26 protein-coding genes and 1 tRNA gene are annotated in these 45,848 nt (G+C 57.8%); 17 read left to right on the top strand and 10 right to left on the bottom strand.

The annotated features are described in order from the left end of the window. Nucleotides 1-352: 352 nt before the first annotated feature. The gene (locus OHL21_RS06915; protein ID WP_263416522.1) at nt 353-1,525 is read right to left on the bottom strand and encodes a glycoside hydrolase family 27 protein; all 1,173 of its coding nucleotides are present in this window, start codon (nt 1,523-1,525) and stop codon (nt 353-355) included. A 755-nt stretch (nt 1,526-2,280) separates the two neighbouring features. On the opposite strand from OHL21_RS06915, the gene OHL21_RS06910 reads away from it, so the two are divergent. Both OHL21_RS06910 and OHL21_RS06905 read left to right on the top strand, forming a co-directional pair. Next, entirely contained in the window at nt 2,281-2,622 is a 342-nt protein-coding gene (locus OHL21_RS06910; protein WP_263416521.1) for a VOC family protein, read from the top strand. A 428-nt stretch (nt 2,623-3,050) separates the two neighbouring features. Beyond that, nucleotides 3,051-3,521, top strand: coding sequence for a response regulator (locus OHL21_RS06905; RefSeq protein WP_263416520.1), 471 nt, complete (start codon nt 3,051-3,053; stop codon nt 3,519-3,521). A gap of 219 nt (nt 3,522-3,740) precedes the next feature. Here OHL21_RS06905 and OHL21_RS06900 read toward each other — a convergent pair. Beyond that, nucleotides 3,741-3,817: transfer RNA gene (locus OHL21_RS06900), tRNA-Pro, on the bottom strand. A 174-nt stretch (nt 3,818-3,991) separates the two neighbouring features. Between OHL21_RS06900 and OHL21_RS06895 the strand changes: the two genes are divergently transcribed. Both OHL21_RS06895 and OHL21_RS06890 read left to right on the top strand, forming a co-directional pair. Continuing rightward, nucleotides 3,992-4,576 carry a TetR/AcrR family transcriptional regulator gene (locus OHL21_RS06895; protein WP_263416519.1) on the top strand — a complete coding sequence of 195 codons (585 nt, stop codon included), beginning with the start codon at nt 3,992-3,994 and terminating at the stop codon, nt 4,574-4,576. A gap of 229 nt (nt 4,577-4,805) precedes the next feature. Further along, on the top strand, nt 4,806-7,082 hold the full coding sequence (locus OHL21_RS06890; RefSeq protein WP_263416518.1) for a GH92 family glycosyl hydrolase: 2,277 nt from the start codon (nt 4,806-4,808) through the stop codon (nt 7,080-7,082). Nucleotides 7,083-7,636: 554 nt separating this feature from the next. Here the strand turns inward: OHL21_RS06890 and OHL21_RS06885 are convergent. Further along, nucleotides 7,637-9,202, bottom strand: coding sequence for a carboxylesterase/lipase family protein (locus OHL21_RS06885; RefSeq protein ID WP_263416517.1), 1,566 nt, complete (start codon nt 9,200-9,202; stop codon nt 7,637-7,639). Between the two features lie 209 nt (nt 9,203-9,411). Between OHL21_RS06885 and OHL21_RS06880 the strand changes: the two genes are divergently transcribed. From OHL21_RS06880 to OHL21_RS06840, 9 genes are all read left to right on the top strand, one after another. Next, nucleotides 9,412-9,756, top strand: coding sequence for a PadR family transcriptional regulator (locus OHL21_RS06880; protein WP_263416516.1), 345 nt, complete (start codon nt 9,412-9,414; stop codon nt 9,754-9,756). 22 nt (nt 9,757-9,778) lie between these two features. Then, entirely contained in the window at nt 9,779-12,364 is a 2,586-nt protein-coding gene (locus OHL21_RS06875; protein ID WP_263416515.1) for an ABC transporter permease, read from the top strand. Between the two features lie 425 nt (nt 12,365-12,789). Continuing rightward, nucleotides 12,790-14,370 carry a murein biosynthesis integral membrane protein MurJ gene (murJ, locus tag OHL21_RS06870; protein WP_263416514.1) on the top strand — a complete coding sequence of 527 codons (1,581 nt, stop codon included), beginning with the start codon at nt 12,790-12,792 and terminating at the stop codon, nt 14,368-14,370. A gap of 13 nt (nt 14,371-14,383) precedes the next feature. Then, complete coding sequence (locus OHL21_RS06865; RefSeq protein WP_263416513.1) at nt 14,384-14,860, top strand: GNAT family N-acetyltransferase; 477 nt, start codon at nt 14,384-14,386, stop codon at nt 14,858-14,860. A 304-nt stretch (nt 14,861-15,164) separates the two neighbouring features. Then, nucleotides 15,165-22,373 carry a choice-of-anchor D domain-containing protein gene (locus OHL21_RS06860; protein ID WP_263416512.1) on the top strand — a complete coding sequence of 2,403 codons (7,209 nt, stop codon included), beginning with the start codon at nt 15,165-15,167 and terminating at the stop codon, nt 22,371-22,373. A 14-nt stretch (nt 22,374-22,387) separates the two neighbouring features. Continuing rightward, nucleotides 22,388-22,978 carry a porin family protein gene (locus OHL21_RS06855; RefSeq protein ID WP_263416511.1) on the top strand — a complete coding sequence of 197 codons (591 nt, stop codon included), beginning with the start codon at nt 22,388-22,390 and terminating at the stop codon, nt 22,976-22,978. A gap of 600 nt (nt 22,979-23,578) precedes the next feature. Then, complete coding sequence (locus tag OHL21_RS06850; protein WP_263416510.1) at nt 23,579-23,722, top strand: hypothetical protein; 144 nt, start codon at nt 23,579-23,581, stop codon at nt 23,720-23,722. A gap of 66 nt (nt 23,723-23,788) precedes the next feature. Beyond that, a complete protein-coding gene (locus OHL21_RS06845) occupies nt 23,789-25,177 on the top strand; it encodes a sensor histidine kinase (RefSeq protein ID WP_263416509.1) in 1,389 nt (462 codons plus the stop codon). Between the two features lie 435 nt (nt 25,178-25,612). Further along, nucleotides 25,613-26,686 carry a class I SAM-dependent methyltransferase gene (locus OHL21_RS06840; RefSeq protein ID WP_263416508.1) on the top strand — a complete coding sequence of 358 codons (1,074 nt, stop codon included), beginning with the start codon at nt 25,613-25,615 and terminating at the stop codon, nt 26,684-26,686. A gap of 355 nt (nt 26,687-27,041) precedes the next feature. Here OHL21_RS06840 and OHL21_RS06835 read toward each other — a convergent pair whose 3' ends face one another. From OHL21_RS06835 to OHL21_RS06815, 6 genes are all read right to left on the bottom strand, one after another. Continuing rightward, nucleotides 27,042-28,496 carry an efflux transporter outer membrane subunit gene (locus tag OHL21_RS06835; RefSeq protein ID WP_263416507.1) on the bottom strand — a complete coding sequence of 485 codons (1,455 nt, stop codon included), beginning with the start codon at nt 28,494-28,496 and terminating at the stop codon, nt 27,042-27,044. Further along, nucleotides 28,493-29,740, bottom strand: coding sequence for an efflux RND transporter periplasmic adaptor subunit (locus OHL21_RS06830; protein WP_263416506.1), 1,248 nt, complete (start codon nt 29,738-29,740; stop codon nt 28,493-28,495). The genes OHL21_RS06835 and OHL21_RS06830 overlap by 4 nt, the downstream gene beginning before the upstream one ends. Then, on the bottom strand, nt 29,737-32,907 hold the full coding sequence (locus OHL21_RS06825) for an efflux RND transporter permease subunit (protein WP_263416505.1): 3,171 nt from the start codon (nt 32,905-32,907) through the stop codon (nt 29,737-29,739). The genes OHL21_RS06830 and OHL21_RS06825 overlap by 4 nt, the downstream gene beginning before the upstream one ends. A 1,126-nt stretch (nt 32,908-34,033) precedes the next feature. Continuing rightward, entirely contained in the window at nt 34,034-34,408 is a 375-nt protein-coding gene (locus OHL21_RS24465) for an STAS domain-containing protein (RefSeq protein WP_399257615.1), read from the bottom strand. A gap of 54 nt (nt 34,409-34,462) precedes the next feature. Next, entirely contained in the window at nt 34,463-35,869 is a 1,407-nt protein-coding gene (locus OHL21_RS06820; RefSeq protein ID WP_263416504.1) for an MBL fold metallo-hydrolase, read from the bottom strand. A 24-nt stretch (nt 35,870-35,893) separates the two neighbouring features. Beyond that, a complete protein-coding gene (locus OHL21_RS06815; protein WP_263416503.1) occupies nt 35,894-36,100 on the bottom strand; it encodes a thioredoxin domain-containing protein in 207 nt (68 codons plus the stop codon). 129 nt (nt 36,101-36,229) lie between these two features. On the opposite strand from OHL21_RS06815, the gene OHL21_RS06810 reads away from it, so the two are divergent. After that, nucleotides 36,230-37,969: a winged helix-turn-helix domain-containing protein gene (locus OHL21_RS06810; RefSeq protein WP_263416502.1), complete on the top strand. Its 1,740-nt coding sequence runs from the start codon at nt 36,230-36,232 to the stop codon at nt 37,967-37,969. Nucleotides 37,970-38,191: 222 nt separating this feature from the next. Here OHL21_RS06810 and OHL21_RS06805 read toward each other — a convergent pair whose 3' ends face one another. Further along, a complete protein-coding gene (locus OHL21_RS06805; protein ID WP_263416501.1) occupies nt 38,192-38,452 on the bottom strand; it encodes a hypothetical protein in 261 nt (86 codons plus the stop codon). Nucleotides 38,453-38,561: 109 nt separating this feature from the next. Between OHL21_RS06805 and OHL21_RS06800 the strand changes: the two genes are divergently transcribed. The 3 genes from OHL21_RS06800 (at nt 38,562) to OHL21_RS06790 (ending at nt 45,538) form a co-directional block, all read left to right on the top strand. Continuing rightward, the gene (locus tag OHL21_RS06800) at nt 38,562-41,993 is read left to right on the top strand and encodes an SMP-30/gluconolactonase/LRE family protein (RefSeq protein ID WP_263416500.1); all 3,432 of its coding nucleotides are present in this window, start codon (nt 38,562-38,564) and stop codon (nt 41,991-41,993) included. A gap of 451 nt (nt 41,994-42,444) precedes the next feature. Next, entirely contained in the window at nt 42,445-43,602 is a 1,158-nt protein-coding gene (locus tag OHL21_RS06795; protein WP_263416499.1) for a DUF262 domain-containing protein, read from the top strand. A gap of 271 nt (nt 43,603-43,873) precedes the next feature. Then, nucleotides 43,874-45,538, top strand: a complete 1,665-nt coding sequence (locus tag OHL21_RS06790; RefSeq protein WP_263416498.1) for an FAD-dependent oxidoreductase — start codon at nt 43,874-43,876, stop codon at nt 45,536-45,538. Nucleotides 45,539-45,848: the final 310 nt, after the last annotated feature.

Below are 45,848 nucleotides of genomic sequence, written 5' to 3'. Positions count from 1 at the left end.
CTCGACCACGCACTGTCAAACGGGCATGATGGTGATAGTCCATCTGGCCTCCGAAGATTTTGGATTGCTCTCACAATCAGCTTCTTCGTTCTCGGTCAGATGGACAATAACCTATTGAAACTTCACAGCTAAAGCCGCGACCAATGCGCCTCCGTAGGGACGGCTGAAGCCGTCCCTTAAGCAAAACGTTCGCACCTTCGGTGCGAATCGGATGTACAGGACAGACGATGCCTGGACCTGTGAAGAATCTCTGGAGGCAAGCATTTCTTTGTCATCCCGAATGGATCTGCTTCTCATCCTTTAAAAACAAACCGGGGTCCCGCAACGCGGGACCCCGGTTCTCCTCACACCTCTACTCCAACACCAACAACACCACACCATGCGGCGCCACGTTCGCGGTATAAGACCCCTGCTTCGTCCCCAGATCCTTCCCCGCCCAAACATCACGCACCTTAGCCGAGCTCTTCGCGCCCGCATCCGCAAAGCGAACACTCACCGGCGCAGCCTCAAGACTGCGATTGAACAAACCCACAGCAACCTTGCCATTGCTCAACGGTTTTGCCCACACCTCGAGCGCACCCTTAGCCCAGATACGATCACCCTGTTTGCCCAGCGTATCCTGATCGATCGCAATCGCCTCTTTGTTCAGCAGAATCGATTTGGTCTCATCGGTCATCTTGCTCAAATCGTTGCCGGCGAGCAGGGGAGCGGCCAGCAGGCACCACAGGCTCATATGCGTGCGATACTCCTCCGCCGTCAAGCGACCGTTGCCGATCTCCAGCATGTCAGGATCATTCCAGTGTCCCGGCCCGGCATACTTCGACAGACCCGCCTGTGAGAAACCGATCTGCGACATCGAGAGATAGCTGTCGCTGATGTCGCCAGTAGTCCGCCACAGGTTGCCGCCCAGTGCCGGCGCCCACGTCCACACCTCATCCCACCCGTACTGACACAGTGAGAGCACCATGGGACGGCCAGTCTTGCGGATGGCATCGGAGATCTTCTGATACGCCTGACGCATCAGCTCCGACTGGATCTTCTCGCCGTTGGCGGGATCTTTGGCGGCTGCTTCACGCATGATGGTGCGATAGCTGCAGAGGTCGTACTTGATGTAGTCGACACCCCACTCAGCCCAGGTCTTCGCATCCTGCTCTTCATGCTGATAGCTACCCTCGTAGCGGGCACAGGTCTGCGGCCCGGGCGAAGAGTAGATGCCGAACTTCAGACCCTTGGAGTGGATGTAGTCTCCCAGCGCTTTCATGTCGGGGAACTTCTCATTGGTATGCAGAACACCGTTGGCGTCGCGCTTGCCTTCCCACGTGTCGTCGATATTCACGTAGATGTAGCCGGCATCTTTCATACCGCTGGAGACGATGGCGTCAGCGGCCGCGCGGACATCGGCATCCGTAACACGTCCCGCAAAGTGATTCCAACTGTTCCAGCCCATGGGCGGTGTGAGGGCAACGCGCTGCTGCGCGGCAAGCGGCAGCGCGACGACAAAGGGGAGCAAACGTAGAAATTTCATGCGACGCCATCGTAGAGCATTTTCCCTGTCGCTGGGTACCCCGAAGGGACGTGCAGCGGCGTTTTCATTGCGGAAACGCCCTAGACGCGGATGCTCTGGACTACACCTACAGGGAAAATGCTGAGCCGGTTTCCGCCAACCGCGCCGGCCAAGCGCTTGAACACGAGCTTTTCCAGTCATCTTGTTTGTCATCCTGGGTGAATGGGGTCCCCGGCCAGCTTTGCTGACTGGGGTTGAGCGAAGGACCCGATTGCCGGCTGCACACAGTGCAGCCGGTTCGCACCAGAGGTGCGAATGCCTTGCTTAAGGGGACGGCTTTCAGCCGTCCCGTAGAGAAGCAGCAAACAAGCGGCTTCAGCCGCTGAGGTCAATGTATTGGATAACCTCGACCTGTAAAGGCTCCTGGGATTCCGAACTATAGAGCGCGCCTTCAGCCCTTCATCGTTCAATGCACCCGATACCTCGGGCGTTGCCCCAGGCTGATATGGAACGCGCCTTCAGCGCTTCTCTCTCCTGTATCCCATCCTCAATGAACGTGGAGAAACGAAAGACCAACCGCATGCCCCATAGTCCAACGCACGGTATCTCGAACTTATCGATGCACCCGTCGATCAACAAATCCGAGTACACTGACAACGTTCCTCGCGAGGCCGCAATCCAGCGGCCTCTACCCGGCTCGCGCTCTTCTCGCCGCAGACCGGACGGAGGCTCACCTGCGAGAGCGGCGCGCAAACATCGCGCTACTCAGGAGAGCTATGTCCACTAAGAAGCTTGCGTATCTGGAACTCCCCGCCACCAGCACAGCAGCCATGAAGACCTTCTACGGCGACCTCTTTGGCTGGTCCTTCCAGGACTGGGGACCGACGTACACCTCGTTCTCCGAAGCTGGACTTGACGGCGGCTTCAACACCGACGACAGCCACCGCACCAAAGCCCCGCTGCCCATCATCCAAACCGACGACATCAGCACTATGGAAACCCGCGTACAACAGGCAGGAGGCGCCATAACCCTGCCAACCTTCCAGTTTCCCGGCGGCCGCCGCTTCCACTTCACCGACCCAAGCGGCAACGAACTAGCAGTCATGCAGCTCGACTAGGGATATCGATAAGTTTGAGTTGATCGGTCTCCAGCGAACCTATTCGCTGGAGACCAACTAGTAACCACGGCGTATCGACAAATTCAGTTGATCTGACAGAGGATGACTGAAACTGGTGGGAGTAGCGGGGTCCCCATCCAGCCTTGCTGGATGGGGTGTTCAGCGGCCTTCAGCCCGCTGATACAGGCGTAAAAATAGACGGGCTTCAGCCCTGGGCCTCCTCTGTACGCGAGGAAAAAGCCACGGCTAAAGCCCATTTCATATTGAGCCGATACACCGTGGGCTGAAAGCCCACGCCTTTACCCCAGCCAGCAACGCTGGCCGGGGACCCCGATGCTCCCACCGAATCGAGCTTCGCTCGAACATCCATTGCGATGCGATGGATGGGGCACCCAGAGTATCGGCTATCTGGAATTTGTCGATACGCCGTGGTTGCTAGTAACCAGACAGGCACCCCAGCGGAAACATCTCGCGTCGAACGCCAGATGGACAGGCCATGTTTCATCGTTGTCGATCGCGACTATCCGGGGAGCATCTCTACCCGAAAGCTGGTGATCGAAAGTGCCAAGCTAAATGTCATCACGGCATATGACGCCGAGGAGGCACTGGTATCTCTGAGACGTTTTCCCAATGTCGATGGAGTGGTGCTTAACGCGGCCATAAGCGATGGCGGACAATGTAGAGCCCTCATCGACAGGCTCCGGCAAATTGTCGCTGGCATAAACGTGGTCATCACATCCGCAGGGGGAGCCGCCGACTGCGACCAGCACGGGCGCCATAGCAGAGAGCATCATGTAGACAGCCTCGATCCAAGAAAGCTGCTTGATTGTCTGCAGTCCCTCAGAAGAGAAGCCACCGCCGAAATCCTCAAACGCGACCAGCAAATTCCGGACCAATAAGAGCAGCAAGAGATACGAGATGAGCTGGAGAACGGGACGACTCGTTCGGCCAAATGTTCGATAGCGAGCCTTCGGAAGACCAGCAGTGTCTCTAGACAAGAGACTTCGCCACTATTGCTCCACAGAGAGACCGCGGGTGCGTCTATGCCTGACGCGTCGACCCCAAGCCTCTACTATGGAGGCACAGAGAAGACTCCCGTATATTCTTCATTCTGTGAATGGTCGGGGAGAGAGGATTCGAACCTCCGACCCCCTGCTCCCGAAGCAGGTGCTCTACCAGGCTGAGCCACTCCCCGATTCCTGATTGTGAGGATGCCGGCTGCAACACCGCGGGCCTGGAACACGCGCACGAGCCAACTTGTTAAGCATACCAGAGGATCGTCCGTCGCGCCCGCCACCCCCTCTTCGAATCGAAGTTTCCCGGAAATTCATCGAAAGATTAGACTGGTTGGTCTAGGGAGAGTCGATTCATGGTGGAGGGAACACGGAAGCGCTTGCTGGAGGTCGGACTCAGACAGATGCGGTCGGTTGGCTATGGCGCCGCCGGCATGAAAGAGCTGCTGGACGAGGCCGGTATCCCCAAGGGCTCGTTCTATCACTACTTCCCCAGCAAAGAAGCCTTCGGCAAAGCCGTCCTCGAGAGCTACGGCGCCGGAGAGCAGGCGCGCTGGCAGCGCATCGTTGTGGAAGGGAAGGGAGCTCCCCTCAAACGCCTGCGCCACTACTTCGAAGAGCTGATCGCCACCTACGGCCCGCAGAACAGAATCAGCGGTTGCCTGATGGGTGGCATGAGCCTGGAGATGGCCGACCACAGCGACACCATCCAGGCCGCTCTGAAACAGGCCTTTGCCGGATGGCGGCAGGGTCTCGCCTCTCTGCTCGAAGAGGCGATGGAACGCGGCGACCTCGCACGCACCGCAAAGCCAGATGAACTCGCCGGGCTATTACTGGACGCGTATGAAGGCGCTCTGATGCGAGCCAAGGCCGAACGCTCCAACGCGCCGCTGGATAATTTTCTCAAGCTTGCCTTCGGGACGCTGCTCGCGAAGCCTTGATTGGCTTCCGCGCGAAAAGCGGATTCGAGCGACCCGCGCCACCCTATAAGGGAGGACTATGGGGTGGGCCTTCAGCGCTCTTACCCTTCGGTGGGATTCTGTGGAGAATGCGTGACGGACTCCTGTTTCCACCGTATCGCTCCAATAGCGACATCGTTAACGTGGGTGGAGTATAAAGACGTCTGTGATACGACATCTTCTCCGCAATACTCTTGTTTTTGTTTCTTGTATGTCTGCCGCTCTGTGGGCACAGAAGGCCTCTGAGATCGACCCCATGCTTGGCGCTGATAAGGGCGGGAATGTCTTCGTTGGGCCCACGCTGCCCTTCGGTATGGCCAAGCCCGGGCCTGACTATGGCACCAATGAGGGCAATGCCGGTTGGGCCGCGATCGGCAATCTGAACGGTTTCTCACAGCTACATGTTTCGGGTACTGGTGGCGGACCGAAGTACGGCAATATCTCGGTGCAGCCGATGCTTGGTAAGGCTGATCCGGCGCACAGCTCGGTGCCGCGCAAAGATGAGCACGCCGAGGTTGGCTATTATGCGGTGGGCCTGGGCGACACAGGTATTCGCGCGGAGATTACGACGGCGCGGCGTACGCCTGTCTACCGGTTTACCTATCCTGACGGGCAGCAGCGTACGCTGTTGGTGGATGTCGGACATCTGCTGATGAAGCTGCATGATTCGCCGCATCGCTATGACGAAGGCCAGATCGTGTACTCAACCGAGGTGCAGGTGCTGTCGCCGACGGAGATCGCCGGCGAGCAAGCCTCGGTGATTGGATGGAATATCCAGACCACGCCGATGCGTGTTTACTTCTACCTGGTGACCGATACTCCGGCGATGACCAGTGGCACCTGGGAGGATGGCAAGGCTCCGCAGGACGGAGCGAAGACGGCGAGCTACAAGATGCCGTTCACGATGAAGACGCTGCCTAAGCCTCCGGCGCCGATCGTCAGCACGGGCGCGTATCTGACCTTTGCTCCCGGCTCAAAGCCGGTGATGGTGAAGGTCGGCGTGTCGTTTGTCTCGATTGAGCAGGCAAAGAAGAATGCGATGACTGAGGTCGCAGGCTTCGACTTCGAGGGCACACGCAAGGCTGTGGTTGCGGCCTGGGATAAGGCGTTGGCGACAATTAAGGTAGAGGGCGGTATGGCGGATGAGAGGCAGCAGTTTGCCACGGGCCTGTATCACTCCATGCTGATGCCTGTGGATCGCACCGGCGAGAATCCACTGTGGAAGAGCACTCTTCCTTATTACGACGACTTCTATTGCATCTGGGATACCTTCCGTTCTTCGACACCGCTGCTGACGCTAATCGCACCGAAGCGTGTGACCGGCATTCTGCAGTCACTGCTGGAGATTCAGGATCACGATGGCTTCTTCGTCGATGGACGCTCCGGCAACTTTGCGGGAAGGACACAGGGCGGCTCCGATGCGGAGATGATGTTTACCGATGCCTTTCTAAAGCATGTTCCCGGTCTGGATTGGGAGCGTGTCTACAAGGCCATGCGGCATGATGCCGATGTGGAGTCGGCTGATCCCATTCGCTTCGGACGCGGCGACATGGAGGAGTGGAAGAAGCTGGGATATCTCTCGATCGAGCACTCTGATCCCGCAGGCGGCCCGGACCGTCCAGGCTCGCGCTCCATGGAGTACGCCGCGAACGATTATGCCGTCGCGCTGATGGCAAAGGGACTGCATCACGATGCCGATGCGAAGCTCTTCGCGGAGCGGTCGAGTAACTGGAAGAAGCTGTGGTATCCCGAAGCGGTGGATCACACCGAGGGCGGCGACATCAAGGGCTTCATCTGGATGAAGCATGCGGATGGAAGCTGGAAGGAGCACTTCGATCCCCGCCTCGTGGGTACCTGGTACACGGATAACTTCTACGAGGCCAGCACCTGGACCTACTCGCTCTATGTACCGCAGGATGTGCGTGAGCTGATCAAGACGATTGGCGGCGACGTGGCCTTCAAGAAGCGGCTCGACCTGTTCTTCTCCGAAACCGGAGAGCATCGCTTCCGCTATCGTTATGACGTCGGCAATGAGCCCGGGTTCCTGACGCCGTATCTCTACAACTGGATCGGCGAGCAGAGCAGCACGGCGAAGACGATTCATGCTGTGCTGGACGCCAGCTATCACTCAGGCACAGGCGGTCTGCCGGGTAATGACGATTCGGGTGCGATGGGCTCGTTCTATGTCTTCAACCGCATGGGCTATTTTCCGGTAGCGGCGCAGGATGTCTATCTGATCGGCTCGCCATCGTTCCCGCGTTCGACGATCACGCTCGGCAACGGCAAGCAGTTCTCGGTGGTGGCGGAGAACCTGTCGCCAAGCAACATCTATATTGCGAGCGCGACATGGAATGGCAAGCCCTATCAGCGTTCGTGGTTCACGCATGAACAGCTCGCCGCGGGTGGAGAGCTGAAGCTGGTAATGACGGATAAGCCGACACGCTGGGATACGGGCGAGGCGCCGCCGTCGATGTCGGATGCGCATTAGTGAGTGGGATTGGGTGGGAGCCGTGGGCTTTAAGCCCACGGTCCATCGGTTCAATACTGAAACGGGATTTGGCCATGGGCTTTCCCCTGTAGAAAGAGAAAGCCAGGCTAAAGCTTGTTCCTTATTGAGCAAGAAAGATGTCTTGAGCGCTGAAGGCGCGACCCATACCAGCCTGGGGCAACGCCCCAGGTATGGAGATAGGGAAACGGTAAGAGGGCTGAAGGCCCGATCTATAATCCCCAATCGTCACAAACGAAACTGTTCGTGAACCATCGAACGATACGGTCGGATTGAAGCCCTTATATAGGGCGGGCCTTCAGCCCTCTGACATCTTGTGGGCGTCAAACCTGGGGCGTTGCCCCAGGCTGGTATAGAACGCGCCTTCAGCGCTTTATCAGTGACTGAAGCCCGCTGAACACCAACCAGTAAAGCTGGTTAGGGACCCCGCTGAACACCCCAACCAGCAAAGCTGATTGGGGACCCCGCTGCTTCCACCCAGTTGCGGGAACCCGAATATCCCACCCATTGCGTGGGTTACATCGTATTCCTAGCTATCAACGTGTCGTCTGCGCTGTTGACTCGCTCTCCAGAAACTCGAACTCGGCGCGTGTCGTATCCGGTGTGACTGTTATTGGCTCGTCGAGATGAATCAGCTTCTTCTCTCTGTCATAGCGAGGCCACGCAGGCAGGCCGCTTCCGTTCGGGTCGCCCGTACGCGCGAAGTTAGCCCAGTACGTCACAACTTCATCGCTCAGCTTACGATCGGCCGGTTGCCATGTCGCACCCTGGCGAACGTCGAGTGTGCCGAAGACATATTCAAGCTCAGTGGAGTGGAAAGCGTATTTGCCCGTGGGGTGAAGAGGCTCTGCCGGAGCGGGGCGATCGAAGCGAAAGCGATAGACCGGTGATTGTCCTGTCTTGCTTTGCGCCTCAACCCATCTCCATGCGCCCATGGCAATGAAGCCGTTGGTAGTGAAGTCATCCGCGGAGTGCATGGCCTGCTCATCCGTGTTTGCAGGATACGCTGCGAGGAACTCGTCGGCCTTTGCACCGTAGTGCTCTTTGGCATAGGCCTTCCATTTTTCGACGGTCATATCTTTGGAGAGCGTACCGGCGCGTTCATCGCGGTTCCAGCCGATGATGGAGGGGACATGTGCCTGATGGCCTGCAGCATAGGCGTCCGGCAGGGGCTCGGGAAGGAAGCTCCCGTCGACGACCGCGGAGAAGCCGATGCCGCGCTGCTTCTGTGTGGCTTCCAGAATCTTATCGGCGGGCATGGCGCGTAGCTCTTCGAGATTGTTTGCACCGAGCGCGGAGACGAAAGCCTGATCTCGTTTGGGGCGTTCACTGGCGGCGGTCATGGGAATGGTGCTGCCGAAGAAGGCTCCGCTCTCTCCGATGACTTTGTGAAAGAGCCCACGTGCCGAGGGCGCCACGGTGAGAGCGCTGACGGCAAAGGAGCCGGCGCTTTCACCGAAGATGGTGACGTTGTTGGCATCGCCTCCAAAGGCCGCGATGTTGGTCTTCACCCAGCGCAGCGCGGCGAGCTGATCCATCAGGCCGTAGTTGCCGGCGTGGCCGCCTTGTTCTTTGGCCAGGTCTTCACTGGCGAGGAAGCCGAAGACGTTCAGGCGGTAGTTCAGTGTGACGACGATGACGCCCTTCGCCACGAGTGCAGGATTGGTGTAGCGCGGCTCCGATGCTGCACCGGCGAGGAAGCCTCCACCATGGATCCAGACCATGACGGGAAGCTTGCTGCCCGGCTTTGCCGTCCCAGGTGTGTAGATATTGAGGTAGAGACAGTCTTCAGAGGGACCGGCATCGGTGAAGATGTAGTCGTCCCAGACGTGCCACTGCTGGCAACGATTGCCGAACCTGGTCGCATCGCGTGTACCACTCCATGCGGATGGAGCCTCAGGTGCTTTCCAGCGGAGACTACCGACAGGAGGAGCAGCGTAGGGCAGACCAAGGAAAGCCATCTCTTTGCCGTCGCGAATCCACTTGCCTGCAGCTTTGCCCTGTACTGTCTTCACTTTAGGAACAGGCGCCTGAGCATGGAGGCATCCCGCAGAGAAGCAAACAAGAGCCACACCTTTGAGCAGGGCGCTACGGATCTTCATGACTTATCCCTCGTGGGTCGTGTCCACAATAGCCATTGCTGGTCAAAAGTTGCAAGCTGAGACTTGACGATGCCTCATGGGTCGATATGACCTCCGTTCAGGCGGCAAGTCTTGTAAACGACCCAGGAATTAACGCTTTAACTTTTAACCTTCAACTTTTAACTCTTCCTGTTGACATCCGACCCAAACCGGTGACATTCTTCTGTCGGATGCCTACCCAAAACGAATCAGAAGACCGTATCGCGTTACTGCAGGGAACGCTGGACCTGCTGATCTTGAAGACGCTTGTCATGGGCCCTTGCCATGGCCAGGGTATCGCCCGTTCCATCCAGCGCCAGTCGGAACAGGTGTTCTTTGTCGACCACGGGTCGTTGTACCTGGCCCTGCAGCGTCTTGAGGACAAGAAGTGGCTCAGCGCTAAATGGGGTGTGAGCGAGAACAACCGCAAGGCACGGTTCTACTCCCTTACGGCCAAGGGGAGGGAACAACTTGTGCAGAAGGCCAGTGAATGGCAGCGGCTAAGCCGTGCCATGGAATTGATACTCGGCAGTTAGTAGTTGGCGAGGAGGCTTGGGCATGTTTAAGCGCAGGCGGAGCACACAGGATTTCGATGATGAGATAAAAGCCCATCTAGCCCTCGAAGCCGATGAATTGCGGCGCGAGGGGCTCACCGAGGAAGAGGCCTATCGCAGAGCTCGCGCCAGCTTCGGCAATGCGCAGGCTGCTCGTGAGCGCTTCTATCTGAAGGGGCGGATGGAATGGCTCGACAACCGCATCCAGGATCTGCGATTCGCTCTGCGCCAATTGCGTAAGGATCTCGGTTTTGCGCTCACGGCCGTTCTGATTCTTGCGCTTGGTCTTAGTTCCAGCGTGGCGATCTTCGCGTTTGTCGACGCGGCGCTGGTCAAGCCTCTGCCTTATCAGGAACCGAATCGCCTGGTTATGCTCTTCGAGAGCATTCCGCTTGGCCCGCGGTTCCATCTCTCGTATCCCGACTATCTTGACTGGAAGCGTCAGAACACCGTCTTCCGCTCGCTGGATGTGTTTGAGCCATTCGGATTCATGATGAAGACCAGCGATGGACTTCGCCAGACCGATGGAGCGCGGGTGAGCTCAGGCTTCTTCCGCACGCTTGGTGTAAAGCCTGTACTTGGCCGCGATTTCTACGACGGTGAGGACAAGCCGGAGACGCCGCGCACCACCCTGCTCAGCTATGCCGCATGGCAAAGACGCTATGGCAGCGATCCGAAGATCATTGGGCAGCCGGTAGTCCTGGACGGAGATACCTACACCATCGTCGGCGTGTTGCCACGCGAGTTCAGCTTCTCGCCTGCCGAGCCGGCTGACTTCTGGTCGATTCTAAAAGCGACCAGCACCTGCCGGGGATGTCATGGGCTATATGGTGTGGCGCGCCTGAAAGATGGAGTCACCTTCGGCGCAGCCTTCGCGAATATCAAGGCCGTTGCTGAGAATCTTGAGAAGATGTATCCGGACTCCAATCGCGATCAGAAGGCGTACATGCTGCCGCTTGCGGAGGTCATCACGGGTGACATACGGCCCGTCCTGGTGGTAATGCTAAGCGGCGCAGGGCTGTTGCTTTTGATTGCTGCCATCAACGTGGCAAGTCTGCTGCTGGTGCGGGCAGAGAGCAGAAGGCGCGAGGTGGCGGTACGTGGAGCGCTTGGCGCATCGCAGCGCAGGCTCGCACTTCAGTTCATTACCGAGGGAGTGCTGCTGACGACGATTGGAAGCGTGCTCGGCCTCGCGATGGCGCAGCAGGGCATGCACATGCTCACATTGCTTATTCCTAAAGATATGCTGGCGGCCATGCCGTTCCTCCGCGGCCTGGGTCTCAATGGCCACGTGCTGCTGTTTGCCGGAGCTCTGGCGATCGCTGCGGCTGCGCTCTTCGCTCTCACTCCGATGGCTCTGTTTCGCGTGATGGATATCCGTGAAGGTTTGACCGAAGGCAGCAGAAGCTCATCGAGCACCTTGTGGCGGAGATTTGGCGCCAACATGGTGGTGGTCGAACTGGCAACTGCAATGGTGTTGCTTGTGGGAGCAGGGCTCCTGGGCAAGAGCTTCTACAAGCTTTTACATACCGACACAGGATTGCAGTCTGACCACATCGCCACGGTGCACATACAGGCAGAGTCTGAGAAGTACAACAAGGACGAGCTAAGAGCGGCCCTGGCGCATGAGGTTGAAAGGCGCGTGCAGGCGCTGCCCGGTGTGCAGGCGGTCGGCATTACCACCAAGCTGCCGATTGAAGATGCGGACTGGACATCTTCATTTACGATTCCCGGCCGGCCGGACAACGACGTCCACAAAGAAGTGGCAGTGCGGTATGTAACCTCCGGTTACATGAATACGCTGAAAACGCGGCTGATCAGCGGCCGGTATTTCGCTGCGGAAGAACCGGCGAAGGTTGTCATCGTCAACCAGACTCTCGCGAAGCAGTACTTTCCCGGAGAAGACGTGATTGGCAAGCGCATTGCATTCGATAGCAAGAATCCACTGCTGATCATCGGAGCCATTAACGATATTCAGGAAGGGCAGCTCGACGCTAAACCACGAGGGGCAGCTTATATGCCCTTCTATCAGTCGCCTTACTTCAATGGATTTGTGGTGCTGGCGCGCACCTCGCAGGACGAGAGCTCGATGCTGTCGTCACTGACGGCGACCTTGCACGATCTGGACAAGGGGATGGCTCTTTACAACCCGATGACGATGGAGCAGAAGATTCACGATGCTCCATCCACCTATCTGCATCGCTCGTCTGCCTGGCTGGTTGCAGGTTTCGCCTTGATGGCTTTGGCGCTGGGCGTTGTCGGATTGTATGGCGTGATCGCGTACTCCGTGAGCCGGCGCACGCGAGAGATTGGTGTACGTATGGCGCTTGGCGCACAGCGTCGCGCAGTCTATGGGCTGGTGCTGCGGCAGGCCGGATGGCTGACGCTTTGTGGGCTGGTGATTGGACTGGTATGTTCCATTGGCGCAGCCGTCTCTCTGCAAAAGCTGCTCTATGGGGTGCAGGCATGGGATGCAATCACGCTGGCAGGTGTAGCGGTCTTGCTTGGTGCGGTGTCGATGGTGGCGAGCTGTCTGCCGGCGCATCGGGCAGCTTCGCTGAATCCTACGGATGCATTGCGGACGGAATAGAACAGCACGATCGTTCAGTCGCGGTGTTGTTTCTTTTCAAGGGCAACCAGAAAAGGAAATCCGACCTCAGCGGCTAAAGCCGCACGTCCTTACAGCTTCATACGGGACGGCTGGAAGCCGTCCCCTTAAGCAAGGCATTCGCACCTTCGGTGCGAACTGGTCGCGCCACGCGCAACGGCTGATTGAGCGTGCTCGAAGCACTTCATCTCTATCAGGGGGTGCCGTAGGAATTGCCTCGTGAGGCGATGTCTTGCGGGGTCTATTTGCCTAGCGCCAAAGGCGCTTGGTTTTGCTTACGGGCACGACTTTAGCCGTGCCGATTCAAGGGGGAAAGATGTGCGGCTTTAGCCGCTGAGGTCCGGATCTGTCGGAGGAGCGAAGCCCCCTCTGGCAATAGAACAGCAAGAGTTTTTTATAATCGTAGTTTGAAGACACAGGTTCGCAGCAGTTCCAGCAAGACACACGCACTGGCCGTTGCCACGGGCATTTTGTTGAGCCGCGTCGTCGGATTAGTGCGCGACCGGATATTTGCGCATTACTTCGGCAACTCCGATGCTGCCGATGCTTTTCGGGCCGCATTTCGCATCCCTAACTTCCTTCAGAATCTCTTTGGTGAGGGCGTGCTTTCGGCGTCGTTTATCCCGGTGTATGCGCGCCTGAATGCTGAGGATCGGCACGAAGAAGCCTCAGAGCTGGCGGAGGCCATTTTTTCTCTGTTGTTTTTTGTGGGAACGATCTTCGTCGTTGCCGGAATCCTGATTACGCCGTGGCTGATCGACCTGATTGCGCCTGGCTTTCATGGGGAGAAACGGCTGCTGACCATTCACCTGGTGCAGATCCTCTTTCCCGGCGCGGCGCTGCTGGTGCTCTCGGCGTGGTGCCTTGGCATTCTGAACAGCCATCGCCGGTTCCTGTTGTCGTACGCTGCTCCAGTGATGTGGAACCTTGCCTTAATCGCAACCCTGCTTTGGGGAGGCGGTCATCATTCCGAATCCCGCCTGGCTGTGCTGCTGGCGATTGGTTCGGTCGTGGGCAGTGCATTGCAGTTCGCCGTGCAGCTGCCAACGGTGATTCGCTTGCTGATGCCGCTGCGTCTGCGGCTCAAGCTGGCGACGGCCCATGTCCGCACGGTCGCGAAGAACTTCTTCCCGGTCTTTCTCAGCCGAGGGGTTGTTCAGATCAGCGCCTATATTGACTCATGGCTGGCCAGCTTTCTCGGCACCGGAGCTGTGGCCGCGCTGGGATATGCGCAAACGCTTTACACGCTGCCGGTTAGTCTGTTCGGAATGGCGGTCTCGGCGGCGGAGCTGCCGGCGATGTCCAGTGCTTTAGGCACACAGGCCGAGATCGCGGAGGCCCTTCGCAATCGGCTGAAGCAGGGCCTGCAACAGATTGCGTTTTTCGTCATACCGTCTGCGGTGGCATTCGTTGTGCTGGGAGACGTCGTAGTATCGACGATCTACCGCACCGGCCACTTTCAGGGTGGTGATGTTCTCTTCGTCTGGGCGATTCTGGCGGGTTCTGCAGTCGGTCTGCTTGCTTCTACTTCTGGACGTCTCTACTCATCCGCTTTTTATGCTCTTCGGAATACGCGTACGCCATTGAGATTTGCTTTGATCCGGGTGACGCTCACACTTGGTCTTGGATATCTTTGCGCACTCCGACTGCCGCCTCTTCTTGGGATCGACCTGCGTTGGGGCAGCGCGGGCCTCACTCTTTCTGCCGGCATCGCCGGCTGGCTTGAATTTCTTTTACTGCGCCGGGCGCTACACCGCCAGATCGGCACGGTTCCTTCGTCCAGATCGCGTACCGCTAAGTTATGGCTGGTTGCAATTGTGGCTGCAGTTGCCGGGTGGGGAATGAAACGGGTTCTACCTTTCCATGCTCCGCTGCTGGTTGGACCGACCGTGCTTGTGACGTTTGCGGCGGTTTACCTCACCGTGACCCAGTGGATCGGTGTCGGCAATATGGGCGCCGTGACACGGTTGATCAGGCGTCGCGGGTAACTATAATCAGCGCATGCCGCCGATTCCGCTAACGGGTCACCCCCTCATCGATGGCTGGCTGGGCCTTGAGCTCGATAGGGTGTCTCTCCATCCGGTTCACAAGGTACCTGCCTACTTCTTCCGCATGGTCGATCTCCGTACGAGAGCTGAGGTCGGAAGGATCAATCTCAGATTGGGCTCCGAACCGCATGTCGAACGATATGCCGGGCACGTTGGTTACTTTGTTGAGCCTGCCTATCGAGGCCATGGTTGTGCATCACGCGCGCTGCGTCTCTTAATGCGTATCGCCCGTGGGTTGGGAATTGATCCGCTTTGGATCACCTGCGATCCGGACAACATTCCATCACGTCGCACCTGTGAGCGTGCAGGAGCGGAATTCATTGAAATTGTCGATGTTCCCGAAGACTGCGTCATTTATCAGAGTGGCCATCGCAGAAAGTGCCGTTATCGGTTGAAGCTGAGTGAACCCGGCAAGGGCAGTTCCCACTAAGTTCTTACGGAGCCGCTGAGGGCAGTGTGTTGAGAGTCTCCCCTCTCTTGCGCAACAAGCGTATTGCCGTATGCCGAATTTTGTCGATATAAGTTCCAGAGCCTGCTTTAGCAGCACCGCAAGTGTACCGTTTCGGGACAAAATCCTGAACTTCTCCTCCTCGAACCCTCATGCAACAGGGCATCACAGCCGATCTCTCCCAGTAAGAACTGACATTTTCTGCAGCGGACGAAACTCTCCCGCAAACGAAAAGGCTGAGTCGAGAGTTTGACAGCCCGAGGGGCTGCTATAGGGGAGTTTTTTCATGATCAGAAAGTCAGCCGTCATCAGCTTGATGGCGATCTTGTGGATGATGGTGTGTCTAAGCAGCAGCGCGTATGCAGTGCTGGGATCATCCACGACTCAGAATGGCATCACGATCACCCAGAACTTCAGCAGCGTCTACTACGTCGATACGAAGACCTCTCCTTACCCCACTGGTTTTTACGCTGTCTACAACATCACCAACAACAACTCGACCGCTCTGTCGGATGTTTGGGTTACGCTCGGCAATTTCGCCGGGAGCACCGTCTACCTCTCCCTGGGAGGGAACGACACCGGCGCGGCGCATCTGGGATCGCTGGCCGCGGGGGCTACTAAGGCGGCTTACTTTTTCCTGAATGTGGATTGCTCCAGCTTTACCAGCGGCAACTGCAACATCTCTTCACCCCAGTCAGCCACGGCCGACGTCTATTTAGGACCCCCCACCGCCAACCTGCTTGCCTCGTTGACCACGAACGACATGACGGTCTATGACACGATTGCGGCAAGCGCGAATAAGGTGAACAGCGGCAGTGTTTCGACGACTACACCTTCGGTGGGCAGCACCTTCACTGTGACGGTTAGCGGCTCGACTGGAAGCATTGGCGGGAGCAATATCTTCGCCCTTAGCCCTCAGACAAGCAGCAGCTTCCCGTCGAACGCCTTCCGGCTTACCAAAACCAGTCTTACCTTCAGCAACGGTGGAACCGGGACGTACACCGACATGCTGCAGATTCCTACGTCGGTCATGTCAGCGATCGCCAGCGCCGACTACACGGTGACGTACACCTACCAGGTGACGGGGACGACGTCCACCACGACGTCGGTGCAACCGATTGCTTATATCAATAGCGGTTCGCAGATCAAACACACCACCGTCTCGTCCCTGGGAAATATTCCACCCATTCAAGCCGCAAGCAATACGTTGCTGCTGTCAATGTCGGTGACGCCAACCTCATTCGGGCTTAGCGGCGGCACTGCGACCTATACGGTGCATATCACCAATTCGGGTACGACCGATGCTTCTCTGGATGAATTCATCGATGCCCTGGCAAGCTCGCCGGCGGCGGAGAACTACATTAACGGCAGCTCCACCTTTGCAGGAGCAGCTATCTCCGATCCAACAATCAGTGGAAGCACATTGATCTGGTCAGGGACCTTTACGGTTCCCGCCGGCGGTTCGGCGGACATGACCTTCCAGACCGGAATCCCGTCGACCGTAGGAACATATACCGACTCTTTCTACGGCCTGGTGTCGGCCTCACAGATCGATACGACGCTGAACACTTCGGACGATGCGGAGACGACGACGTCGATCACGGTGTCCTCAAAGCAATCGACGACGATCTCGATCTCCAATCTGCCTGCCAGCGGAACCTATGGCGGCAGCTTTACGCCGGCGTTCAGCTACACCGGTGATGGTACGAAATCGGTGAGTTCCAACTCGACCGGTGTATGCACCGTGACCAGCGGCGTGGTGCACTACGTTGGTACAGGTACGTGCTCGCTGACGGCGAGTGCGACAGCGGGAACCAACTACAACGCAACCACAGGTACAGCGCAAACTTTCACGGTCGGCCAGGCAACACCGACCATCAGTGTCTCGAACCTGCCTTCCAGCGGAACCTATGGCGGCAGCTTTACGCCGACGTTCAGCTATACAGGTGATGGCACGAGCTCGGTGAGCTCGAACTCGACGAGTGTTTGCACGGTGACCAGTGGTGTGGTGCATTACGTTGGTACGGGCACCTGTTCGGTGACAGCGAGTGCCACGGCGGGCACGAACTATGCGGCCGTGACGGGAAGCGCGCAGACATTTTCCGTTGGCCAGGCGACTCCGACAATCAGTATCTCGAATCTACCGGCCAGCGGCACCTATGGCGGCAGCTTCACTCCGATCTTTAGCTACACCGGTGATGGCTCGACCTCAGTGAGCTCGAACTCAACCAGTGTTTGTACTGTGTCCAGCGGTATGGTGCAGTACGTCGGAGTCGGTACCTGCTCACTGACTTCAAGTGCAACGGCGGGCACAAACTATGGAGCGGTGACCGGTTCGGCACAGACCTTCTCCGTAGGAAAGGCAACGCCGACGATCAGCATCTCAAACGTTCCGGCGAGCGGAAGCTACGGCGGCAGCTTTACACCAACGTTCAGCTATACGGGTGATGGCATAACTTCGGTGAGCTCGAACTCGACCAGCATCTGCACCGTAACCAGCGGCGTGGTGCATTACGTTGGCACTGGCGCCTGCTCGTTGACGGCGAGTGCGATGGCAGGCACCAATTACAACGCCGTGACTGGCTCGGCGCAGACCTTCTCTGTCGGTCAGGGTACGCCGACGATCAGTATCTCGAATCTTCCTGCCAGTGGAACTTATGGCGGCAGCTTTACACCAACGTTCAGCTATACGGGTGACGGAACGACTTCAGTCAGCTCGAACTCGACCAGCGTCTGCACGGTGACAAGTGGTGTGGTGCACTACGTTGGCGTGGGCACCTGCTCTTTGACAGCCAGCGCGACGGCAGGCACCAACTATGCAGCCGTTACCGGCACGGCCCAGACCTTCTCAGTTGGCCAGGCAACGCCTACGATTAGTATCTCGAATCTTCCAGCCAGCGGGATCTACGGTCACGATTTCATTCCGACGTTCAGCTACACGGGCGATGGAACAACGTCGGTAACTTCTAACACCACCAGCGTCTGCACACTCATCGGCAGCACTGTGCGCTACGTTGGCGTGGGTATCTGCTCTTTGACAGCCAGCGCGACGGCAGGCACGAATTACGCGGCGGTGACGGGTACAGCGCAGACTTTCTCAGTTGGCCAGGCGACTCCGACGATCAGTATCTCGAATCTTCCGGCCAGCGGGATCTACGATCATGATTTCATTCCGACGTTCAGCTACACGGGCGATGGAACAACGTCAGTAACTTCTAACACCACCAGCGTCTGCACGCTCACTGGCGGCACCGTGCGCTACGTTGGCGTGGGTATCTGCTCTTTGACGGCGAGCGCCACTGCAGGTACGAACTACGCAGCCGTGACCGGTAGCGCGCAGACGTTCGCTGTGAACCAAGCGACCGCAACAGTGACGCTCAGCAATCTGAACCTCACCTATACCGGATCTACCCAAACGGGCACGGTGACCACCTCGCCCTCGGGCCTCTCAGTGACCACGACCTATAACGGTGGCGCGACGGCTCCAACGGCTGCCGGCAGCTACACCATGGTGGCCACCATCAACGATGCCAACTACAGCGGCACCGTAACCGGAACTCTGGTGATTGCACCGGCGGCGCAGAGCATTACCTTTGCCGCCTTGCCGGCCCAGGTGATCTATGGAAGCGGAGTGCTTTCGTTGTCCGCAACCGGCGGAGCATCGGGGAATCCGGTTATCTTCAGCGTCCTTTCTGGTCCTGGGTCAATCAGCGGCAGTCAGTTGACGATCGCAGGTGTGGGCCCAGTCGTTGTTGAAGCGAACCAGGCAGGGAACAGCAACTATCTTGCGGCTTCACAGGTGACGCAGAGCGTCACGAGCGTGGGTGCGGCACTGAACCTCAGCCTCACGGCTTTGAACTTCCTCAATCAGCCCGTTGGCACCACTAGCCTTGCGCAGACGCTCATCATTACCAATCCCAATGCATTTCCGGTGACTATCACCGGCATTCAGGCAAACGGTGACTTCCACGCGGCAAGCGCGTGTACTGTGATTGCGCCGCAGGCGAACTGCAGCGTGAATGTGACCTTCACACCGACGGTCGCCGGATCGCGCGCGGAGGCTTTGACCATCACCAATGCTCAGTCGAATGTCGCGCAGACTGTGCCGATGACAGGTATCGGAACCGCGCCCGGCATCCAGGTCTCCCCGGCTGCACTGGGCTTTGGCAGTGAAGTGGTTTCCACGCCTAGCACGGGGCAAACGCTGACGATCCGCAATACAGGCACGGCTCCACTCGTGATCTCAAACATTGCGACGACAGGCGATTTCGCAACGACGGGTAAGTGCGCGACGGTGCCGGCAGGCAGCAACTGCAGCTTGACCGTGAACTTTACGCCGACTGCAATCGGCAGCCGGACGGGAACTCTTACGTTGACGGATAATGCGGGCGGTCAAAGCCAGGTCGTGAATCTCTCCGGTACGGGAACAGAGGCGGGTGTGTCGTTGACTCCAGGCGCTCAGGCATTTCCGGCAACTCTGGTCGGCTCTACCAGCCAGCCGTTGACGGCGACGCTGACCAATACAGGCAATGCGGCTCTTACTGGAATTAGCTTCGGCATCGCCGGCGATTTCGCGCAGACCAATAACTGCCCGGCTTCACTGGATGCAGGTGCAAGCTGCACGATCAACGTGGTGTATGCACCGAAGATTGCGGGGGCTGAATCCGGTGTACTGACCGTAAGTGACAGCAAGGGTTCGCAGACAATCTCATTGACGGGTACCGGTCTGGTTCCCGGAGCAACTCTCAGCACGGCAGACCTGCTGTTTGGCGGCAGGCCGGTCAATACGTCCTCGCTGGCGCAAACCGTGATCTTTACGAATACCGGCACCGGTCCGGTAACGATTAACTCCGTAACGACGACCTCGAACTTCGCGGATACGACCAACTGCACGGGACAGATCGCGGCAGGCGCAAGCTGCAGCATCAATGTCACCTTCACACCCGCGTCCACCGGATTGTTGAAGGGCACGGTCGCCATCAGTGATACGGCGGGTTCGCAGATGGTGACGCTGCAGGGAGAGGGCACGAATGCGGGCGTTACGATGACACCGTCGTTCCTGCTCTTTGGCGCGCAGGTCGTCAACACCGTCAGCATGGCGCAGACCGTGACGGCGAAGAACACGGGTACGACGCCGCTGACTCTGAACCCGATCGCCGTGTCGAACAACTTTGTTGAGTCAGATCAGTGCCCGGCGGTGTTGCCGGTAGGTGGCTCCTGCCTGATCAGCGTGAGCTTTGCGCCGACTGCGACGGGATCTTTGTATGGCTCACTGCAGTTCAGCGATGCGTCCGGTCAGGTCTCGACGGTCGTGGCGCTGAGCGGCCAGGGAACGCTTCCTGGTATAGCGATTTTGCCTTCAACGGTCTTCTTCGGCAGCCTGCCTGTAGGCACTGCCAGCCAGGCACAGACGGTAACGGTATGGAATACAGGATCGACGCCGCTGCAGATTACGGCAATCAATGCAACCGGAGATTTTGCTGAGACAGATACCTGCACCGCGAGCGCTGTGCCGGTGGGCGGCTACTGCATCCTGAGCGTCACGATGACCCCGACGACCATCGGAACTCGGACGGGAGTTATTCAGATCGCGAACAATGTGGATGGCATCCATCTGATCTCAGTGAGCGGTGTTGGGCAACAGGCGGGCGTCACCGTCTTCCCGACCAGTTTGGCATTCGGAAGCTATCCTTATGTGTCGACCTCGCAGGCTACGGGAACGGCGCTGAGTGTGACGCTGACCAACAGCGGGAATGTTCCGCTGCAGATTGGCGGCTTCAACATCCAGGGCGACTTTACAGAGACAGACAACTGCGGTGCGACGGTGCCGGTGGGAGGCTTCTGCACGCTGACGGTGCGTTTTGTGCCGACGGCGTTAGGGCATCGCACTGGAGTGTTGACCATCACCGACAACGCCGGCGGAGGTACGCAGCAGGTTTCGCTTGCGGGGGATGGCAGTCCTTATGGTTTGACTCTTACTCCGCCGGTGATGAACTTCGGCGTGCAGACCATCGGTAAGCATTCCACCTCACAGACGGCAACGCTGACGAATAATACCGGCCAGGCCTTGAACAACCTGGTGATTACGCCCAGCGGTCAGTTCACTGAGACGGATAATTGCGGTACGTCGCTGGCCAATGGCGCCTCCTGCACGATCGATATTACGGTGACACCGGCAAGCACTGGCGCCATTACGGGAACGGTGACGTTCTCTTCAGGAACAAGTATCGCGGTTACGGGTGGCAGCGTGATGCGGCCGCACGCACAGGCAGCCCAGGCGATTCAGGCAAACACAGCTTCGACGTCGTCCTCAACTGTCGGTGTAGTTGCGGTCTCGGCGTCTGCGATTCCGCCTGGGATTGATATCTCCGTTCCTCAGGTCAGCTTCTCGGTGACATCGGTGGGTACCGGGACGGTGCAGACGGTGACGATCCGGAACACGGGCTCGGCTCTTCCGCTGACTCATCTGGCGATCGGTACAACGAATGCGACAGAGTTCCCGTTCACCACAACCTGCCCGGCAACTCTGGCCGCACAGGCAAGCTGCACGATCACGATCAACTTCACACCCACCGGCAATGGCTTGCGGTCCGGCATCATGAGCATTACCGCGGACGGCGGCATCTCCGCGCTGCTGCCGGAGAGTGGAAACGCCGCAAAGGGTGCGCCGGGGATCACGCTTACTTCCAGCGTGAATACGAGCATGCTGCAGGACACCGTCACCTTGACCTCTGCCGTTGTCTCTACGACAACGCAGCCTACGGGCAGCATCAGCTTTATGGATGGCAGCACCTTGTTGGGAACAGCGGCTCTGAGCAACGGTGTTGCATCGTTGACCACCTCTGCTCTTGCAACCGGAAGCCATTCCATCACCGCCGTCTATAGCGGAGATGCGAACTACGTGGCGGCAACGGCCAACGTCGTCACGCAGAGCGTCATCGACTTCTCGCTCAAGGCGGTAGGGAGCGGCGCATCGCAAACAGTTATTCCCGGTAACTCGGCGACGTACCAGGTAGCCATTGCTCCGACCACTGGAACCAGCTTCCCGGTTGCGGCGACGCTTACCGTTACTGGCTTGCCGCAGGGTGCAACCGCGGAGCTGGCCACGAAGCCGTGGACGCAACTGAGTGCAACCTCATGGCAGGTTCCTGCTACGACGACACTGGATAATGTCTCGCTCATCTTCCATGTTCCGGGACAGACGGCCGCGGTGGCCCCTGAACCAGCTGGTCACAGCAATGGTCTGCCGCCGGTAGCCTGGGCAGCTCTGCTGCTTCCGTTTGCGTACCGGTTCCGCCGGGCACGCAGAAAGCTGATCGGACATCTGGCAATCCTGTTCGTTGTTGTGGGAACACTCGCGGCGATGGCCGGCTTGACCGGATGCGGATCGGGCAACGGATTCTTCGGCCAGGCTGCAAAGAATTACACCATAACCGTCACGGTGACGGCCGGCCCTGACTCGCATTCCACAGATCTGCAGCTCAACGTGCAATAGCAAGGGAAAATAGTATGCGTCGAAACATTCTGAAAATATTGCTCGTTGCAGTTTGTATCTTTACCGGACTGGGCGTGGAGCAAGAAGCACACGCCGAATCTGGCATACCGAAATACAGCTCGCTGGAGATCGCGGTTAACTTCAATGCCGCGCACGCCAACACGGTTTCTACCTACGGGTTCTGGATGCAGGGCGGCAGCGTGCAGATCGAGAAGCCGTTCACCCATCGCCTGGGTCTCGCTGCGGATATCTCCCGCTTGCACACGGGGCAGATGCCGCATACGACCGCGGGCCTGGATCTGATGACGGCCGTCTTCGGTCCGCGTTACTCCATCGTGTCTCCGCATGGACGCTTCAAGACCTACGGTCAGGTGATGGCCGGTCCGGTGCATGGAAGCAACAGCCTGTTTCCCAATCCCAATGGAGCAACGACCACCGCCAATGGAGTTGCGGTGATGATTGGCGGAGGCATGGATTATCGTATTTCACCGCGCGTCGCGGTGCGTCCGTTCGAAGCAGGCTGGCTCCGCACAGCTCTATCGAATGGCACGACAACGGTGCAGAATAGTTTGCGATTGAGCTCAGGTGTCGTCGTTCGTTTCTAAGCTCTTCTTTGGTTGTCGTCGAGAAGATCGATTTGAATCGATGACGAACGTTTGTATGTTGTAACGGGTGGGAGCAGCGCGGTCCCTAGCCAGCTTTGCTGGCTGGAGTGCTCAGTGGGCTTCAGAGACTGCGGAAAAGTCGATTTTTCAAAAAGTGCAAATAGATCGCGTCAGAATGCCCTATAAGCGATCCGTGGATGTTGGGTGATGATTTTCTATCCCCGAAATTGAGCCGATCAATCTCGCTTACGGAGTTTTTCCGCAGCCTCTACAGCCCGCTGATAGAGCGCTGAAGGCGCGCTCCATACCAGCCTGGGGCAGCGCCCCAGGTTACAGTGCTCACAAGAACTTAAAGGGCTGAAGGCCCGTTCTATAGATACTCAATTCTTGCTGCCATGAACGTTATGGGGAGAGAAGCAGATTTCCCCGCTTCCTGCGGTCGCTGCGAAATGACAAACAAAAAAGACGATTCGAGCGCTGTGGTCCAGCTACTCGCTCGATGGCAAATACATTCAGACCATCGCGCGCTCGAAGTCGGGCGAGATCGAAGGGCCGTGGGAGCAGCTCTCTCCGCTGGTCTATGAGGACAGTGGTCACGGCATGCTCTTCGATGCCTTCGATGGAAAGCTGATGCTGGTGCTGCATCGGCCATTTCGTGGCGCGCGTGGGAAGTTGTATGAGATGAAGGACGCAGGCGATCATCTGGAGGTCGTGCGGGAGCGGACGGATTTGGATGCACAGTAACGATTACGGCCGGATGTAAGAGAATGGACTTTGCTCCAGTTTCTCTTCCCGTGAAAAGAGGTTCCTGTGATTGACCGATCTGTGCTCGGAGGCATCTCTGCCTTCGCGAACCTGCCTGATGACCAGCTCGAGTGGTTTCTGAGTCACGCAGAAGAGATTCATGTTGAAGCGGGAGAGCCGTTTGTACGGCGAGGCGACCCTCCGGCGTGGCTGTTTGTTTTTCTGGAGGGGCAGTTTCAGTGGCGAGGCGAGTTCGGCGGTGACACCGTTGTCATGCCTGCCTCAGCCGGCGAGGTCGAAGGAGTATATCCCTTCTCTCGGATGAGAGAGTTCACGGTCGCGGGCATCGCGCTGACCAGGGCACGGCTGTTGCGGTTTCCTGTTTCGATGTATTCCGAACTGATTCCGAAGATGCCGGAGTTTACCGCGCGTCTGGTGGCGATGATGTCCGACCGCATCCGCGAAGGCACCCGCATCGAGCAGCAGAAGGACCGGCTGTTTTCTCTGGGCAGATTGTCGGCAGGTTTGGCGCACGAGCTGAATAATCCGGCGGCTGCCGCCACACGCGCTGCCAGCCAGTTAAAAGAACATCTGGATCGATTGAAGTTCGCTTCGTTTGCACTTGGCCGCTGCACGCTCTCTGAGGAGCAGCGGCTGGAGCTGGTGCACTTCGAAAAGCAGCTCGAACCCGGCTGCGATCCAGATCCGCTGGCGTTGGGTGATCTGGAGGACCAGATCGCATCGGTCCTGCAATTGGCGGGAGAACATGAGACCTGGCAATCCTCTTCCGCGTTGGCAAGGTGCCAGGTTCAACCGGAGGCATTGCGCTCCATACTGCTCAAGCTTGATCCGGGGGCTGTGCATGCGGCGGTAATGCGGCTTGCCGCGAGCGCCGAGCTTGCTGTGCTCTCCCGCGCGATCGTGACCAGCACCGCACGTATCTCGGAACTGGTGGGCGCCGTCAAGGAATACACCTACCTGGACCAGGCGCCGGTGCAGGATATCGATATCGCGCGCAGCCTTGAATCGACTCTGGCGATGTTCGATCACAAGGTCAGGGAAGGCATCACCGTCATACGCGACTACCAGCCGGTTCCGCTGCTGGTGAATTCGTTCGGAAGCCAGCTCAACCAGGTGTGGACGAACCTTATCCTCAACGCCATTGAGGCGATGGCCGGTAAAGGCGAGCTGCGGCTACGGACACTGCGTCAAGGCGAGATGGTGATTGTCGAAATCGGCGACAACGGTCCAGGTATCCCCGCGGAGATTCGCTCGCATATCTTTGAGCCGTTCTTCACAACGAAGGGCATCGGCGAGGGAACGGGACTCGGGCTCGATACGGCGCTACGGATTGTCCGGAATCACCAGGGCGAGATTCATGTTGAGTCTTGTCCTGGGGATACCCGGTTTCAGGTGTGGCTTCCGTTGGTGGCTGAAGATGTGGGAGTCTCTTAGGGGTTACCAGCACCGAACATCTGGGCAAGAGAAGCGCTGAAGGCCGGGGTCCCCAATGAACTTGTTCATTGGGGTGGAAACGCGCGCTCTATACCAGCCTGGGGCACGCCCCAGGTTAGGTGCTCATAGGTGTTAAAGGGCTGAAGGCCCGCTCTATAGTTCTGCAGTGAGGGTGGGATTCGTCAATACGCCCCAATCTTGCCCTCAGCGCCTAAAGCCGCCATCTCATTGACCTCTATGCGGGACGGCTGAAGCCGTCCCCTTAAGCAAGACATTCGCGCTATGCGCGAACGGGAGCTTCGCTCGAATCTCCCCCATACGGGTTGACCAAAGCTTGATTTTCCCTCCGTAACCGGCGCACAATTACGGCCTCGAACCGGCTGCTGCTCCCACTCTCGCCCGGGCGGACACCCTCTTATTGCAAAGGAGATTCTTATGGCGACGACACAGGCTCCTGCCATCAATATGGATGAACTGAATGCCTTTCTCGGAAAGTTCGTAGGCGATCTGGGTGCTGCCGTGCACGCCGGCATGGTCGTGATCGGCGAAAAGCTCGGGTTGTACAAGGCACTTTCCGATGCACCCGCAACGTCGGCTGAGCTGGCAAAAAAGACAGGAACAGACGAGCGATACCTGCGCGAATGGTTGGCGTCACAGGCGGCAGGCGGATACGTTACATACGATGCATCGACTGAGCGGTTCAGCCTTACTCCGGAACAGGCGTTCACCCTCGCCACAGAGGATAGCCCAGCTTATCTGCCCGGCGCCTTTGAACTGGCATTGGGTTCGTTGGCTGCAGTGCCACGAATTGCGGATTCCTTTCGCACCGGGGCTGGAATGGGTTGGGGTGAGCATGTTGAAGGCGTCTTTCATGGATGCGAGAAGTTCTTTCGGCCGGGGTATGCTGCGAACCTCATCAGTTCCTGGATACCTGCACTTCAGGGTGTCCAGGCAAAGCTTGAACAAGGAGCGCGGGTAGCCGACGTTGGATGTGGCACCGGATCATCAACCATCCTGATGGCCAAAGCCTTTCCGAAATCGGAGTTCTTTGGATTCGATTATCACGACAAATCTGTTGAAGCCGCGCGCGAGAAGGCGCACAAGGAAGGTCTGTCCGGCCGGGTGCACTTCGAAGCGGCCAAAGCCAAGGAGTTTCCCGGCAAAGACTACGACTTTGTCGCCGTATTCGATTGCCTCCATGATATGGGTGATCCAGTAGGAGCAGCCAAACATGTGCGGCAATCTCTGGCTCCAGGTGGTACCTGGATGATTGTCGAGCCTTTTGCCAACGACGAACTCAAAGACAATTTGACTCCAGTGGGCCGGGTCTACTATTCCTTTTCGACGCTTCTCTGCACGCCCTGCTCCCGATCACAGGAAGTGGGACTATGTCTTGGCGCGCAGGCCGGCGAGGCGCGCATCCGCGAAGTGGCGACCGCCGCAGGGTTCACCCATTTCCGGCGGGCCACGGAAACACCTTTCAATATCGTGTATGAGGCGAGAGCATAAGCCATTCAATGCGTTCGTTGGCTTTGTTCGCGTCAATTGAGAGTGCGGCATATCGATATGGCAGAGTTTAGGTGGGAGCAGTGGGCTTCATCCCGTTGATGCTCCCGTTCGCGCATAGCGCGAATGCCTTGCTTAAGGGGACGGCTTCAGCCGTCCCATATCGGCATCTTAAAGCAAGCGGCTTTAGCCGCTGAGGTACCAAAGCTATGACCTCAGCGGCTAAAGCCGCGCCTCTTCTAGGCTCTGGTACGGCATGGCTGAAGCCATGCGCTTAAGCAATACATTCGCGCTAATGCGCGAACGGGTGGGAGCCGTGGACTTTAGTCCACGGTTTATCGTCCCCAAAGAGGTTGCTCTAATCCTTCGGCAATTGCGTCGCGTTCCATCCGCCGCCAATCGCGATCTGCAGACCGACACTGGCGATGATTCTGTCGGCGACCAAACCGGCGGCGACGCGTTCATTGGAGAGTTGGATCGTCTGGTTGGTCAGGACTTCGAGATACGGTGCGAGTCCGCGCTTGTAACGAAGGATGGAAAGCTCGGTTGAGCGTTCGGCGCTTGCCACGGCACGTTGTTGTACCTGGGCTTCATCCGCCAGGATGCGGAGAGACGAGAGTTGATCTTCCACATCGCGGAAGGCCGAGAGGACCTGTTGCTGGTAGAGAGCCGCGGCCTGTTCGCGTTCCGCCACCGCAGCCTTTACGTTTGCTTTCCTGCGGCCCGCATCGAAAAGAATCTCGCTTGCCGAAGGGCCTGCGTTCCACAGCGTCGAGCGTGTATTCATCAACGTGGTGATGTCGCTGCTTTCAACACCGCCGTTCGCACCTAGCGTGATGTTCGGGTAGTACGCCGATTTCTGAACACCAATCTGCGCGTTCGCCGCGGCGACACGGCGCTCGGCTGTGGCGATGTCCGGCCGGCGCTGTAGCAGTTCTGAGGGAATGCCAACAGGAATCGCGGGAGGATCACCGGCCAATGGCTTTTCGGCTAGCTTGTAGGTCTGTGCCGGAACTGCGATCAGAACGGCGATCGCGTGTTCCAGCTTTGCGCGCTGCACGCCAAGATCGATCATCTGCGCGCGCGTCTGTTCCAGTTGTGTCTTCGCCTGTTCGACATCGCTCTCGGATGCCAGGCCGCCTTTGCGGCGGTTTTCTGTCAGCGACAGCGTCTGCGTGTAGGCATCTACCGTTGATTGCAGCAGCTTGGTCTGCAGGTCGATCCCGCGGATCTGGAAGTACGTCGCGGCAAGCGTTCCCTGCAGGCTGAGACGCGTATTCGCGAGGTCGGCGGCGGAGGCCTGTGCGGTGGCAGAGGCGGACTCAATCTGGCGGTGGACACGGCCCCAGATATCAGGCTCCCAGCTTATCGAGAGGGGAATCAGGAAATCCCAGTAATAGTTGGGAGCGGTCACCGGACGCAGTGGCCGATAAGACGAGATCCGGTTGCGTGAGGCCGAAGCCCCGATCGACACAGACGGGAAGAGTGCCGAGCGCACACTCTGCACCAGCGCATGCGATTGCTCGTATGCCTGTGAGGCAGCAGCAATGCTCAGGTTGGCACTGGCGCATTGTTCCTCGAGATGATCCAGTTCCGTGTCGCCGTAGACCGTCCACCATTGCCCGCGGTTCTTATCGTCGGCGGGAGCGGCAGCGCTCCAATTACCTTTTGGCGCACCATTGGCGCCGTTCTCCGAATAAGCCGGGGGCGCCTGCACTGCCGGCGCCTTGTAGGCAGGGCCGACCTTGCAGCCGCCCATACCCAGGGCAGCGCCAAGCATTCCTACGGCAGCCAGACTTGTCCTGCGTGTCACTTCGCGCCTCCTGCATTGTCTTGCTTCGGCACCACAACGCGAACAACATCGCCCTCGGCAAGTGAGTCCTGGGGATTGGAGACAACCTTCTGGTCCTCTCGTAATCCGCTCAGAACCTCCACCGTGGTGCCGAAGTCACGGCCGGTGATGACTTTAACCATGTGGATCTTGTTCTGCGCATCAACCGTGGCTACCTGTTGTCCTTCCGCGTTCAGGATCAGGGCAGTGACAGGAATCAGCAGCACCGGGATCTCACCGTTCGACTTCAGGTGAACCTCCGTGTAGCTTCCCGGCAGCAGCTCTCCGGTTTTGTTGTCGACATCCACTTCCACGAGCAATGTCCGCGTGCCGGGATCAACAGCGCTGGCAGTACGTACAAGCTTTCCGGTGAAGGTCTTTCCGGGATATTGCGGCAGCGTCAGCGAGGCTGTCATGCCAACAGTGGCATCGGGCGTGTACATCTGGGGAACATTGATGAAGACGCGCAACTTGCGAATATCTGACAGGTCAAAGACCTGACGGCTGACAACGTTGCTTCCTGAGCCGGCAATCATGGTGCTTCCCGAAGCGGTGATCAGTTGGCCCACATCCAGGTTGCGGGCCGTAATCACTCCGTCGAAAGGAGCGATGATGCGCTCAAAGCCGACCAGCTCCTGCAGCCTGCGAACGTTGGCTTCGGCTGCCTGCACCGCGGCATTTCGCTGCTGGGTCACACTCACGGCATTATCGGTGTCCTGCTGCGAGACGGCGTTGCTGCTCACGAGATCCTGATATCGGTCGGAGGTAACCTTCGCGATGCTGGCATTCGTCTTTGCACTTTCCAGGTCAGCTTTCGCCTGTGCAAGCTGCTGGTCGAGCTCCGGCGTCTCGATCACTGCAAGCAGTTCGCCCTGCTTTACATGAGAGCCGATGTCATGCGTCCATGAACGAACGTAGCCACTGGTTCTGGCGTAGATCGGGGCCAGGGTGAACGCCTGCATGTTGCCTGGAAGCACAATCTCTTTGCCCGCGCCCTGCCGCTTGGGGGCGACCAGATCCACGGTCGGGGCGGCATTGGCTGCGGTGTATCTCTCCAGCTCTTTGTTATCTTTGCCGCGTGTGAGCACGCCGGCCACGGCGCCAATCACCAACAGCAGCAGGACGAAGATTAGACCAAGGACGACATTGCGGGAGCTCCCTTGCTGCGGAATCTGCTCCGGATGCTGCTGCCCGCCACCCATTTGATTTTGCTTTGATTCGCTCATATCTCACTCTCGTCCAGCGTTGGTTCCACGGCCGGCTTGTCGTTGCGATGCATGAAGGAGAAGAACATTGGAACGAAGGTCAACGTTCCGAAGGTCGCCAGCAGCAGGCCGCCAATGACGGCGCGGCCGAGCGGTGCATTCTGCTCGCCGCCATCTCCCAGGCCAAGAGCCATTGGCACCATGCCGATCATCATGGCAAGAGCTGTCATCAGAACCGGCCGGAAGCGTGTGAAGCCCGCCTGCAGCGCGGCGTCGTGCGAGTTCTCCCCCGCGACCATCTGGTCCTTCGCGAAGCTCACCATCAGAATCGAGTTGGCGGTCCCGACACCCATGCACATGATCGATCCGGTCAGCGCGGGAACACTCAGATGGGTGTGCGTCAGGAAGAGGAACCACACAATACCGCAAAGCGCGCCCGGCAATGCCGAGATGATGATGAACGGATCGAGCCAGCTCTGGAAGTTGACGACAATCAGTGCATAGACCAGCACAACGGAGAAGAGCAGTCCAAGGATAAGTCCCTGGAAGGAATCCTTCATCGTCTGAATCTGCCCACGGATAAAGATCTGCGAACCGCGCGGCAGTTCCTTTTGATGATCCGCCACGATCTTGTTAATGCGTTTGGCGACGCTTGCCAGATCGGTGCCTTCCACCGCGCCATCGATATCGATGACCGGGCGTGCGTTGTAGTGGCTTACCGTGGCTTGCTCTGCTCCGCGTTCAATCGTTGCCAGGTTGCCCAGAATCTGCGGGTCCCGGCCGCTTCCATTCAACGCGATGGGGAAGTTCTGCAAGTCCGACAGGTTCTGCACCTTGGACTCCGGCGTTTGCACCGCGATGCTGTAGCTGACGTGGTTCTGAGGATTCAGGAAGAACGTCGGTGCGGTCTGGAAGCTTCCGCTCAGACCGACCAGTATGTTCTGCACCACATCGCGCTCACTGTAACCAACCTGCTGCGCGCGGGTGCGATCCACGTTCACCTTCCAGGCAGGAAGATTGAACGGCTGCTGGATGCGAAGGTCAGCGGTTCCCGGAATCTGGCGGAACTCCCGCATCAAGGTCTCCGCGAACACACGATTCTGCTCGACCTGTTGGCCAACGACCTGGATGTCGAGCTGCGCGGGCAGGCCGAAGTTGAGGATCTGGCTGACCATATCGGTCGGCAGATAGTAGAACTCAACCCCGGGGAACTGTTGCAGCAGCTTCTCCCGCAGCTTCCTGGTGTAGCCGGCGGTGGGATGGTGGTCTTCCGAGAGCGACACCAGGATGTCCGCATCGCCGGTTCCTACAGGAGCGGAGTTGGAGTAGCTGAGATTGATGCCGGAGTAGGGGAGCCCGATGTTGTCGATAATCGAGGTCACTTCTGCCGAGGGAATCTCCTGGCGGATCAACTCTTCCACATGGTCGCAGAGCGCTGCGGTGTCTTCAATTCTGGTGCCGGTATGGGCGCGGACGTGAAGCTTGAACTGGCCTCCATCGATACTGGGGAAGAAGTCCTGTCCCAGGAAGGGATAGAGCAGTGCGATCGATATCACCCAGAACGCGACCATCCCCAGCATGACCGGGACGCGATGATCGACACACAGATGTAACAGTCTCATGTAGCCGCTGCGCAGGTGTTCGAATCCTCGTTCGAATGCCTGGGACATCCGTGTGAAGATCGACCTCTTCTTCTGTGCATGCTCTTCGTGCGGTTTCAGGAGATACTTCGCCATCGTGGGAACGATGGTTCGCGACAGGAAGTAGGAGGCCAGCATGGCGAAGACTACCGCCTCGGCCAAGGGAACGAAGAGGTATCTTGCGACTCCGCTGAGGAAGAACATCGGCACAAAGACAATACAGATGCAGAGCGTGGAGACGAATGCCGGAACCGCAATCTGGGCAGCGCCGTCGAGAATCGCCTGCTCGACTTCCTTGCCTTCCTCGATGTTGCGATTGATGTTCTCAATCTCCACGGTCGCATCGTCCACCAGGATTCCGACCGCGAGTGCGAGTCCGCCCAGCGTCATGATGTTGATGGTCTCGCCCAGGGCGGCAAGCATGAGCAGGGAACAGAGGATGGAGAGCGGAATCGAAACAGCGATGATGATGGTCGAACGCCAACTGCCCAGAAAGACCAGGATCATGAGGGCGGTCAGCGCCGCGGCGATGACTGCTTCCCGAACAACGCCGCTGATTGCGCCACGAACAAATACCGATTGATCGGCGATCGGCTTGACCTTCAACTGCGGCGGCAACTGTGCCAGCACTGCCGGCAGAGCGGCCCGGATGTTGGAGATGATATCCAGTGTCGAGCTGTTGCCGATCTTCTGGATCGTCATCAGCGTTGCGCGTTGTCCGTCGACACGAACGATATTGGTCTGCGGCGGGAATCCGTCACGCGCGTTGCCGATATCCCGTATATAGATGGTGGCGCCGTTGACCGTCTTGATGGGCAGATTGTTCAGCCCATCAATCGTGGAAGGAGAGCTGTTGGTCTCCACCTGGTAGTCCAGGTGCCCCATCTTCGCCGCGCCGGCCGGCAGGATAATGCTTTGCTGCGCGATCGTATTGACCACATCCGCGGCTGACACGCCGAAGGACTGCATCTTCTGGGTATCGAGATCGATCTGAACCTGGCGCTGTTTACCGCCGTAGGGATACGGCATCTGCGCTCCCATAACAGTCGAAAGCTGCGTACGGATGAAGTTCAGGCCAAAGTCGTTGAGCTGCTGCTCGCTCAACCCTTGTCCTGAAAGGCCAAGCTGCAGCACGGGAACGCTGGATGCGTTGTACTGGATGACGAGCGGCGGTGTCGTGCCCTGGGGAAACTGGCGCAGAGCCGTCTGCGCTACCGCCGTTACCTGGGCCACCGACTGCGCGATGTTCACATTCGGGTGGAAGAAGATCTTGATGATCGAAACGCCATTGAGCGTTTGCGACTCGGTGTGGTCGATATCGTTGACCGTCGTCGTCAGGTTTCGCTCAAAGTTGAGAACGATGCGATCGCTCAACTGCTCTGGAGACAGACCGGAGTAATTCCAGATGACCGAGATCACCGGGATATCGATATTCGGAAAGATATCGACCGGTGTCCGAAGCATCATGACCGGGCCAAGAATAAACAGCAGCAACGACAGCACCACGAAGGTGTACGGTCGTCGAAGCGCAAGGCGAACAATCCACATTGGGGGGTCCTCAAGAGTGCAGTTTATGGGCCGCGTCCGGCGAGAGTCTCACAGAATCGTTCGATCCTGTGCCCGCGCTGCAGTCTCAAATGGGAAGACGCATCCACGTACCATCTGGTTTTGAGCTAATTTATTTGAATCAAAAGCAGATAACCGATCATCTGATCTGGATCGCTTTTGGAAGGAAAAGGTCGATAGCCCCATACTCCAGACGATAACAGCCTCTCATGAATCACTGACCTTCGTCATCGCTCCGGGGCGGACCAGAAACAGGACGCCCAGGCCAAGGAGAAGCGCTGAAGGTGCGCTCTATACCAGCCTGGGGCAACGCCCCAGGTATCCGGCACCCACAAAGTGTTAAAGGGCTGAAGGCCCGCCCCATAGTTCCCAATTGACTAGCAGCGAAAGAATTAGACGGAAAGAAAAAATGGCCCTACGAACGATGTGAGCAAAGACTTTCCACCGATGTTGATCATGAGCGGTAGCGACGATCCAGTGAATGTTGGTTGAACCATTCGAGCGGCAGCTCCGTTCGCGCATAGCGCGAATGCCTTGCTTAAGGGGACGGCTTCAGCCGTCCCATACAGACACCCAAAAGCAACGCGGCTTTAGCCGCTGAGGGCGAGACTGTGGGCATAGAGACGAATGAACTATAGAGCGGGCCTTCAGCCCTTTAACACTTTGTGGGTGCGTCGAACCTAGGGCGTTGCCCTAGGCTGGTATAGAACGCGCCTTCAGCGCTTGCCCAGCAGCGATAGACAAACCCCAGTGAATTTAGAAACTTCTTTCTCGTTTCCCCTTTAGTTAAGCGCTTGCTTTTCGGTGGGAGCAGCGGGCTTCAGCCCGCTGATAAAGCCCATTTCGATATTGAGCCGATAGACCACGGGCTGAAGCCCGTGGCTCCCACCCGTTCGCGCAGAGCGCGAATGCCTTGCTTAAGGACACGGCTGAAGCCGTGTCTTACAAGGTGCAAAAGAGTATGGTTTTAGCCGCTGAGGCAAGGCTAGGACTTATCGACAAATTCGCCTTCAGAACTATAGAGCTGGCCTTCAGCCCCAGGCTGATATAGAACGCATCTTCACCCCCAACGAACACATTCGTTGGAGACACCGGTGCCCGAATGCTCCTAGTGTGCCAACGTCATCGGAAGCACGTTCTCCATCCTGGATGCCTTAAACCGATTAAGGACGCGCTGACCTACTCCGGTGACGATGGTATGGATTCCTCTACATCGACACTCCTGACAATGATGGGCGATCAGGCTTAGGCCGGCGAAGTCCATGTAGGGAACTTGCCTGAGGTCGAAGATGTGAACCCCGCATTCCGTATTGCTCGGTGTCGATTCCAGAATATGGTCCAAAGCAACGGGAGAGATAGAGCCGTACATGTGCCGTATGGTAAGTGGGCCTGACAGTTGGAAGATCACCACGCCAGATGCCGAATCTTCGCGGCGCTGGATGCTGAATCGTACGCTATGGGAAGCCTGATGTTCGATCCTCATACTTCTTCCTTTCAAGACATATTGCAGAGCTAAGGTCTACTGTTATTCGGCTCTCTAGGCCACAGCAGGAACCGGGACGGCGGACGGAAGTCCGGCTGCCTTCCAGGCCTCGAAGCCTCCCATCAGGTTGACCACATTCCTGATTCCCGCGTGGCGCAGAATACTGGCGGCAATCGAGCTGCGATAACCGCTTTTGCAGTGCACGACGATGAGCTTTTCTGAAGGCAACTCTCCGAGGCGCGCCTTTAGCTTGCCTAACGGAATATTGAGGCTATCCGGGATTGCGCCGGCTTCTACTTCCGCCATCTCTCGCACATCGAGCACAGTCATGTGATCGGGTTCCTGATTGAGCAAATCGGCAAGATCGATGACAGCGGCCTGCGGAATCGAAGCGAAGTCGAACCCGCCCTTCGCCCAGCCGGTGATGCCGTCTTCCAGGTATCCCGCGACAGATTCCATGCCGACGCGGGCAAGCCTCATCTGTGACTCGCGTATGCTGCCGGGGTCTTCGCCAACAATAATCAGCGGCGTGTCCAGACCAAGAATGCGTGCTGCCCATGAGGCATATTGGCCGGTGAGCGCGATATGAATCGACCCAGGTACGTGCGCCGCGGCAAACTGGGCCGATGGCCGAGTGTCCAAGACAACTGCGCCTTCGTCTTGCAGGTGACGTACCTCCGCGGCGGGCAGTGGCGCAAGCTGCGGCAACTGCGAAAGCTGGCTCGCGCCTTTGCGGTTAAGAGTGACTTCACGGGCGAAATATTCAGGCGCTGCAGCCAGATTGTCCGTGAGCAGATGGATGAACTCTTCACTGCTGCGCGCCTGCAATGCATAGTTGGATTGCCGCTGCTTTCCGATCGTCGACGAGCTCTCCTGGCTCATGTTGCGCCCGCACAGCGAACCCGCTCCGTGGGCGGGATAGATCTCGGTATCGTCGGGAAGCGTCAGCAGCTTTTTATGAAGACTTTCGTAAAGAGCCGCGGCAAGTTGCTGCGGCGTGTGGGTTGGTGAAAGGTCCGGCCGCCCCACATCACCGACGAACAAGGTGTCTCCCGTGAAAATCACGGCCGGCCGTTCCGGCTGACCGCGATCCTGCATCAAGATGCAGATGCTCTCGAGCGTGTGTCCCGGGGTCCGGAGAAAGCGGAGAGAGCACTGGCCGAACTCGATACTGTCTCCGTCTTCGACCGCAATGTGAGGAAACTCAGCTCCAGACCCGGCGCCAAGATAGATCTGTGCTCCGGTGTGCTGGGCAAGTTCGAGATGTCCTGAGACAAAGTCAGCGTGAACATGCGTCTCGATGATGTACCTGATCTTCCATCCGTTCTGGGCGGCGGTTTCAAGATAGATATCCACGTCCCGCTGGGGATCGATCACAGCGGCCATACCTTCGGATGCGACCATGTAAGACGCGTGGGCGAGACAGCCAAGATAGAAGCGTTCGATCTGCACGGTTTGCATGACGATGCCTCCGGAATGGTGCGGTTAGGAAGGTTGCGCCGCAAAGCGCAGATAGAGATTGTTGACCGGATCGATACTGAATCCGATAATCTTGCAGTTCCGCTTCTGGAACTCAGGCCTCAGTCCTGCCAGATAGCCGAGGCCGGTGATGCAGACTCGCCAGTTGCGGAGATGGATGGTTCCATGCACGGTCGCGGCTTCAAGGTCGGGAGCTATGTCATTGATTCTCATGTTTTTAGGGCCTCCCAGTCAGCTTTGCGCGTTGGAGTTTCGCCGCTCCGCGGAAACTCGATGAATCACTTGTACTTCTGCCTCAACAACTTATCCATGCATTCGAGATGAGCAAGAAGTGAGATTTCGATGAGTGACTTCGCTAAGACCCTTCGCTTCGATGCCTTCGAACTCGATATGACGTCCGGGGAGTTGCGCCGCAATGGGGACCGCATCAAGCTGCCGCCGCAGCCATTCCGTGTGTTGGCGCTGTTGGTCAGCCGCAGTGGCGAGGTGCTGACGCGCGCGGAGATCCGGGAACGCGTCTGGCGTGACGATACCTTTGTCGACTTTGAGCAGGGCCTGAACTTCTGTATCCGGCAGATCCGCGAGGCAGTTGGCGACACCGCCGGCACGCCTCGTTTCATTGAAACGCTGCCGCGCCGGGGCTACCGGTTTCTTATGCCCGTGGAGACAGCGGCTCCCGCGGCGCCGAAAAGGCTGACGCGGCTGATCGTTTTGCCATTCCGCATCCTCCGGTCTGATCCGGCCACGGATTTTCTGGCCTTCAGCCTTCCGGACGCGTTGGCGACATCGCTTTCCACCCTCAAGTCGCTGGTGGTGCGCTCCAGCCTGGCGGCATCGCGATTTTCAGCGGCGGATCCCGACTTCAGGAAGATCGCGGCCGAGGCGGATGTCGATCTGATCGTGACCGGAACGCTGCTCGCCGCAGGCGATGAGATCCGCATCGTCGCCCAACTGACGGACGCAGCAAGCGGCACCCTGCTGTGCTCGCAATCGATGCAGACTTCGATCGGCAACGTCTTCCGCCTGCAGGACGAGATCACGGAGTGCGTTGTGAACGCGCTGGAATTGCGGCTCTCGGCCACAGAGCAGCGCATCCTGCGGCAAGACGTGCCGGCCGACGCAAAGGCCTATGAGTATTTTCTGCGCGCCAATCAATTCAGTAACGACCCCAAACAGTGGGAGACGGCGCGAGACTTGTATCTGCGCTGCGTGGATGCCGATCCCTGCTACGCACCGGCGTGGGCACGGCTGGGAAGAATGCACCACGTCATGGCAAAGTTCATCTCTTCCGAGACCCCCGCGGAGCAACGGCGGGCGGAAGCGGCCTTCCGGCAGGCTCTCGATCTGAACCCAGATCTCGGTATCGCACATAAGGGCTATGCACAACTGGAGGTCGATCTGGGGCGTGCGGCCGACGCCATGAAGCGCCTTCTCTCCCGTGCCCGGGATGCGGCAGATCCGGAACTGTTTGCCGGTTTGGTGAGCCCTTTGCGCTATTGCGGCTTACTTGACGCCTCCGTGGCGGCGCACCGTCGCGCCATCGCTCTTGATCCGAAGATCCGGACCAGCGTCCAGCACACGTGGTTTCTGCAAAGAGACTATCAACGCACCGCGAATGGGAAGATCGAAAACGATCCGTACATCGTAGGTCTGTCGATGGCGGAAACGGAACGAAGACAGGACGCAATCCAGGCGTTGCGCTCACTCGAGGAAAAGGTCGCGACCAGGATGGGGCACTTCGCAAGGGCCGCCCGCAGGTTGATCGAAGGCGACGAGGCCGGAAGTGTCGCTGCGGTAGAAGCCATCGTCTCATCAGGGTTCAGCGACCCCGAAGGACTCTATTACCTTACCCGCCACCTGGCTCACCTGAATCAGAGAGATGCCTCCCTCAAGCTGCTTGAGCGCGTGGTTGCGAGCGGTTTCTCCTGCCACCCGGCGATGTTGTCCGATCCGTGGCTGGATTCGATTCGCGTATTCCCGCAATTTTCGGGGCTGCTGGATGAGGTGAAGGATAGAAGCCAAGCCGCCGAGGCCGTGTTCGAATCGTTCGAAGGCCGGCGAACGTTGCATATGGAATCCTGAGCTGTCGCGACATGTTCGAGATTACCCATGCATCGGGTGTCCCATGTCCGGAGTCCCCAACGAACAAGTTCGTTGGGGTGGTGTCCCTCATGGGACATCGGACCTTCGAGCGAAGCTCGAATTGGGTGGGAGACGCGGGCTTCAGCCCGCGGACTATCGGCTCAATATAGAGATGGGCTTTAGCCCTGGGCCTTTTTCCTGACGCATAGAGAAGGCCCAGGGCTAAAGCCCAATTTCTTTTGATGCTTTTATCAGCGGGCTGAAGCCCGCTGCTCCCACCGTCTCAGCCGCATTGAGTTTTACTCTGCGAAACAAACCCCGTTCTTGTAGCGGGACTGATGAAGCGTCTCCTTGAAGAACGCGCACTTCAAGAAGATCCACGCTGCTGTTGGGAATTCCTTCCATGAAATAAGCAAATTCCGGCAAGAAGAACCAACGCAAAATGAAACGCATTTCACCCGGGAAGTTAGCTAAGGCTTCCATATTGACTCGCCTTTACAGCGCACATTAGAAGGCTCGTGGAATTTACAACATCACCGTGCTAAAGCCTTCCGGCCATGAATGAAAGTGCCGAAGGCTTAGGAGAGCCCCTATGCTTCCGAAACGAGGTTGGCCGGCATTGTTCGCCATCGCCTGTCTTTTCCTGCTGCTGATAAGCGCGACGATCAGCCCTGCTCAAGTGACTTACACAACAACGTGGGTAGGTAACACGTATTCGACTGTACCCACGTATGTGGGCAATGCCATGCGGTCCATGTGGGTGGCGCCTGAAGGCGTCCTCTATACCGCTTCCATGTGGGACGAGAGCCAGGGAAGCATCAACATCTATCAGAACGCCCAAAAGACAGGCACCATCGGCGCGCATGGCGAAACGATGGGTGGGGCGATCAGTGGCGACAGCACCAATCTCTTCGCTGCGCTGCAATACAACAGCAGCCTCGGAGGAAGCGGCTATATTGGCCGTTACAACCGCAGTACTCACGTGCGTGACCTGACATGGGCGGCGAGTACAGATAAGACCGAGAAACGCGCGGACGTCATCACGGGAATCGCCGACACGGGCACGTTGGTCTATGTCAGCGACCATCCAGACAACCTGGTGCGTTGCTATACGACGGCCGGTGTGTGGCAATCGGACTGGACCCTCACCGATCCCGGCGCGATTGCGGTCGACGGATCGGGAAACGTATGGGTTGCACAAATGAACGAGGGGACGATCCAGGAATTCTCTTCGTCGGGGACCGTGTTGAACACGATCAGCATGGGTTCCAGCGCGCGGCCTTCAGCGTTGTACTTTGACAGCGCCAATAACCAGTTGATGGTCGGCGATCAGGGGCCGAACATGAACATTCAGATCTACGGCAACCTGTCGAGCACGCCGACACTGGTTGGAACCTTCGGTGTACAGGGCGGATATCTGGACACCACCGCCGGAGTCAAGGGACAGACCGGTAGCCAGCGTTTCACACGCATCGTCGGCATCGGGAAAGACAGCGCTGGAAACCTGTACGTCCTCAACAATCCCTGGGGAGGAACCTGGGATCTGGGGCGCAACGGCAAGACCGATCTTCACGCCTACAACAGCTCCGGAGTACTGCAGTACACCCTGCAGGCACTGAACTTCGAAGGCAATGCCGCGTTCGATCCCAGTACCGACGGCGCCTACTTATACGGTGGCCAGGATGTTTTCTCAGGTACAGGCGGCGGAGGATACGTTGGCAACAGTGTCGATGCGCTCGACTATCCAACGGATCCGCGCGTGGACGTGACCAACAACAGCCGGGGATTCGACTTCGGCATCATGACCAGCGTCAACGGCCATCGCATCCTCGCGTCCACTGGCCAGAATCCTGATCTCTTCATCTTTTCTTACTTTCCCACCGGCCAGTATGCGTCGGTGCCTTTCGGCACCCTGCCGGGCCAGACAAGCCCGGCGGGCTACACCAACTATTTCAATACCCTGGCCCGTGTCCGAAACGGGTTTTGTCTCGATACGAACGGCGATATCTGGGTGGGCCTGGACAAGACCAACGCGATCACCCATTACCCGCTGACGGGTTTTGATGCCAACGGCAAGCCGATCTACGGAACGCCGACAACCACACCGACTCCGTCGACGATCGCGCCGCTGGCCGGCATTGAGTACATTCCGTCCACCGACACGATGGTCCTGATGAACGGGAACGGCACTGATTGGACCTCACTGGGCGGCCGGGTCGAGGTGTACCACGGTTGGATGGCCGGCAACACCACTACTCCCAACCAGGTCATCAATCTGAAGACGACGCAGAATCCGAAGGGGCGCGCAGCGGCCGGCAACTATCTGTTCATCTCGTATGTCCACACCGTGCCCGATATCGATGCCTATAATCTGACGACCGGCGCCAACGACCTCACGATGACCACTGCCAACTCCAACGTGGCGGTGGGCAACGATGTGGATTCCATGTACGGCATTCGGGCTTACCAGGCGAGTAATGGCGACTACCTGATCAGCAAGGACAATTACAACCAAAACTCGATCGTCATTCACAGGATGACTGTCGGCACTCCGACGCCTGACTTCAGCATCTCGGATACACCGAGTTCGCAGACCGTAACGCAGGGGAACAGCACCACCTTCACCACGACGGTCAACGCACTGAACGGCTTTACCGATACGGTGAATCTGAGCGTGAGCGGACTGCCAACCGGAGCCACCGCCAGTCTTAGCCCCACGTCGGTCTCCGGCTCGGGAAGCTCGACGCTGTCCGTTACAACAGCGACGACAACTCCCGCAGGTACGTACACCCTGACGATTACGGGCACTAACGGCACCCTGACGCACACCGGGACAGTGACGTTGATCGTGCAGGCTCCGGCGGACTTCAGCATCTCGGATACACCGAGTTCGCAGACAGTGACGCAGGGCAATGGCACGACGTACACAACGTCGATCAGTGCTGTGAACGGTTTCACCGGTACAGTGAGCCTGGCCGTCAGCGGGTTGCCCACCGGAGCTACCGCCAGCTTCAGTCCGGCGTCGGTCTCCGGCTCTGGCAGTGCGACGCTGACGGTCTCGACCGCAACGACAACTCCAGTGGGCACCTACAGCTTGACGATCACGGGCGCCAGCGGCACCCTGACGCACTCGGCGACCGTGATGCTGGTGGTGCAGGGTCCACCTGATTTCAGCATCTCGGATACGCCGGGTTCGCAGACAGTGACACAGGGTAATAGCACCACCTACACCACAACCATCGCCGCGGTGAACGGCTTTACTGGCACGGTGAACCTGAGCGTCAGTGGATTGCCTAGCGGAGCCACCGGCAGCTTCAGCCCGACGTCAATTAACGGCTCGGGAAGCTCGACGCTGACGGTCTCGACTTCGTCGACAACGCCGGCGGGAACCTACACACTCACGATCACGGGCGCCAGCGGTACACTGTCGCACTCGGCAACAGTCACTCTGGTGGTCAATGCGGCCACGGGTCTGCCGACGGGTTGGGCGGATCAGGACATCGGCAGCGTCAGCCTCGCCGGTAGCGCCACCGATAGCGGTGGCACGTATACGGTGAACGGTTCCGGCAGCAGCATCAGCGGTACCGCCGATCAGTTCAACTATGCGTATCAGACAGCGGGCACCAGCTACACCATCACTGCCCGCGTGGTCAGCATGAGCAACACCAACAGCGGAGCGCAGGCAGGTGTGATGATCCGCGAAACGCTCGCCACGGGCTCGGCGATGGCGAACATCAATGTCACGCCGTCGAATGGCGTTACATGGGTCACTCGCACGTCCACCGGTGGAAGCACGAGCGGCAGCAGAACCGCCGGCCTCGTGGCTCCCTACTGGGTTCGTGTCGTCCGCAACGGCAGCACCTTCACCGGGTACTACTCCTCGGATGGAGTGACGTGGACCCAGCAGGGCACGGTCACTATCTCGATGGCGAGCAGCGTGTACATCGGACTGGTCGTCAGCAGCCGGAACAACGCTCAGTTGTGCTCGGCAACCTTCGATAACGTGTCCATCACCGCGCCTTAGTCTGAAGAAGGGGCAGGGCAAACCACCGAAATCTCGTCCGTGCTGGGCGAGATTTCGGTGCTTAAGGTTTGCTGGGACGTATCGATGAATCCGGCCGCAGTAGACACTCGTTGCCCCATTCTTCGCGGTTTCATCGCGAAGGGTGGGGTATCGCGCTTGGCGCGACCGTATTTCTATATCCCTAACATCGGTTGAGAAGGGTAAGGCGAGCCCATGTCCCCGAGGGACATGGGCGCCCGGGGCAGGGGTTATCGCGAATTGGGTCGATACGCACTAAGGGCGAAGTAACGAAGTGAAATTTGTCCCGGGCGAAGTCAACAACGAAATATCGGCAAATTTTTCGCCGTAACTCAAAGGGTTGAAGCAGGGTGGCGTAATATACTTCACCAATCAATCTTGGTCACAAATGGGGCATGATGAGCCCGCATCCAGACCCTCAATCCGGAGAACTATGAAATACGCGAATCGTGAGATGAAGATTGACCAGATCATCGGTTACTTCAACGAAAAGAAGATCAATCTGATTCCTCCATTCCAGCGTGGTTCTGTTTGGACCATCGCGTTACGCCGCAAGCTCATCGAAAACATGGTGAAGGCACGTCCGATTCCAGCTGTGTTCTTGTACAAACAGGACGCAGGGGCTCAATTCAACTACAACATCCTCGACGGAAAGCAGCGTCTTGAGAGCTTGATTTTGTTCGTTGGTAATAGGCGAACGGGAATGAAGCTGAGCAACCTTGAGCACTACTTCTACGGAAAGCCGGCCCGCGAGCATGCAAATTTTGAAATTGACCTGAACGGCAAAGGTGTCACGTTTGAGAAATTGGATGACAGCCTCGTTCGGAGTTTCAGAGAATACGCCATTCCTACTATCGAGATTGATCTGGATGACGAGGAGGCTTCTTTTGATGAAGTTGTGGATCTCTTCATCGATATCAATCAGCAGGGCGTAAAGGTCAGTCGATTTGATGTTGTTAAGGCGTTAGGAAATGATCCTCTTTTCAAACAGGTATTTAGTCTATTCGCTGTGAAAGAACTTAAAAAGCGATCTGCTTATTACCGGGCTAGGGCCAATAGCTACTCTTATGTCTTACAGAGGCTAAACATCATAAAGCGGCTACCTGACAAAAATTCTCAGGTGGATCGAATGTGGGAGCGCCTCACCGAGATAGCTCTATTCGCGAGAACTTACCAGCATCGTGCACCCGCCGAGATATTGAAGGCGTTCATCAATCCAGCCAAGGATAAGAATAAGAAACTCAAAGAGTATGAACTCGTCCGCATGCGGCGTGCTTTTGGTTTCCTAGAGGCGGCATATAGGTCCAATCCTGCACTTGCAGAGACTAAGTTGGCGACGGATCAACCTCAGTTCTATACACTTATCACTACACTTGTATCAACTGATCTTCTCGATACCTATAGCGATGAGGAGCTGCGAAAGAGAATATTTGCTGCGTCCCAAGTACTCGATGGCGAGGAATCACCAGGAAAGCTGAAACGAGATGTTTCGGAGTACCAAGCTGCAGCTACCAAGCAAACAACCCACCCGGCGCGAAGGGAAACCCGTCAAAGAGTACTTCTTCGCGCGTTGAAAGAAGCGAAGATATAGGTTGAATGAGCCATTCTCAATGGGAATTTGAGAGCTTCGCCCGCCCTGTCCGCCCTGCTTAAGGGGACGGCTTCAGCCGTCCCGCATTGACGTCTGAAAGAAGGCGGCTTTAGCCGCTGAGGTCAAACTTAGAGCGTGTTGACAAATTCTCCCTGGGCCTTTTCTTGATGGACAGAGGAACCCAGGGCTTAAAGCCCATTTCTATTGAGCCTATACACCGTGGGCTAAAAGCCCACGGCTCCCACCCAGTTCGCGCATAGCGCGAATACCCATGTCCCCTAGCGGACATGGGGCACCCGGTGCATGGGCTCCATCGCATCCGCCGGATCGCACCGGCACCAACATTCCTTACAATCCGGGCCACTTTTCCAGGCAGAATTCCATCCTATCCATCGTGGATCTGGACTCCGGTACAACTCGACCTCTCTGGATAGATGGCGTCGAACTTCCGTCTGTGGGTACGCTACAGGACAGTATTGTGACCGATGTCTGCGTAGTCGGGGCCGGGATCGCGGGTTTGACCACGGCTTACCTGCTGTCGCGTGAAGGTGCGAAGGTAGTCGTCATTGACGATGGTCCGCTGTGCGGTGGGGAGACCGGCAGAACGACCGCACACCTCTCGAATGAAATTGACGACTCTTATCAGGAACTCGAATCCCTGCACGGACCTGAGGGCGCGAAACTCGCCGCGGAAAGCCACACGGCTGCAATTGCGCTGATCGAACGGATTGTGCAGGAAGAACAGATCGACTGCGACTTTGTTCGCCTGGACGGCTATCTTTTCAACTCTGTCGATGGTGACGATGCCTACATCGATAAGGAATTTCAGGCTGCATGGCGAGCTGGCTTGAATCCCGAGCGGCTGCCGCACGCTCCCCTTCCGTTTCCTACAGGCGCGTGTCTTCGCTTCCCGAATCAAGGCAAGTTCCACATTCTCAGATATCTCCGCGGAGTAATTGCTGCGATTCAACGGAGAGGAGGTGAACTGTTTACCTCCACCAAAGCCGTCGACGTCTGCGATGGATTTCCAGTGCAGGTGCGGACGGAACATGGATACACGATCGAAGCCGGGTCGGTGGTCATTACAACCAACTCGCCTGTGAATAATCTGTTCGTGCCTCACACGAAGCAGATGGCGTATCGAACCTACGTTTTAGGTGCACGCGTCCCGCAGGGAAGCATTCAGGACGCCTTGTATTGGGATACTCTCGATCCCTATCACTACCTTAGGACGCAACGTCTCTCCGGCGAAACGGGATGGGAGCTTCTCATTGTCGGTGGCGAAGACCACAAAACGGGGCAAGAAGATAATCCAAACGCACACTTCCGGGCGCTGGAAGAGTGGACACGTGAGCGCTTCACGCAGATCAAAGACATCGCATACCGCTGGTCGGGACAAGTACTGGAACCCGACGATTATCTTGCGTTCATCGGCCGAAACCCCGGCGACCAGAATATCTATATAGCAACTGGCGACAGCGGCATGGGTATGACCCACGGCACGATTGCAGGGATGCTGATCAATGACCTCATCCGGGGCCGCGAGAATCCATGGGCAAAACTGTACGATCCATCCCGCAAGACTCTCGGTGCCTTGGGAGAATGGACGCGCGAAAACCTGAATGTTGCGGCTCAATACGTCAAATGGCTATCGAGAGGAGACGCGGAGTCCCCTCAGGCCATCGCGCCTGGTGAGGGTGCGGTCATTCGGGAAGGCGGCAAACCCATTGCATGCTATCGCGAGCCTGATGGACGGCTGCATCGTTACTCCGCCGTTTGCACGCATCTGGGCTGCATCGTCTCGTGGAACGCTGCGGAGAAGACCTGGGACTGCCCCTGCCACGGATCCCGCTTCGCAATAGACGGCCACGTGTTGAATGGGCCGGCAATCGCCCCCTTGAAAAGCGCCGAGCAGGATACCAAGCGCGCCGCCTGAGGAGCATGCAGACGGCCCCGAGTTCGGAAGCAGGTCGGGAAGGGTGGTGGAGTCGTTGCGCGGCGCGCAACCGTTTCGCACCGCATGGTGCGAATGCCTTGCTTAAGGGGACGGCTTCAGCCGTCCCGTCCCGGCACTAAATACATGCGGCTTTAGCCGCTGAGGCCGATATCGGAAATTTGACCTCAGCGGCTAAATGTGAAGTTTCAATAGGTTATTGTCCATCTGACCGAGAACGAAGAAGCTGATTGTGAGAGCAATCCAAAATCTTCGGAGGCCAGATGGACTATCACCATCATGCCCGTTTGAC

The sequence above is a fragment of the Terriglobus albidus genome, assembly GCF_025685425.1.
In the GTDB taxonomy this organism is placed as follows: domain Bacteria; phylum Acidobacteriota; class Terriglobia; order Terriglobales; family Acidobacteriaceae; genus Terriglobus; species Terriglobus albidus.
The sequence above is the reverse complement of the archived record's forward strand: the minus strand, read 5'-3'. Positions and strand labels throughout refer to the sequence as shown.

Coding starts and splice junctions, on each gene's coding strand:
- OHL21_RS06855 (WP_263416511.1), top strand. CDS start 22,388: ATGCGTCGAAACATTCTGAAAATATTGCTCGTTGCAGTTTGTATCTTT.
- OHL21_RS06800 (WP_263416500.1), top strand. CDS start 38,562: ATGCTTCCGAAACGAGGTTGGCCGGCATTGTTCGCCATCGCCTGTCTT.
- OHL21_RS06850 (WP_263416510.1), top strand. CDS start 23,579: ATGCTCTTCGATGCCTTCGATGGAAAGCTGATGCTGGTGCTGCATCGG.
- OHL21_RS24465 (WP_399257615.1), bottom strand. CDS start 34,408: ATGAGGATCGAACATCAGGCTTCCCATAGCGTACGATTCAGCATCCAG.
- OHL21_RS06865 (WP_263416513.1), top strand. CDS start 14,384: ATGCCGCCGATTCCGCTAACGGGTCACCCCCTCATCGATGGCTGGCTG.
- OHL21_RS06875 (WP_263416515.1), top strand. CDS start 9,779: ATGTTTAAGCGCAGGCGGAGCACACAGGATTTCGATGATGAGATAAAA.
- OHL21_RS06915 (WP_263416522.1), bottom strand. CDS start 1,525: ATGAAATTTCTACGTTTGCTCCCCTTTGTCGTCGCGCTGCCGCTTGCC.
- OHL21_RS06810 (WP_263416502.1), top strand. CDS start 36,230: ATGAGTGACTTCGCTAAGACCCTTCGCTTCGATGCCTTCGAACTCGAT.
- OHL21_RS06910 (WP_263416521.1), top strand. CDS start 2,281: ATGTCCACTAAGAAGCTTGCGTATCTGGAACTCCCCGCCACCAGCACA.
- OHL21_RS06830 (WP_263416506.1), bottom strand. CDS start 29,740: ATGAGCGAATCAAAGCAAAATCAAATGGGTGGCGGGCAGCAGCATCCG.
- OHL21_RS06890 (WP_263416518.1), top strand. CDS start 4,806: ATGTCTGCCGCTCTGTGGGCACAGAAGGCCTCTGAGATCGACCCCATG.
- OHL21_RS06860 (WP_263416512.1), top strand. CDS start 15,165: ATGATCAGAAAGTCAGCCGTCATCAGCTTGATGGCGATCTTGTGGATG.
- OHL21_RS06895 (WP_263416519.1), top strand. CDS start 3,992: ATGGTGGAGGGAACACGGAAGCGCTTGCTGGAGGTCGGACTCAGACAG.
- OHL21_RS06820 (WP_263416504.1), bottom strand. CDS start 35,869: ATGCAAACCGTGCAGATCGAACGCTTCTATCTTGGCTGTCTCGCCCAC.
- OHL21_RS06795 (WP_263416499.1), top strand. CDS start 42,445: ATGAAATACGCGAATCGTGAGATGAAGATTGACCAGATCATCGGTTAC.
- OHL21_RS06825 (WP_263416505.1), bottom strand. CDS start 32,907: ATGTGGATTGTTCGCCTTGCGCTTCGACGACCGTACACCTTCGTGGTG.
- OHL21_RS06885 (WP_263416517.1), bottom strand. CDS start 9,202: ATGAAGATCCGTAGCGCCCTGCTCAAAGGTGTGGCTCTTGTTTGCTTC.
- OHL21_RS06815 (WP_263416503.1), bottom strand. CDS start 36,100: ATGAGAATCAATGACATAGCTCCCGACCTTGAAGCCGCGACCGTGCAT.
- OHL21_RS06840 (WP_263416508.1), top strand. CDS start 25,613: ATGGCGACGACACAGGCTCCTGCCATCAATATGGATGAACTGAATGCC.
- OHL21_RS06790 (WP_263416498.1), top strand. CDS start 43,874: ATGTCCCCTAGCGGACATGGGGCACCCGGTGCATGGGCTCCATCGCAT.
- OHL21_RS06880 (WP_263416516.1), top strand. CDS start 9,412: ATGCCTACCCAAAACGAATCAGAAGACCGTATCGCGTTACTGCAGGGA.
- OHL21_RS06805 (WP_263416501.1), bottom strand. CDS start 38,452: ATGGAAGCCTTAGCTAACTTCCCGGGTGAAATGCGTTTCATTTTGCGT.